We start from the raw sequence: 56,608 nt of genomic DNA on the forward strand, positions 1-56,608 counted from the left end.
CCGCGCTGGTCGCCGACCCGCGCACGAACGAGCAACTCGCGTACGACCTGCTGATCGACGTGCTGCACACCGGGTCGCTTGCCGACGCCGCGTCGGTGTTCGGTGCCCGGCAGGCCGGGATCCGGGTCGTCGTCACCGACACCAGCCGCACCGGGTCCGGCGTGGCGGTCATCGAAGACACCAACCAGACCGTGCCGGCCGTGTTCGCCGCACAGCACGTCTGCGACACCGGCACCACCACCATCACCATCGACCCGGACGGCAACCCGCTCACCCTCGGCCGCGACACCCGCCTGTTCACCGCGAAACAACGCCTCGCGCTCGCGCAACGCGACGGCGGGTGCGGCTGGACCGGGTGCGACAGACCACCCTCCTTCTGCGAGGCGCACCACATCGACCTGCACTCCGAAGGCGGCAGAACCGATGTGGACCGCGGCATCCTGCTGTGCAGGTTCCACCACATGAACCTGCACCACCACGGCTGGTGGATCACCCGTCACGGAACCGGACCCTTCGTCCTCCACTCCCCCGACCCCGACATCGAACCCATCGTGCTGCACCCACGCCTCGAACGCCGATATGCGTTCGGCGACCTCCAACCACCACCCACCCGATTCCGAACCACCACACCCGAGGCCGCCGCATGAACACCGTCAAGACCACCCGGCCCGGACCGGCGCCGTCCCCTCTCGGCGCGGCGGCCCCGTCCCGATGTCGTCGGCACCCGCGTTCCCGGTCATCGGGACCGCGGGCGGCGGGGCCCGCTACCTTGGGAGCCATGCTGCAACTCCGGGGGATCACCAAGAGCTACGGCATCCACCGCGTGCTCGACGATGTCGGGTTCGATGTCCTCCCGGGGCGGCTCACCGGATTCGTGGGCGGCAACGGGGCCGGCAAGACGACGACCATGCGGATCGCGCTCGGCGTGCTGACCTCCGACGGCGGGACGGTGACCCTCGACGGCAACGCCCTCACGCCCGATGACCGGCGACGCTTCGGCTACATGCCCGAAGAGCGCGGGCTCTACCCGAAGATGAAGGTCGGCGAGCACATCGCGTACCTCGCGCGCCTGCACGGCTTCCGCAAGGCGGATGCCACCGCCAAGGCGAAGGAGCTGCTCACGGGCCTCGGGCTCGGCGAGCGCCTCGACGACAGCGTCGAGACCCTCTCGCTCGGAAACCAGCAGCGGGCTCAGATCGCCGCCGCCCTCGTGCACGAGCCGGAGGTGCTGATCCTCGACGAGCCGTTCTCCGGCCTCGACCCCCTCGCGGTCGACGTGGTCGCCGGCGTCCTCAAGGAGCGCGCTGCGCAGGGCGTCGCCGTGCTGTTCTCCTCCCACCAGCTCGACGTCGTGGAACGGCTCTGCGACGACCTCGTGATCATCGCCGACGGCACGATCCGCGCGACCGGTGCGACCACGACGCTGCGCGCGCAGCACGCCGGGCGCCGGTACGAGCTCCGCGCCGCATCCGACACCGGGTGGCTGCGCGACGAGCCGGGCATCGTGCTGCTCGAGCAGGACGACGCACGGGCCGTGTTCGACGCCGATCCGGATGCCGCGCAGCGGGTGCTGCGGCGGGCCGTGGAACACGGCGGCGTGCTGAGCTTCGCGCCGCGGCATCCCTCCCTCGCTGAGATCTTCAAGGAGACGATCCGATGAGCGCGCCGGCGGCGGCACCCCTCGGCACCGCGAAGACGGTCTGGCTCGTCACCGAGCGCGAAGTCGGCTCCAAGCTGCGCAGCAAGGCGTTCCTGATCTCGACCCTCGTGCTCGTTTTGCTCCTCCTCGGCGGCCTCATCGTGAGCAGCCTGCTCGCCGCAAGCCCTTCGAAGACGACGGTGGCGGTGACGAGCGAGACCGCGAAGTACGTGAGCGGACGGGACGACGTCGAGACCAAGACCGTCGACACCCCGGCTCAGGCCCGCGCGCTCGTGAAGTCCGGACGCGCCGACGCGGCGCTCGTCCCCCAGCCACAGGGCGACTCCCCGTTCGACTACGTCGTCCTCGCGAAAGACACGGTCCCGCAGAGCCTGGTCGCATCGCTCAGCCAGGGTCCGCCGGTGGTGCTGCTGCAGCACAACGGGCAGAACGATCTGCTGCGCTATCTCGTCGCGGTGGGGTTCGGGGTCGTGTTCCTCGTCGCGGCCAGCATGTTCGGCAGCACGATCGCGCAGAGCGTCGTCGAAGAGAAATCGACGCGCGTGGTCGAGATCCTCATCTCCGCCATCCCGGTGCGGACGCTGCTGGCCGGCAAGGTGCTGGGCAACACGATCCTCGCGATGGGGCAGATCCTGGTGCTGGTCACGATCGCCGCGATCGGGCTGGGCGTCACCGGACACGCGCCCGTGCTCACCGGCCTCGCGTCCCCGCTCGTCTGGTTCGCGGTGTTCTTCCTGTTCGGATTCGTGCTGCTGGCCTCGCTGTTCGCCGCGGCCGGCGCGATGGTGTCACGACAGGAGGATGTCGGGGCGACCACGATGCCGCTGACCATGCTGATCCTTCTGCCGTACTTTCTCGTCATCTTCCTCAACGGCAACCCGGTCGCGCTGACCGTGCTCTCGTACGTGCCGTTCTCCGCCCCGGTCGCGATGCCGCTGCGCATCTACCTCGGCCAGGCACAGGGATGGGAGCCGATCCTGTCGCTCGGCATCCTCATCGCCACCTGTGCCGGCGCGATCTGGGTCGGGTCGCGCATCTACCGCAACTCGCTGCTGCGCATGGGCGCGCGCGTCAAGCTCCGCGAGGCGCTGACCGGCTGACCGGCCGCGCATCCCGGTGGACGCCGAGCGCATCCGCGGCCCGGACCAGGGCGAGGTGAGAGAAGGCCTGCGGCGTGTTGCCGACGTGGCGGTGCTGCTCGACGTCGTACTCCTCGCTGAGCAGCCCGACGTCGTTCGCGAGGCCGCACAGGCGCTCCATCAGCGCCACGGCGTCGTCGCGGCGCCCGCTGGCCGCATACTGCTGCACCAGCCAGAACGAGCAGGCCAAGAAGGGATGCTCGTCGCCTTCGAGACCATCCACCCCGGTGTCGGTGCGATAGCGGCGCACCAGCCCGTCGCGCAACAGGGTGCGCTCGATCTCGGCGACCGTCGCCAGCATCCGCGGATCGTCCGCAGCGCAGTAGCCGACCTGCGGAATGAGCAGAAGGGAGGCATCCACCTCGGTCGTCGCATCGTGCTGGACGAATCGCCCCTCGGCCACGCCGTGCTCGTCGATCTGGGCGCGCAGGGTGTCGCGGCGCCGGCGCCACTGGTCGACGGGGCCCTTCAGGCCGTGCTCCTCCACCGCGCGGATGCCGCGGTCGAACGCCGCCCACATCATGACGCGCGAATGCGTGAAGTGCCGCGGCTCGCCCCGGATCTCCCAGATGCCGTTGTCCGGCTCTTCCAGACGGTCACCCGTCTCGCGCAGCAGCGCGCGCTCCATCGGCCACGAGTAGTGGGACTCCTCGAGTCCGGCGTCGCGCGCGGCGGCGAGCGCCACCATCACCTCGCCGACGACGTCGGCCTGATACTGCCCGGACGCGTCGTTGCCGACCCGCACCGGGGACGCCCCGTCATAGCCCGGGAGTGACGGCATCTCGTGTTCCGGCAGTTCCCGTTCCCCGCCGATGCCGTACATGATCTGCATGTCGGCGGCGTCGCCGGCGATCGCGCGCAGCAGCCACTCGCGCCAGTGGTGGGCGACGCCGACGAAGCCGTGTTCCAGCAGCGCCTGCAGAGTGAGGGCGGCATCCCGCAGCCACACGTAGCGGTAGTCCCAGTTGCGCGCTCCGCCGAACTGCTCCGGCAGCGACGTGGTGGGGGCCGCGACGATCCCTCCGGTGTCGCGGTGGCTCAGGGCGCGAAGCACCAGCAGCGACCGCACCACGGATGCCTCGAACGGGCCGTTGTGATCGATGCGCGCCGCCCAGTCCTGCCACCACTCGCGGGTCTCCGCGCGTGCCGCGTCGGCGTCGAGCGCCTCGGGCGCCTTGCGGTGCGAGGGATGCCACGTCAGGGAGATGTCGACCTGCTCCCCCGCCGCGACGATGACCTGCCCGCGGTGGCGGTGGTCGTCGGCCCGAAAGGCGGCGCCGCGCACCACGAGCGCATCGGGTCCGGCGATCGCCGTCAGTTCGGGCGCGGCGTGCGTGCCGGTCTGCCGCATCCACGGCAGTGCCCGGGCGTAGTCGAACCGCACGCGCAGCTCGTGGTCGAAGACCACCTCGCCGCTGACCCCCACGACGCGCCGGAGCACGTCGATGCGGCGCGTCACGTCGTGCCGATGACCGTCCACGGGCATCACGTCGTGCACCTCGGCGACCCCCGTCGCGGTCTCCCACCGGGTGATCAGCAGGAACGTGTCGCCGTCGTAGCGTCGCGTCGCGGTGGCCGCGGGATCGGCGGGCCGCAGACTCCACCGCCCCTGGTCGGGACCGCCGAGCAGCGCACCGAACGCCGACGGCGAGTCGAACCGCGGCACGCACAGCCAGTCGATGCTCCCCTCGCGCGACACGAGCGCGGCGGTCCGGCAGTCGCTGAGCAGGGCGTAGTCCTCGATCGGTGTCACCACATCGGCCAGGCTAACCCGACGCCCCCGTGCAGGCCCGGAGGTTGAATTCTGCAACATTCTGGAATAGCACTCAGGTACATGCGGTTGCATGGGGATGGGCCGATGGCGTCCCCGGTATCCCTCCCCTCCCCCGAAAGGCTCCCCATGAGCATCGCCATCGACCGCACCGCGACCACCGACGCCCCGATCATCGACGTCCTCGCCGAGCGCTGGAGCACGCGCATCTTCGACCCGGCATCCGTGATCGACGAGGCGGCTCTGGCAAGCGCCCTGGAGGCCGCGCGCTGGGCCCCCACCGCCGCCAACACGCAGGCGTGGCGCGTCATCGTCGCCCGTCGCGGCAGCGCCGCGCACGCGAAGGTGATGGAGAGCCTCATGGGCTTCAACGCGTCGTGGGCCGGCGACGCGGCCGCCCTCGTCGTGTTCGTCGCCGAGACCACCCGCGACGGCGAGCCGCTCGTCTGGGCGCAGTACGACGCCGGCCAGGTCGCCGCGCACTTCACCGTCCAGGCGCACGCCGACGGGCTGTCGACCCACCAGATGGGCGGCTTCCACCGCGACGTGATCAGCGCGGCGTTCGGCCTCTCCGACGACTTCACCCCGCTGACGGTCATGGCCGTCGGCGAGCTGGGCGACATCCGCACCGCGTCCGAAGAACTGCAGCAGCGCGAGAACGCCCCGCGCGTGCGCCGCGCCGTCGCCGAGTCCGTCCTCGTCAACGACTGATCGCACGACCCCCACGAAACGCCCCGGAATCTCCGGGGCGTTTCGTCATGCGGTGTGCCGGGCCAGGAGGCTTCGCGCGGCCTCGGAGTGGTGGGCGATCAGCTGCGGGATGTCGAGGCCGACGATCGCGCCGTCCGTGACCCGCCAGGTGCCGCCGACCATCACCCGGTCGGCCCGGTCTGCTCCGCACAGGATGATCGCTGCGAGCGGGTCGTGGCTGCCCGAGAACCGCAGCTCGTCGAGCGTGAACATGGCGAGATCGGCCTGCTTGCCGACCTCGAGGGAGCCGATGTCGGTGCGGCCGAGCGCCCGCGCCGAGCCCTGCGTCGCCCAGTCCAGCGCGCGCTCGGGCGTGATGGACGCCGCCCCGTAGCGGAGCCGCTGGATGTAGAGCGCCTGGCGCACCTCCTGGATCATGTTGGACGCGTCGTTGGATGCCGACCCGTCCACGCCGATGCCGACGTTGACCCCGGCATCCTCCAGCTCGATGCCGCGGGCGATGCCCGACGCGAGCCGCATGTTCGACATCGGGCAGTGCGCCACGGAGGCGCCGGCCGCACCGAGCCGCGCGATCTCGGCGTCGTCGAAGTGGATGCCGTGCGCGAGCCACGTGCGATCGCCCAGCCAGCCGACGGAGTCGAGGTAGTCGACGGTGCGCAGGCCGAACATCTCGCGGCAGAAGTCCTCCTCGTCGATGGTCTCGGCGAGGTGGGTGTGCAGGCGCACGTCGAGCCGGTCGGCGAGTTCCGCGGTCTCGCGCATGAGGTCGGTGGTCACCGAGAACGGCGAGCAGGGGGCGAGCGCGATCTGCACGAAGGCGCCGTCGCCGCGCTCGTGGTAGGCGTCGACCAGGCGGGCGCTGTCGGCGAGGATGACGTCGGCATCCTGCACCGTGCTCTGCGGGGGCAGGCCGCCGTCCTTCTCGCCGAGCGACATCGATCCGCGGGTGAGGGTCGCCCGCATCCCCAGTCGGCGGACGACGTCGACCTGCACGTCGATGCCCTCGTCGAGCCCGGTCGGGAACAGGTAGTGGTGGTCGGCCGCGGTGGTGCAGCCGGACAGCAGCAGTTCGGCGAGCGCGACCGTGGTCGCAAGTTCCAGGTCGCGCGGCGTGAGCCCGGCCCACAGCCCGTAGAGACCCTTCAGCCACGGGAACAGCTCGGCCGACACCACCGGCGTCCACGCGCGGGTGAGCGTCTGGTAGAAGTGGTGGTGCGTGTTGACCAGGCCCGGGGTGACGACGTGACGCGAGGCGTCGTACACCTCGTCGTACGGCGTGGCCGGGGTGGCGCCGGCGGTCACCGTCTCGACGATGCGGCCGTCGCGGATGACGAGGCCGCCGCGCGCGTCGACGCCGGCCGGTGTGTGGATCGCCAGCGGGTTCTTCAGCCAGAGCGCGGCTGCGGGGGTGGATGCTGCGGACATGTGTGCGGACTCCTCGGATCACGGGCCGACCCGGTGCCGGCCTCAGGGGGCCAGCTCAATCCGCCTGTCTGCTGATCCAGGACTCCGCGCGAGCGCGGTCGTGATTCATGGATATCAGGGACGGATGCCGCGGGTCAACGGCTGCGCGCCGACCACCCGGCTGATCCCCAGGCGAGGGAGCCCGAACCCGGTCAGTCCATCGCCTTCTTCACGAGTGCGGCGACATCCCGGTCGAGGTTGTCGATGCGCTTGTCCATCACGATCAGCCTCTGGTCCAGTGCCGCGAAGCGCCCCTCCACTTCACCGCGGAAGGCCTCGACCTTTCCGTCGAGCCGGGCGATCTGCGCCCCGACGTCACCGCGCAACTCACCGATCTCACCACGCAGTTCACCCCGCAGTCCGCTGATCGCCGCGGTCATCGACCTGTTCGTCAGGGTCACGATGAGCGCCGCTTGAGCGAGCATCACCGTCGTGAGCGCTGCGATGTACAGCCAGTTTCCGGGGTTCACGATCGCGTCCACCTCTCCATTCTGTGTCCGTTCCGACGAGGATGCCAAGCCTTCGCGACGCCCCGCAGACAGGGGCGACGAGCTGTGGATGACACGCCCGCAACGGCCGGCACGACACGCCTGTGGACGGATCAGTCCCCCGCCGCGGGCGGGTTGTTCTCGGGGTGCAGCACGATCACCAGCGACGACGACTCCCCGTCGGGATCGGGCTCGCGGGCCGCCAAATCTTCGAGCACATCCTGGAGGCGCGCCTCGAGCTCGGCCCGGTGCGCGGCGTTCAGACGCAGCCCCAGCCAGCTGACCTGCACCGCCTCGGGGTCGACGCCCTGGAGCTGCTGACGCATCGTCTCTATGAGCACGACCGACTGGTTGGGCGCGCGCGGCGCGTGCCACGACAGGCCGGTCGAGCGGTACGGGATCTCGCGGGCGCCGCGCTCCCCGACCCGCTCGGCTTCGGGCGCCAGCATCCCGGCATCCACGAGCGTGCGCACGTGGTGCAGCATCGTTCCCGGATTGACGTCGAGCAGCTGTGCCAGCTCTTTGTTGGTGCGCGCGTCGAACCGGCACAGGCGCAGCACCCGCATCCGCAGCGGCGAGCTGAGGGCGCGCGCCGCCTTCTCGGTCCACTCGGCGTCATCCTCGGCCGGTGGGTCCTCGGCATCCGTCATCACCCCACCGTAGCCATCCCATTGACTTCTCTCAATCAGTCCCGCAGACTGATTGGCATGTCCCAATCAGTCGATCTGCAGCCGCGGTCGCTGTGGCGGGACCGCAACTTCCTCACGATGTGGGGCGGGCAGGCGCTCAGCCAGTTCGGCGAGCAGATCTCGCTTCTGGGCGTCCCGGTGCTCGCGGTCGTGCTGCTGCACTCGAGCGCGTTCGAGGTCGGCGTGCTCAACGCGTCGGGCCTGGCCGCGTTCCTGCTCATCGGGCTGCCCGCCGGCGCCTGGATCGACCGGATGCGCAAGCGGCACGTGATGATCGCCGCCGACGTCGTGCGCGCCGTCGCGCTGGCATCCGTCCCGATCCTCTGGTCGCTCGGGATGCTGCACATCTGGCAGCTGTACGCCGTGGCGTTCGTCATCGGCGTCGCCACCGTCTTCTTCGACGTGTCGTACCAGAGCCTCACCCCCTCCCTCGTGCTGCCGGAGCAGATCGCCGAGGCCAACGGGAAGCTCGAGGCCACCGCCCAGGTCGCGCATCTGACCGGACCGGCGATCGCCGGCTGGCTCATCGGGGTCTTCTCGGCGCCCTTCGCGATGATCACCACGGCCGGCACGTATGCGGCGTCCTTCGTGGCACTCTCGTTCACGCGCGACCGCGAGCAGCTGCGCCCCGCGCACGAGCACGGCCGGCTGCTGCACGAGATCGGCGAGGGCCTGCGGTGGGTGTTCGGCAGCCCCGCGCTGCGCCGCATCGTCGGCACCACCGGCGCCTCGAACCTGTTCAACACGATCTCGGTGACGATCCTGCCCCTTTTCCTGCTGCGCGAACTCGGGATGACCCCGCAGGCGATGGGTCTGCTGCTGTCGCTCGGCGCCGTCGGAGGCCTCCTCGGCGCGATCGCCACCCCGCACCTCACGCGCTGGGTGGGCGAGGGGCCGGCGATTCCTCTCAGCGCCCTGGCGTTCTGCGTCGTCGGCGTGCTCCTGCCGGTCGCGGCCATGGTGCCGCAGATCGCGTTCCCCCTGCTGGTGGTGGCGGAGTTCGTGATGAGCTTCTTCGTGCTGGTGTACAACATCACCCAGGTCACGTTCCGCCAGCGCATCACCCCGCCGCGCCTGCTCGGCCGCATGAACGCCTCGATCCGGTTCGTGGTGTGGGGCGTGATGCCGATCGCCTCGCTCGCGGCCGGCGCCCTGGCGACGTGGCTCGGCATCGTCCCGACGATGTGGATCGGCGCCCTCGGGCAGCTGGCATCCGCCGTGTTCGTCGTGACCGGGCCGTTCTGGGCGATGCGGAGCCTGCCGACCGGCACCGAAGCCCCGGCGCCGGATGCGACCTAATCCTCCTGTGCATCCGGCGCCGGTGTCGCGCGGCGACGCCGGCGCGTCCGCAGCACCAGCCACACGATCACGGCGACGACGGCGGCGATGACGAGCCACGGCAGCAGGAATCCGAGGGCCACGACGACGGCGTCGAACACCGCGACCAGCCCGTTCCAGCCGGCGGTGAGCCCGTCGCCGAACCCGCTCGGTGCGGCCGCGGCCGGCGCCGGCTTCTCGACGAGGGTGACCGTCAGGCTCGACATCGCGACCTGATTCTCCAGGGCCTTGAGCTGCTGCTGGGCGGCCTCCAGGTCGGCCTGCCGCTGGGACAGCGCGGTCTCCGCGGTGAGGAGGTCGGCGACGCTCGCGGACTTGCGCATGAGTTCGGTCAGCCGCGTGACGGATGCCTGCAGCGCGTCGACCTGGGCGCGCAGGTCGATCGCCTGCGAGGTGACGTCTTGCTGCGAGATGGAGGTCGACTGGACCGTGCCGAGGGCCGACAGCGCGCCCACCGCACCCACCAGCTGGTCGGACGGCACGCGCACCGTGATGGTCCCGCTCTGGGATGCCGGGGATGCCGCCTCCTTGCCGGCCTGGGGAGCGATCGTCGGCCCGGGGGCCGGCATGCCGATGTTCATCGATTCGACGTAGCCGCCGCGCTTCGCGGCCGCCGCGGCGATCGTCTTGGCCGCGGCGGCGACGTCGTCGACCTGCACCGTCGCCTGGGCTGTGGCCACGATCTGCCGACCGGACTCGGACGACGCGCCCCCCGACGCCTTACCACCCGTGGATGTCCCGCCGGAGGCATCCCGACCCGACCCGGTGTCGGGAGCGCCCTGCTGTGTCGTTCCCGGCTCGATGGCCATCGAGCCCGAGCTGCTCGCCTGCGGGCCGAGCCCGCTGAGGACGGGCCCCGCCGCGATGGCCGCGATGACCACGAGTGCCGCCGCCCCCGACCAGCCGATCACCAGGCGACGGCGGTGCCGGCGCCGATCGGTGTGGGCGGCCTGCGCGTTCCAGCTGCTGCGGCGCTCCCGGTCGATCTCCGCCAGCAGCGCGCGCTCCATCTCGTCGATGCGCTCCTCGCTCAGCTCGGGCAGCGGCGGACGCTCGTCTGCGCTGTGCTCGGTCATGGCCCCTCCGTCCCGGTCGTCGACCGCAGCTGTGTGCGGATGCGTGAGAGACGGTTGCGCACCACCCCGTGCGAGACGCCGAGCTCTTCGGCCGCCGCCTGGTAGGCGTAGCCCTCGGCGGCGCACAGCCGGAAGATCTGCTGGTCGAGGGGGCTCAGCCCCCGTACGGCCTCGAGGATCTGATCGACGAGGACGGATGCCACCACCTGCTGTTCCACGTCGACGGTGTCGGGCACCGCCTCATCGACCGCCGCCGCGGTGTGCTCGCGGTCGCGGCGCTGCCGGCGGATGCGGTTCGCCGCCTGGTAGCGGCAGATGGTCGCCAGCCACGGCAGCAGCGATTCGCTCTCGAGGTGCAGCCCCGGGAGCTTCCGCCACGCCGCCAGGAAGGTCTCCTGCGTGACGTCCTCGGCATCCCCGGCGTTGCCCACCAGCCCGTGCGCGAGCCAGTACACCGGCCGCACGTACGCGCGGTAGAGCGTGCGAAACGCGCTCTCGCTGCCGCCGGCGGCCTGCGCCGCGAGCGTGGCGTCGTCGTCGGTGCGCTCGGCCATCCCACTCTCCTGCAGAGTTCTCTCAACAGTTCAGTGTCGGCAGCGCCGGGATCGTCTCGGATCAGTTCGCGGCGAGCACGGACAGCACGTTGCCGGCCGGGTCGGTGAACCAGGCGATGTCCGGCCCGCGACCGGGCTCGCCGTGCGCGATCCCCTTCTCATCGGTGCCGAAGTCGGGGTCGCTGTAGATCTTGGTGACGACCCCGCGGGAGTTGAGCTCGTCGACGGCGGCCTCGACGTCCGCCACTGGGAAGTTCAGGATCGTGAAGCTCGCCGGCGTGTGGTTCTCCTTCTCGTAGACGAGGATCGTGCCGCCCTGGGGAAGGTGGATGTCGAGGAACCCCATCGGATTCTGCGTCACCTTCAGCCCCAGGGTCTGGCCGTAGAAGACGTGCGCGTCGTTGATGTCGTCGACGCTGAAGCCGGAGAACATGCCGTTGGTGTCGAATGCGGTCATGGCACCAGCATCCGCCCGTGCCATGACCGCGTCCAGAGGGTTAGGCGAGGCTGCCGACCCGATCGCGTTCGGGGATTGTCCGAGGTATCTGGCACGCTGACGCCAGGAGTATTGGAGGCGAACATGGGTGACCCGAGACGGGTTCAGCGTGCAGGAGAGGGTCAGGACAGCTCGCGAGCTTGGTTCTATTGGGGTGCCTGGCCCTACATGACGCTTTCCCTGGCCGTGATGTGGCTCCCGGTCGCACTCTTCTCGGTCATGCTGGGGGCTTCCCGAAACCTCTGGGAGCCGCTCCGAGCCGTCGGCATCTGGGCAAGTCCGATCTATGACGACGCCTTCGCGGTCATCGGCTTCATCGCAACGGTCATCGTGGCCGTTGCTGCCGCGACGGGATTTTCCGGTGATTGGAGTTCCTTGTCGAGGTCGGCACGCGTACCGCTACAAGCGACCCTCGCCCTCTGCGCACTGGTCTTGTTGCTCTTGGCAGAGGTGGGCGTCCCCATCACCATCGTCGATTCGACGCGGCTGCCGACCATCATCCTCGTCTTCGCATGCGGATGGATCGGCTCCCTCGTCATGCTCAGTGTCCTCGCCATCGCCACCCCCGAACAGCGCCTCCTCATGGCACGTCGCGATTTCGCCGCCCGCCGTGTCCGTGTCCACGCATGGGGGTACGCCGTGCCGACGGTACGCGCGCGCGTCATCCGTGCGCGGGCCATCGTGTGGGGCGCACCAGCCGTGCTCTGGTTCGCGGCAGGGTTCATCCCCGTCTTCGCGATATACGGTGACACGCCCTACCTGATGGTCCCGTTTACGATCTCGCTCGTCCTCGTCCTGCCGATAGCCCTTCTCGTCTTCGGCTGGGCGGCTTCGGCGGATCACTCGGCTGGTGCGGCTGCTCGGTTCTGGACTCGCGCGGGATTCCTCGTGCCCGCACTACTACTCATCGTTCCCATTGGTTGGGTGCTCGTGCGCTCCCCACTGGGATGGATGGGCTGGTCTGCTGCGGCCGTCAGCACGTGTACCGTCCTCGCTCTCTATCCGCGGGCTGCCGCGAGACGGATTCCGTGGGTCCGTTTCGCCGAAGCGGCATCGACTGCCTCCGGCGTCCGGCGCGCCGAAGCGGCTTACCGAGCGGCGAGGGAGCAGCTTGAGGGCGCACGCGAAGCACCCGGGACTCCAGTGACGGCGAGTCCGCGCACACGCGCGCCCGCGGACCCGCGGATGCCGCGACCTGCACTCCGCCGGACACGTGGACTGCGGAGCACGAGAAATGCCAGGTCCTCAGCGCGGAGACGTTGACACAGCCCCGGTGTTCGTCAGCGCGGGTCCAGGTGCCGCAGCTCAGAGGCGCGGCGAGAACAGGCGACCAGGGCGACCAAGTTCCCTGTCTAATCCCTGTGAGATTACTGAAGGCAGCTTCCTCAGTACGCGAAACCCCAGAGGTGCGACCCTCGCTCGTCCTAGCTTCGAATAGTGTCCGGGACGATTGTTGTAGCCGCTTGTGCCGCCGCACCACCACGATGGCGATGCCATCTTTGAGGTTTCGCGAGGTTCTCCGTGGCCCCCGCTGGATGACCGCCCTCGCCGCCGCGATATTCGCACTCACCGTGTTCTTCACAGTGGTGCTGATCTGGGACGTCGCAACGGGGAGGGAGCAGCTCGGTGGACCGCTCGCAGTCATCTTCGTGATTGTCGGAGTCATTCTGCTCTGTACCGCGATGCTCTTTCTCGTTCGCCGGATCACCATCACCGTCACCGAGACTCACGTGTGCGGGTCGCTGTTTCCGTTTCGGGTGATGCGCATCCCCCTCGACCGCATCGCACATGTCGAAGCCGTGTGTGTGGACTGGGCGGATGCCGGCGGCATCGGGTGGCGGATTACCGGACGCGGGCAGTACCTCCTCTGGGACACCGGAACTGCTGCGAGCATCACCCTCACGGGCGGTGCCACCCGGGTCATCCGGACCAATCAGACTGCTGCGCTCATCGAGGCGCTCGCGGTGAACCGTGACTAGCAAGGCGCACTTCCGGCGCTGATGCGGGATGCCGCAGCTCAGGGATGCGGCGAGAACAGGGCGACCAGGGCGTCTTCGCGCAGATCGTCGAGCGCGGCATCCATCCGCCCCGCGGCCTCGAACTGGCTGATGCCGTGCAGAGTGCTCCACAGCAGCTCGGCGCGCACCGCGCGGTCGCGCGCGTCGATGCCGCCGACCGCGCGCTCGAGCATCCCGAACCCCTCGCGGAGGACGGCCGGGGTCTCGTCGGACGCGAAGGCGATGTCGGTGCGGGCGGTCGCCATGGCCTCGTACACCGCGGGATGGCTCCGCGCGAAGTCGAGATAGGCCGCAACGAGGGTGCGAAGGGGATCCGGCGCCGAGTCACTCGCGTGCAGCGCCGCGGCGAGCTCCGTGTAGCCGTCGAGAACCACACGGCCGACGATCTCGTCGCGCCCGCCGGGGAAGTGCCGGTAGAGGATCGGCTGACTCACCCCGATCTCGTCGGCGAGGCGGCGCACGGTGACCGCGGGCCATCCCTCGCGCTCCGCGATCTCGCGCGTCGCCTGAACGATGCGGAGTTCTCGTTCGCGGATCCGCTCGGTCTCTTGCGCTGATCGGGGCATGTGGCTATATTAGCACCGCTAACACTTAGCACTGCTAACACCGGAGGAGACATGACCATCATCATCGGCATCACCGCCACGCTCGCCATCCTGAGCCTCGCCGTCATCTTCGGCACCGACCTGAGTGTTGCCGTCGTGCAGCGCCCCGTCTACGCCGACCTCGACGACCGCACGTTGGTGCAGGTCACCGGCCGCGGCCACTACTACGGCGACCGGCGATTCCCGCCGATCGGCATCGGCGGCACGATCGCCGCCGCGCTCACCGTCCCGGCGGCGTTCCTCTGGGGGACGCCGGCCACCGGCATCCTGAGCCTCGCGGCCCTCGTGCTGCTGCTCGTCTGGCTGGTGCTCTTCGCCCGGATCTCCAAGCCCATCAACGCGAAGCTCACGGCCGCCGCGTTCGCCGACGAGGTCCCCGCCGATGCCCGCGACCTGCAGGCGCGCTGGGAGTCGATCATCGTGCTGCGGGCGACGCTCCTCGGCATCGCGATCGCGCTGCTGTGCGTGACGCTGCTCCTGCTGTGAGCGGCGGACGACGGATGCGAGCCGCCCGACCGGGCAGCTCGCATCCTCGTCTTGGGGGCTACTCCCCCGAGCTCGTGACGACGAGCCCGGTGCCGTCGGCGGCGACGTCCACCCGCACGGTGTCGCCGTCGCGCACGCGCCCGGCCAGCAGCGCCATCGCCAGGCGGTCCTGGATCTCGCGCTGCATGAGCCGGCGCAGCGGCCGGGCGCCGAACACCGGGTCGTAGCCGCGCTCGGCGAGCCACGACCGGGCATCCGGCGTGACCGCGAGCGACAGCCGACGGTCGTGCAGCCGCTGCTGCAGCGCGTCGACCGAGAGTTCCACGATCTGGGCGAGGTCGTCTTCGGTGAGCGCCTGGAACATCACGATGTCGTCGAGCCGGTTGATGAACTCGGGCCGGAAGGCCTGCCGCACGAGGGCCATGACCTGCTCGCGGCGCACCTCCTCGGACAGCGTCGGGTCGATGAGGATCGGCGAGCCGAGGTTCGAGGTGAGCACGAGGATCACGTTCGTGAAGTCGACCGTGCGCCCCTGACCGTCGGTGAGCCGCCCGTCGTCGAGCACCTGCAGCAGCACGTCGAACACCTCGGGATGCGCCTTCTCGACCTCGTCGAGCAGCACCACCGAGTAGGGGCGGCGCCGCACGGCCTCGGTGAGCTGACCGCCCTGCTCGTAGCCGATGTACCCGGGAGGGGCACCGACGAGCCGGGCCACCGAGTGCTTCTCGCCGTACTCGGACATGTCGATGCGCACCATGGCGTGCTCGTCGTCGAAGAGGAACTCGGCGAGTGCCTTCGCGAGCTCGGTCTTTCCGACGCCGGTCGGACCGAGGAACAGGAACGATCCGGTCGGGCGGTTCGGGTCGCTGATGCCCGCGCGGGAGCGCCGCACGGCATCCGACACGGCCGCGACCGCCTCCTTCTGCCCGATGAGGCGCTTGCCGAGCTCGGCTTCGAGGCGCAGCAGCTTCTCGGTCTCGCCCTGCATGAGGCGTCCGAGGGGGATGCCGGTCCATGCCGAGATGACCGCGGCGATGTCCTCGTCGGTGACCTGGTCGTTGACCATCCGGTCTTCGCTGTCTTCGGCGCGTTCCGCGGCGGCGATCTCGCGCTCGAGGCTCGGGATCTCGCCGTACAGCAGGCGCGACGCCTTCTCGAGGTTGCCCTCGCGCTGGGCGAGTTCGGCCTCGCCGCGGGCACGGTCGAGCCGGGTCTTCAGTTCGCCGACGCGGTTGAGCGAGGCGCGCTCGCGCTCCCACCGGGACTGCAGGTCGGAAAGGCGAGCCTGCTCGGCCTCGAGGTCCGTGCGAAGGGTCGCCAGGCGCTCCTGCGAAGCGGCATCCTTCTCGCGCTTGAGTGCCAGCTCTTCGAGCTTCAGACGGTCGACGTGCCGGCGCAGCTCGTCGATCTCGACGGGTGCCGAGTCGATCTCCATCCGCAGGCGGGATGCCGCCTCGTCGATGAGGTCGATCGCCTTGTCGGGCAGCTGGCGGCTGGGCAGGTAGCGGTGCGACAGGGATGCCGCGGCGACGAGCGCGCCGTCGGCGATGGCGACCTTGTGATGCGCCTCGTAGCGCTCCTTCAGGCCGCGCAGGATCGCGACGGTGTCTTCGACCGACGGCTCACCGACGTAGACCTGCTGGAAGCGGCGCTCGAGGGCGGCATCCTTCTCGATGAACTCGCGGTACTCGTTGAGCGTGGTGGCGCCGATCATGCGCAGCTCGCCGCGCGCGAGCATGGGCTTGAGCATGTTGGATGCCGCCACCGACCCCTCTCCGCCGCCCGCGCCCATCAGCACGTGCAGTTCGTCGATGAAGGTGATGACGCGTCCGTCGGACTCGGTGATCTCCTTGAGCACCGACTTCAGGCGCTCCTCGAACTGGCCGCGGTACATCGCGCCGGCGACGAGGGCGGAGATGTCGAGGCTGACGAGCTCTTTGTCTTTGAGGGACTCGGCGACGTCGCCCGCGACGATGCGCTGGGCGAGGCCTTCGACGACGGCGGTCTTGCCGACGCCGGGTTCCCCGATGAGGACGGGGTTGTTCTTGGTGCGCCGGGTGAGCACCTGGCTGACGCGGCGGATCTCGCTGTCGCGCCCGATCACGGGGTCGAGCTTGCCCTGACGGGCACGGTCGGTCAGGTTGATGCCGAACTGCTCGAGGGCGCTGCGGGAGTCCTCCTGTCCCGGCTGCTGTGTTGCGTTCATCTGTCTCCTAGAAAGCTGCGAGACTCAAACTTGAGTCGTTGTGGCTCAAGTTTAGCAGAGGCGATTTCACGGCTCAAGGTCGGCGGTCGTGCTACCGCACGACCCCTGATCGCCCTATCCTTTGGCCATGACGGACGATCCGACGACGACGGATGCCGCGGCGAAGACGCCGGCGAACATCCCGCTCGCGATCCTGGTGTGCGCAGGGATGCTGTGCCTTGTCGTGAGCGGAATCCTCTGGGGCAGCGCCTCGCACGTGTTCGACGGATTCAGCGACCCGCTGCGCTGGGAACTGCTCGATCCGACCACAGCCGCATGGATCGTCGTGCTGTTCTGGGTCGGCATCCTGTGCCTGATCGGCGCGCTCGTGGCCTCCGCCGTCGGCTTCAGCGTCGACCGGGCACTGGCAGCCCATGCGGCGACGCCCCGCCGAGCGCCCGCGCCCGGGCGGACGCCGAGCGACGACGCCGCTCGGTCTCCGTCCGAGTAGTCTCGGGCCCACGTCGCGCAGACTCCTGCCTCCGGAATCCCCTTCAGGTGCCAGCTTCCCACGGCATGACCACAGAACCTGACACCTGAACCTGCGCCCCGACGCGTCGCGCGGCGACACTCGCCGACACGCCCCGTCACGCACGACGCGCCGTTGCCCAGGTTCCTCCCAGGTTCGCGATACTGTGAGCGCGGGCACCACCTGGGGCCCTCCGGATGCGCGGAGCCCCGCGACATCCACTCGTCTCGGCACCGCGCCGACTCGAAGGGAGAGCTTGAAATGACTGACAACACCGTGACCAAGTCGGGCTGGGCCGGCTGGGGAACCTTCGCCGGCGTCGTGCTGATCATCGCGGGCGCGCTGGACGCGCTCCACGGTCTGCAAGCGATCATCGGCCCGAACACCGTCTTCTTCATCGCCAAGAGCGGCCTGTTCCAGATCAACGTCGCCGGCTGGGGCTGGTGGCACCTGATCCTCGGCCTCGCCGTGCTGTTCGCGGGCATCGCGCTGCTGGGCGGCGCGAAGTGGGCGCGCGTCGTCGCGATCATCCTCGTGGCGATCAACGCGATCGGCCAGCTCACGCTCATCGACGTGCAGCCGTGGCTGTCGATCGGCGTCCTCGCCCTCGACATCGTCGTGATCTACGCGCTCACCGTGCACGGCAAGGAGATCGACAAGGCCTGACCTCGTCACCACAGCGGAAGAGCCCCGGGGCATCCCCGGGGCTCTTCTGCATTCATCGATTCTGCGGTCACGCCTCGCCGCGCTTGATGAGGCGACCGGTGGGCGTCTGCCCGTCGACGGTCCCGCCGCGCAGCACGGTGCGACGCACGACCCCCGACAGCTCCTTGCCGGCGTACGCCGACACGGGGTTCTTGTGGTGCAGCTTGGCCTTGTCGACCACGAAGGTCGCCTCGGGGGCGAAGACCGCGAAGTCCGCGTCGTTGCCGACCGCGATCGCGCCCTTGCGCGAAAGACCCGCGACCCGCACCGGGCCGGTGGTCATCCAGCCGACGACGGTCTCGAGCGGGATGCCGCGCGTCTGCGCCTGCGTCCACACCAGCGGCAGCCCGAGCTGCAGCGACGAGATCCCGCCCCACGCGGTGGCGAAGTCGCCGCCCGCAGGCTCCTTGAGGTCGACCGTCGCCGGCGAGTGGTCCGAGACGATGCAGTCGATGACGCCCTCCTCGAGACCCTGCCACAGCAGGTCGCGGTTGGATTCCTCGCGGATCGGCGGGCAGCACTTGAACGCGGTCGCGCCGTCCGGGATCTCCTCGGCGGTGAGCGTCAGGTAGTGCGGGCAGGTCTCGACCGTGAGGCGCACGCCCTCGGCCTTGGCCGCCCGGATCTGCTCCAGCGAGTCCGACGACGACAGGTGCAGGATGTGCGCCCGGGCGCCGGTGGTGCGGGCGCGGTCGATGACGTCCTTGATGCCGGTGTTCTCGGCATCCCGCGGGCGGGATGCCAGGAAGTCGTCGTAGTGGGCGCCCGGGGTCTGCGGAGCGTCCTCGATGACGTGGGCGTCTTCGGCGTGCACGATCAGCAGGGAGTCGAAGGTCTTGAGCTCGGCCATGTCGGCTTCGACCTCGTCGAGCGGCAGCGGCGGGAACTCGTCCACGCCGGACGGCAGCAGGAAGCACTTGAACCCGAACACGCCCTCGTCGTGCAGCGGATGCAGGTCGGCCGTGTTGCCAGGGATCGCGCCGCCCCAGAATCCGACGTCGACATGCACCTGGTCGCGGGCGACGTCCTGCTTGGTGTGAAGCGCCTCGACGTTCACCGTGGGCGGGATGCTGTTCAGCGGCATGTCGATGACGGTGGTGACGCCCCCGGCGGCGGCGGCGCGGGTCGCCGAGGCGAAGCCCTCCCACTCGGTGCGGCCGGGCTCGTTGACATGCACGTGGCTGTCGACGAGGCCGGGAAGCAGCACCTCGTCGTCCTGGACCTCGATCACCTCGGTGCCCGAGAGGCCGGTGCCGAGCGGTTCGATCGCGGCGATGACGCCGTCGGTCACGCCCACCTCGCGCGGACCGAAGCCGTCGGCGGTGAGCACGCGGGCACCCCGCAGGACGAGGTCGTACGTGTCTGTCATGAGAGCCCTCCCTGGGCGATGTCGGCGGCGTCCGCGGCGATGCGGGCGCCGATCTCGGTGACGAACCGGGCGGCCTGCGCGATCGCGGTGGGCACGTCCGGTGCGAGGTCGGTGAGAGCGTAGGTCCGGGCGAAGCCGGCCGCACTCAGCTGTGCGGGGGTGAGCAGGGTGCGCCCGCAGATCGCGATCACCGGCACTCCGGCATCCTTCGCGACCTGCGCGACCCCGATCGGCGCCTTGCCGCCGAGGCTCTGCTCGTCGAGGCTTCCCTCACCGGTGACGACGAGGTCGGCGGATGCCACCCGCTCGGCGAGTCCGGTCAGTTCCTGCACCACCTCGAGGCCCGGCCGCCGTTCGGCGCCGAGCACGGCGAGGGCCGCGTAGCCGACACCGCCCGCGGCACCCGCGCCCGGGGCGTCGACCACGTCGCGCACGCCGGGCTCGCGCACGAGGAACGCGGCGTAGTGGCCGAGCGCGGCATCCAGCAGCCGGACGTCCTGCGGGTCGGCGCCCTTCTGCGGCGCGAACACGGCTGCGGCGCCGCGCTCCCCCAGCAGAGGGTTGTCGACGTCGCCGGCGAGGATCACCGTCGCATGGGCGAGGCGTCCGTCGAGGTCGGACAGGTCGACCGACGCCAAGTCGGCCAGGGCCGCGCCACCCGGGGCAACGTCGCGCCCCGTGATGTCGGTGAGCTTCGCGCCCAGCGCCTGCAGCATGCCGGCGCCGCCATCGGTGCAGGCGCTGCCACCCACCCCGAGGATGATCGTGGTGCAGCCATGGTCAAGGGCCGCGCGGATGAGGTCACCGGTGCCGCGGCTGGTCGCCGTGAGAGGCGCCAGCAGGCCGCCCGGCAGCACGTCCAGGCCCGAGGCGGCGGCCATCTCGATGATCGCCTGGTCGTCCTTGACCGCGAACTGCGCCGTGACGGACCCCGAGGTGGGGCCCGTCACGGTCGCGTTCACGGTGGTGAATCCGACGGCGAGGGCGGCAGCAACCGTGCCCTCCCCGCCGTCGGCCACCGGAATCGCGTCGACGTGGATACCGGCATCGGCATTCCGGATCCCCTCGGCGAGCGCCGACGCGACCTCGGACCCGGTCAAGGATCCCTTGAACTTGTCCGAAGCGATGAGGATGCGCATGGTCTCAGTCAAGCAGGGCGTAGATCGCCTCGGGCGCATCGGCCGGCGACGCGGCGAGGTCCTCGAACTCGTTCACCGTGTCGAGGTCGGCGCCCATGGCGATGTTGGTGACGCGCTCGAGGATGACCTCGACGACCACCGGCACCTGGAACTCGTCGCGCAGTCGCGCGGCCTCCGCGAAACCGGCGGCGAGGTCCTCGGGACGCTCCACCCGCAGCGCCTTGCAGCCCAGCCCCTCGGCGACCTTGACGTGGTCGACGCCGTAGCCGGTGGCGATCGAGCCGGAGTCCTGCGGGGTGTTGACGTTGTCGAACGCCAGGGACACCTCGTAGTCCATCTCGAACCCGCGCTGCGACTGGCGGATGAGCCCCAGGTAGCTGTTGTTGACCACGACGTGGATGTAGGGCAGCTTGTGCTGCGCGCCCACGGCGAGCTCTTCGATCATGAACTGGAAGTCGTAGTCGCCCGAGAGCGCGACGACCTGCTCGCCCGGCTTGCCGCGCACGACGCCGAGGGCGGCGGGTCCCGTCCAGCCCAGCGGGCCGGCCTGGCCGGCGTTGATCCACTTGCGCGGGCCGTAGGCGTGCAGCAGCTGCGCGCCGGCGATCTGCGACAGGCCGATCGTGGTCACGTAGGTGGTGTCGCGGTCGAACGCCGAGAGCATCTCCTGGTAGACGCGGTGCGGCTTCATCGGCACGTTGTCGAAGTTGGTCTTGCGCTGCAGGCGCGCCTTGCGGTCGCGGCACTCCTGCGCCCACCCGTTGTAGTCGGGCAGCTCGGCGACCCGGTCGCGGGCGGCTTCGAGCAGCGCGTCGATGAACGCACCGGCATCCGACACCACGCCGTAGTCGGGAGCGAACACGCGGCCGATCTGGGTGGGCTCGATGTCGACGTGCACGAACGTGCGGCCCTTGCGGTAGGTGTCCAGGCCTCCGGTGTGCCGGTTCGCCCAGCGGTTGCCGATGCCCAGCACGAAGTCGGACTCGAGGAAGCTCGCGTTGCCGTAGCGCTGCGAGGTCTGGATGCCGACCAGGCCCGCGGCCAGCGGGTGGTCGTCGGCGATCGCGCCCCAGCCCATCAGGGTCGGGAACACCGGCACGCCCAGCGTCTCGGCGAGCTCGACGAGCTTCGCGGATGCCCCGGAGTTCACGATGCCGCCGCCGGCGATGATCGCCGGGTGCTGGGCGGCGACGAGCAGGTCGAGCACCTTCTCGGCCTGCGCGCGGGTCGCCGTGGGCTTGGCGACCGGCAGCGGCTCGTACGTGTCGATGTCGAAGTCGATCTCGGTCATCTGCACGTCGAACGGCAGGTCGATCAGCACCGGTCCGGGGCGACCGGACCGCATGATCTGGAACGCCGACTGGAAGACGCCGGGCACCTGCGCACCCTCGAGGACGGTCTTGGCGAACTTGGTGACCGGCTTCGCGATGGAGGCGATGTCGACGGCCTGGAAGTCCTCCTTGTCGAGCTTCGCCACCGGCGCCTGGCCGGTGATGCACAGCATCGGGATGGAGTCGGCGATCGCGGCGTAGAGGCCGGTGATCATGTCGGTGCCGGCCGGGCCGGAGGTGCCCAGGCACACGCCGATGCGGCCGTCGCCGGTGCGGCTGTAGCCGTCGGCCATGTGCGAGGCGCCCTCGACGTGGCGGGCGAGAGTGTGCCGGATGCCGCCGTTGGCGCGCATCGCGGAGTAGAGGGGGTTGATGGCAGCCCCGGGCAGGCCGAACGCCTCGGTGGCGCCCTCCTTGATCAGGATCTGCACGATGGCGTCGACGGCGCGCATGCGGGTCATGGGAGTTCTCCTAGTTCTTCGCGGTCGTTGAGCGAGGAGCGGAGCGACGAGACGAAACGTCTGTGCTCCACGCGTTTCGTCTCGCTGCGCTCGCTCAACGACCGGTGGTAGATGGGTCAGTCGCGGCCGGCGAGCTCGTTGGTGAGCTTGAACAGGCCGGAGTGGTCGAGACCGCCGTCGCCGCGGGCGACGAGCGAGGTCACGAGCTGTGCGACGGCGGAGCCCAGCGGCACGGTGATGCCGGCCTGGCGGGCCGCTGCGGTGACGATGCCCAGATCCTTGTTGTGGAGGGCGAGGCGGAAGCCGGGGCCGAAGTCGCGGTCGAGCATCTTCTGCCCCTTCTGGTCGAGCACCTTGGAGCCGGCGAGACCGCCGCCGAGCACCTTGAGGGCGGCATCCGTGTCGACGCCGAAGGCTTCGAGGAAGACGACGGCCTCGGCCAGCGCCTGGATGTTGACGGCGACGATGAGCTGGTTGGCCGCCTTGACCGTCTGGCCGGCGCCGGAGGGACCGACGTGGACGATGGTCTTGCCGATGGCATCCAGCACGGGCTGGGCTGCGGCGAAGTCGCTCTCGGAGCCGCCGACCATGATCGACAGGACGCCGTCGATGGCGCCCTGCTCGCCGCCCGAGACGGGGGCGTCGACCGCGCCGAAGCCGGCGGCGACGGCCTCTTCGGCCAGTTCCTTGGCGACGTCGGGGCGGATCGAGGAGTTGTCGATCCACAGCGCGCCGGCCTTGGCGTTCGCGAAGACGCCCTCGGAGCCCTGCACGACGGCGGCGACGTCCGGCGAGTCCGGCACCATCGTGATGACGACGTCGGCGTCCTCGACGGCATCCGCGATGCTGGATGCCCCCTGGCCGCCCGCCTCGACGAGCTTGTCGATCGCGGCCTGGCTGCGGTTGTACCCGGTGACGGTGAAGCCGCCCTTGATGAGGTTCTTGGCCATGGGCAGGCCCATGATCCCGAGTCCGATGAATGCGACGTTGGTCATTGTTCTCGTTCCTTCAGCGTGTGTCTGCGGGCGCGGTTCAGGCGCGGGTCCAGGCGAAGGCGTCCGCCTGCGTGGGCTTGTACTCGAGGCCGATGACGCCGGCGTAGCCGCCGGCCTTGGCCTCGGCGATCCAGGTGGCCAGCGGCAGCTCGCCGGTGCCGGGCTCCCCGCGACCGGGGGCGTCGGCGATCTGGATGTGACCGAACTCGGCGGCGTGGTCGGCGATGACCGCCGAGACGTCGTCGTTGTTGACGGCCAGGTGGTAGAAGTCGGCGAGGAGCTTGACGTTGTCGACGCCCTCCTCGTTCTTGACGCGCTCGATGATCGCCAGTGCGTCGTCGGCGGTCTTCAGCGGGTAGGTGTCCATGCCCGAGACCGGCTCGAGCAGCACGACGCCGCCGATCTTGGCGACCGCACGACCGGCCGCGGCGAGGTTCTTCACGGCCAGGTCGTCCTGCGCCTTCGGGTCGGCGCCCGGGATGCGGTTGCCGTACAGCGCGTTGAACGCCTTGGTGCCGAGCCGCTCGCCGATGCCGACGACGACCTCGATGTTGTCGGCGAACTCGTCCTCGCGGCCGATCCAGGACACCAGGCCCCGGTCGCCCCCGGGCATGTCGCCGGCGAAGAAGTTCAGGCCGGTCAGCTGCACGCCGGCATCCTGCACGGCATTGACGAACGCGTCGACCTCGTCGCCTCCGGGCACGGCCTCCGAGAAGGGCCACCAGAACTCGACGGCGTCGTACCCGGCAGCCTTGGCCGCGGCGGGGCGCTCGAGCAGCGGGAGCTCGGTGAGGATGATCGAGCAGTTGACCGTGTACGTCATCGTCGTCACTTTCTGTTCGCCTCCGGAGTTTTCACGATCCGGAAGTGGATTCTTGCCTGATGAAAGAGTACGACAGCTCGCGCGGGCGCGTCAAGACCCCGTTGGGAGTCAACTCCGGCCCGGATCGCGGCCGGGAACAGGAGGATGACCGGGGGCAGGCTGATTCCGGCCGATCGGGCCTGTTCTCGGCCATCCGCCTGTTTTCGGCCGGCCCGGGCCGGGCTGCGAGGTCCGCCATGAGCGGAAGGCCTCTGCTACGCTGACGCGAACCAGTCCCGGTCCTGCAACCGACAGATCATGCCCACCCAAGGTGGGTTCAGATGAAAGCAGGATCGCAATGACGCGCGTCAGCACGTTCTCACTCCCCCGACCCGCAGGCTCCGGTCGACGAATCGGAGCAATCGCCGCAGCAGTGACACTGCTCGCCGCGGGCGCGATCAGCTCCGCTCCATCCGCACAGGCCGCGCAGTCGGACTGCGCGTCCGGACGCGCGTGCGTCTGGTCGGCCTACGACTACCACAACGACTTCCTGCAGGGCTGGGCGGCCTGGACCTACTGTTTCGACGACTTCAACGACGGCTGGAACATCAATGACAAGGGCTCGTCGTTCTACAACAACGGAAACAGTGAGACTGCATACGTCTATCAGTATAAGAACGCAGGCGGTCCGCGTATCTCCCGGCCCCCCAAGTCCGGCTACAAGGATCTGAACACCGTCCACTTCAATGACCGCGCGTCGTCCGGGTACTTCTCCTCACGCATCAACGACGTCGGAAGCTTCGCGTGCCGGTAAGGGGAGGCATCCGATGGCGTATGCAAAACGCGGCTCTTCACTCTTCTCCCTGATCGTGCTGGGTCTCACGACGGCCCTCCTGCTGTCGTCGTGCAGTACGCCTGAGAGCGAGAACAGCAGTGCATCAACTCCACAGATCGAGAAGAATCAGCAACAGTGGGCAATGCCGCTTGATGAATTCATCGTCGATCCGACCGAGCTGGGCAACTACGCTGAGCAACTCCTCATGGGCAAGTGCCTCACGAAACTCGGATACCAGTGGGACGTGCCGTGGCAGAACATCGAGTTCAGGTCCCCAGCGAACTACAACGGCATCGGACTCAGGCTCTTCGATGTGGAGATCGCCCAGAAGTGGGGCTACCACGACGCACCCAAACCCGACCCGGAGTCCGCAAGGAGGTGGGAGGAGTTCGTCGACTCCACGAACTCGTACGAGTCCGGCCCGACTTTCGAGAAGAAGTTCTCGTCGTGCCTGCGGAAGGTGAGAGACCCGCGGTCACTGCAGGTTTCTGATCAAGCCAATTACGTCATGGGCCTCAAGTCCCAGGCTATCGACGTCGCGAACACGAAGCCCGCGGTGCGCGAGTCGCTCAAGGGGTGGCGGAAATGCCTCGCCGATCAGTACAGCTTCGCGGTTCCAGCGATCCCACAAGACATGCCACCGAAGCCGCTCGACAAGAAGTTCAAATCGAGTGGTTCTGTTGCGTCGGCCGAGGAGATCGAGCTCGCGGTCGCGGACGCGAAATGTCGGGATTCGAGCGGATGGGCGGCCGCCCTGTACCGAGCGGAGTGGGATGCCGAGACCACGCTGGTGAATGAGAATCGCGACAAACTCGACCGCATCCGCACGGAGGCCGTGGCGTTCCGCAAGAAGATGCTGGCCGTCGTGGCCGCGAATGCGCCGCAGCCGTGAACGCGCGTGGTGCGACGCCCGGGCGCCTTCGCTGGACGGTCGGAATCGCCGTCGCAATCGGAGCGATCGCGGCCGGATGGTGGCTGGCATCCTTGTTCCAATCCTCCGACCAGCGCGAGGCGAATGCCGCGGCGCCGTCGCCCTCTCCGATCGTCGCCGCCGTCACGACGGGAACGCTCGAAGCGCGAACCTCCTTTTCGGGCGAGGTCGTGGCCTCTTCGCAACGTGCCGTGACGTTCACTGCGCCCGCGGACGCGACGACCGCAGTCGTGACGGGTCGCCCGCTGAGAGTCGGCACGACTCTGCACGACGGCGATGTGATGACCGAGGTGAACGGCCGCCCCGTGTTCGCGGTGGCGAGCGCGTTCGCGTTCTACCGAGACATGGCAACCGGAGACTCGGGCCCGGACGTGATTGCGCTCCAGAAGGCACTCGCGAGCCGCGGGTACGGGGTCGAGGCCGACGGAGTGTTCGGTGCCCGGACGGAGCGCGCCGTGCGCGCCTGGTACGCCGATGCGGGATACGCGCCGACGGCCCAAGCCGCCCCGGCATCTGCCGACGGCCCTGCCTCGGGTGCATCGGGGCCGGCTGAGGAGACCACCCGATCTGACGCTGTCTCCGTGCCGTTGTCCGAAATCCTGAGTGTGCCCTCCCTCCCGATCTCCGTGGTCAAGGGCACTGCGATCGGCAGCGCTGTCGGGGTGAAGGGAACCCCGGACCTCGTGCTCGGGTCGACGAAGAAGATCGTCTCCGTCTCAGCAGACCCCGCGGCGATGGCAAGCGTTTCGAAGGGGGATCGCGTGACACTCGTCATCGGCTCGAAAGAGGTGGACGGGCGAGTGACCTCCCTCCTCCGCGTCGCACCTGACTCAGGCAGCGCTTCCGACGGAGACGGAACGTCGCCGGGGAAGGACTCTGTTCCGGCGCCCGAGGCATCCCTCGTCGTCACACCGACCTCACCGCTCCGCGACGTGGCGCTCGGCACGTCCGCGCGCGTGACCATCGAGCGGCAGATCGTTGCGAAGAAGTCGCTTCTGGTTCCGGTCGTCGCCGTCACCGACCGAGGAGGAGTCAACAAGATCGTCCTCGTGCGCAGGAAGGACGGGAGCTTCGTCGAGGTTCGTGTCACGGTGCTGGGCACCCTTGACGGGCAGGCGGCTGTCGCCTCCACGAAGAGCGGAACACTCGAAGCCGGAGACGAAGTGAGGGTCGGCTAGCGTGCCGTTCATCAGCCTGCGCGACGTCTCTCGTTCGTACTCGTCGGGAGAAGGTCCCCCGCTGCACGCGTTGCGCGGAGTCAGCCTCGATATCGACAGGGGTGAGTTCGTCGCGATCGTCGGACCATCGGGCGGGGGCAAGAGCACCCTGCTCAATATCCTCGGGCTGCTGGATGACCCTTCGTCGGGTCAATATGCCCTCGATGGCGAGATCGTCACGGCGGGGCGAGGCGGCACCGCCGCCCGGACTCGCGCCGAGAAGATCGGCTTCGTCTTCCAGGCGTTCCACCTGCTCGAGAAGCGTCCCGCCGCCGACAGCGTCGAGCTGGGACTGATGTATCAAGGCATCGGTCGTGACGCACGTCAGGTCGCGACCGAACAGGCGCTGGAGTCGGTGGGACTTCCGGACAAGACGACCCAGAGCGTCTCGACGCTGTCGGGCGGACAACGCCAGCGCGTCGCGATCGCTCGCGCAGTCGCGACGAACGCCACGCTGATCCTCGCCGATGAGCCCACAGGTAACCTCGACTCGGCCAACGCGGCGGTCGTGCTCGACGAGCTCGAACGGATCAATCGCGGCGGGGCGACGATCGTCGTCGTCACGCATTCTCCGGAGGTCGCCGCGCGGGCGAGTCGGACAGTCCGGATCATCGACGGCAGCGTCCACACCGACGAGACTCGATCACCGGAGGCGCCCGACGACGGCCGGGATGAACCGGGTCCGGAGGCCGCGACGACGTCTGCTTTCGGCAAACGGACGCGGCTGCGCACCGCCGACATCCTGCGTGATGCGTGGGCATCGGTTCGGTCACGTCCGGGCCAGACCTTCGGGCAGGCCGCCGCCGTCGCAATCGCCGTCGCATTGATGGTCGCGACGCTGGGCCTGTCGGCGTCCGCCCGCGGCCAGGTGTCGGCGACCTTCGACGCGCACCTCAACCGGGAGGTGTCCGCACGATGGTCCGGCGACCTCGCGCATTTGCCGCCTCTGGCCCAGATCGTGCCCCGCGCGTCAGCTGTCGCGGGCGTCGAGGCGGCCGCGGCCGTCGTCGACCTCGGTCCCAAGACGATCGCTTCGTTGTCGGCGCGCCGCGAGGTGCAGCCGCACCTCGTGAGCGGGAACATCGTTGCGGCTGCGCGCCTGACCGTCGCGGAAGCGAACTGGCACAACGGTGCACTCGCGCCGCGGGAAGCGTACATCGGCGACCTGCTCGCCGAGGATCTCGACATCGGCGACGCCTCCCGCGCTCCTTCGATCACGGTGGACGGTGAGCGGTACGTCGTGGCCGGAATCATCACGAAGTCGTCCCGGCTTCCGCTGTTGCGCGGCGAAGTGCTGCTCGGCGGAGCGCCGGAGACCGACATCCGCCACGCATCGGACATCACCGCGCTCGTGCTGACATCGGCCGGTGCCGCGCCCCAGGTCGCTCGCCAGCTCCCGATCGCCATGAACCCCTTTCTGCCGAAGAGTCTCGTCGTGACCGCGCCGACGGATGCCACGAAGCTTCGCGGCCAGATCGAAGGCGGTGTGCAGGCGACGATGACGGCATTCACCCTGGTGGCTCTGATCGTCGCCGTTGCCGCGCTCGTCAACGCGACCCTGCTCGCGCTGAATTCCCGCCGCGGCGAGATCGGGATGCGCAAGGCCGTCGGCGCACGTGACGCGCACATCGCATCACTGATCACAGCCGAGTCGGCCTACGTCGGGATACTCGGAGGAGTGGGCGGCCTCTTCGCGGGCATGATCGCCATCCTCGTCGTCACGATCAGTCAGCATTGGGCCCCGGTGTTCGACCTCGTCCTCCTCCCGGTCTCGATCGCCGTCGGCCTCGTCGTCGGAGCGTCCGGCGGTGCGCTCGCGGCCATCCGTGCTGCACGCCTGCGGCCGGCCGAGAACCTGCGCGCCTGACGCGGGTGAGGCGACGGCCGGCATCCGACCCGTGGTCGCGACCCAGAACAGGAGGATGTCCCGGAACAGGCCGAATCCCGCCGATCCGGCCTGTTCTCGGTCATCTGGCTGTTTTCGGCCGGGGCGCGCCTCGCCTCGACCGGGTCAGCCGCCGGCGGCGACGGCTGCGGCGTACACCTGCTGCACGTACTCGGCTGAGTGGTTGTAGGAGAAGATCGCGTCGGCCCAGCCCTGGGCGGACGCGAGGTCGTGACCGTCGGCGCAGAGGTAGCGGCCGGCGGCCAGGGCGGCGTCGAAGATGTCGTCGACGTCGCGGTGGCCGTCGCCGTCGCCGTCGGCTCCCCACTGCGCCCACGTCGACGGGATGAACTGCATCGGGCCGCGCGCCGTCGTCCATCCGCCGCCGGCGTCCGGGATCGCCTGATTGCCGCCCGTACCGTCGAGCACGGGCCCGCTGATGGGGGTCGACGACCGCCCGTCGGCGCGCAGCATCCGGCCGCCCGTCGTCCCGTTGGCCGACTCGACGGTGCCGATCCCGGCGAGCGTGCTCCAGCCGAGATGACACGCGGGCTGCTCCTGCTGCAGCCGCAGGGCGGCATCCCCGTACGCGGCGACCGCGACGGCGGGGATGCCGGTGGCGGCCGCCGTGGCATCCACCCACGCCGCGGACGCCCTCGGGGGTCCCGCCGGGTCACGGCCCGGTGCCGGCGCGGGCGCGACCGTCGCCCCCGCCGGCGCGGCCTGCTCGGCGAGGACGGCGAGCACGGCATCCGGACCGACGCTCCGGTCGCCGACGCCGATCAGGATGCCGGCCGCGGCGAGAACACCGGCCAGCACGACGACGCAGGCGATCGTGCGGGCCCGCCGTCGCGACGCCGTCATCGCCGTGGTGCGGCCGCGCTCACCCGAAGCGGCCGTTGACGTAGTCGGCGGTGCGCGGATCCTGCGGACGCTCGAACATCGCCTCCGTGGGGCCGTGCTCCACGATGACGCCGGGGGTTCCGTGCGAAGCGAGGAAGAACGCGCACGAGTCCGAGACGCGGGCCGCCTGCTGCATGTTGTGGGTGACGATCACGATGGTGACCTCCTCGGCGAGGGTGCGCATCGTCTCCTCGATCACGCGGGTCGAGGTGGGGTCCAGGGCCGAGCACGGCTCGTCCATGAGCAGCACACGCGGCTTGATCGCCATCGACCGGGCGATGCACAGGCGCTGCTGCTGCCCGCCCGACAGCCCGCCGCCGGGCGAATCGAGGCGGTCCTTCACCTCGTTCCACAGGCCGCCGAGCTGCAGGCAGTGCTCGACGAGGTCCTCCTTCTCGGACTTCGACGCCTTGGTGCCGGTGAGCTTCAGCCCGGCCAGCACGTTGTCGCGGATCGACATCGCCGGGAAGGGATTCGGCTTCTGGAACACCATGCCGATGTCGCGGCGCGCCCGGGTGACCCGGACCGTCGCGTCGTAGATGTCCTCGTCGTCGAGCATGACCCGGCCGGCGAGCGAGGCGCTCGGCACGAGTTCGTGCATGCGGTTGAGGATGCGCAGGAACGTCGACTTGCCGCATCCGGACGGGCCGATGAGCGCGGTGATCTCCCCCGCCGGCATGGTCAGCGAGACCCGGTCGAGCACCTTGTGGTCGCCGAACCAGGCCGAGACGCCGACCGCCTCGAGCTGCGCCAGCGGCGCGGCGGGACGGGCCTCCATGGGAATCGGGAATCCGGATGCGGGAAGCTGCCGGGTGTCGGCCGTCGAGATCGGCGTCAGGGTCATGGGGTCCTCAATCGGGTGGGAGGGTTCAGTACAGGTTCGGGAGCACGATCACGATCTGCTCGGCCAGCTGCGTGCCGACCAGGAGCGCGACGCAGAGTCCGACGATCCAGGTCTGCCACGTCCCCCAGCGGCGCAGGGCGAGGATGATCGCGACGGTCACGGCGATGGCGAGTTCGCCCCACAGCAGCAGCGGCATCCATCCGGAAGGGTCCGAGGCCATCGGCTCCTCGGCCGCCGAGACGGAGCCCAGGCGCAGCACGGGCTGGGGCGTCGGGAACGCCTTGCCGACGAGGTCGGCGTCCACGCGCACGACGGTGCCGGAGGAGAACGGGACCCCGGCGGAGCTGACGAGGGTCAGCCGCCCGGCCGTGGCCGACGCGAGCGCCGGCGCGTGGGTGCCGGCGTACCTGACGTCGACGACCCGGTAGGTCGCGGTGCCCTGACCGGTCGTGGTGACGATCGTCGAGCCGACCTTGAGGGACTCGAGGCCGCTGAACGGGCCGCCGTATCCGGCCTGGCGTCCGTAGAGGACGCTCACACCCTGCTGGCCCGGGAGCGGGGTGTCGCGGCGGTGGCCGGGGCCGGCGAGCAGCGTGCTGCCGGTCGTGCCCTCCACGACCGTGTCGGTGATGCCGAGCGCCGGGATGCTGACCAGCGCCACCGGGGCGCCCATCGGGAGCAGGGTGCCCTTGGCATCCACCTGCCCGATCGGTGCGGTGCCGAGCGCGAGCTGGTTGCGGAACCGGCTGTGGAGCACCTCCTGGGAGCGATGCTCGGCCAGGTTCGAGAAGACGAGGAGGTGGAAGACGAATCCGACGAACAGCGCGGCGAAGGTCACCATCGCCCAGCCGGACAGCTGCAGCAGCGTGCGGTCGGACGGACGCGGGATGGCCTGACGCAGGTGCGCGTGGCCGGAATCGAAGCGGCGTGACACCGCCCCGGCCGAAGCCGGGACGGTGTCACGCGCGAGGGATGCGGACTCCGACAAGGTCAGAAGACCGCCAGCGTCGTGAGCTTCGTCGACGCCGTCTTGTTCACGTTGGCGTCACCGGTGTACGACACGTACACGTAGTACGTCCCCACCGGGAGCTTCGGCAGCGACGCGGTGGCCTTGCCGCCGACGAGCGACACGATGCGGGTCGCCTTGATGGCGGTGCCCTTCTTGATGGTGACGGTGACCTTGCCGGTCGGGGTGAGGCCGGTCGCTGCGACCGTGACGACGGCCTTGCCGGCGACCGTGTGCGAGACGCGCGCGGCGGTCGCCTTCACGGTCGGGGTGGCCTTGGCGACGGTGATCGAGCCCTGCGCGATCGAGGCGAAGTAGATGCCGGAGAGGTTCGGCGTGAAGCCGTCGTTCGCGCCGCCGCCGAAGGAGATCGTGCCGGCCTTCGGGGTGGGGACGGTGAACTTCGCCGTGGTCTGACCCTTGGCGATCGTGGCCGAGTACACCTTGCCGTTGACGGTCAGCGCGACGGAGCCGCCGGCGTTGCCGATCGACTGCACGGCGACGGTCACGACGGTCGACTTGCCGGCGACCGCGGCCGTGTGGGTGACGGTCACCGTGGCGCTCGAGCCGACGCCGGCGGTGCGCGAGGGGTTGCCGCAGTTGGCGTCCGTCATGAATCCGTAGGCCAGGATCGCCTTGGCGTCGAGGCAGAACTTCGAGCCGGCGCCGACGAAGGTGTCGTACAGGGCGCGGTACTTGACGTTCGCGTTCGGGTTGTCGACCGCGGCGGTCGGGATGAGGTTGAACACCTCGCGGGTGATCGCCCCGACGCTTCCGGCCGGAGCCTTGTAGCCGGTGTTCGGCGTCAGGGTGGCGTTGGTCGACGCGTCACCGGTGTACGGGAGCACGCTCGCCGAGCCGTTGTCGAAGGGAATGAGCTCGTAGTCTGTGCCCGCCGTCTTGCCCGCGTCGGGGTCGGCGATGACGCCGTTGTGGTAGCCGATGAACTTCGCGGCCGAGAAGGGCGCGATCGCGGCGACCCCGGCCGGGGCGGAGGTCAGCACGGTGGCGTCGTGCTCCTGCGCCTGCTCGTGCGACGTGTTCATCTCGGAACCCACGTACGGAGCCGAGGTGCTGGTGTACGGGGCCGGGAACTCGGCGTCGCCCTTGTCGAGCTTGACCGGCACGGCGGAGTTCACCTTGTTCAGCTGCGTCAGGAAGAACTGGCGGCTGCCGGAGCCCGGCTTGGGCAGGAACGCCTGGATCGGCTCGGTCGTCGCGGTGGCCGTCGCAGAGAGCGCACCGGTGACGGTGTCGACGTACTGGTCGACACCGGCGTAGATGTTCGCCAGGTCCTCGAGCGTGAGGCCGAGGCCGCCGTTCGTCTTGAGGAACGGGCTTCCCGCCGGGGCAGCGAAGCTGATGGCGTCGATGGCGAAGGGGATCTCGGTGACGATGCCGGAGCCGTCGAACTTCTCGTTGTTGCTGTCCTGGAACCCGGAGGCGCGCGAGTAGTCCACATCGCCGGGGGCGACACCGTCGGTGCCGCTCGGCGCGATCATGCCGAGGGACTCCTTCAGCGCGGTGTAGCCCGCGCCGCTGCCGTTCGGATGGGCGGTGGCGACCGCGGGGACCCCGCCCGAACGGTACGACAGCGGGGTGGTGCCGGTCGCCGTCCACGAGGCGAGGTTGAGGTGTGTGCCGTCGTAGGTACCGAGGTCCTGGCTGACGCCGTACTCGACGTCCTGGATCGTGTCGGAGCCGACACCGACGAGCGTGTAGGTGCCGATGTGCGACGCCTGGGGGTCCTCCTGGTTGGCCGTCACCGGCGTGCCCGCGGCGTTCGCAGCAACCGCGCCGAGGCAGAGGCTCAGCGAGACGCCGGCGGCGAGGCCGGCACCCACCTTGCTGAAACGAGTCACCTTCATGAAGGTCTTTTCCTTTCTCAGGATGCTGTCCGCCACTCGCGGTCTCAGTCCGATCCGAAGCTAGGGTCGCCGGGCGGACGACAGGACGACGGATGGTGAACGATCCATGAAGCCTCGGCGACGTCAGGCGCGCCGCCGGGCGCGAGCGAGCAGGGTCGGCCCGAACACGGCGCACGGCACGAAGAAGCAGAGGGCGGCGAGGAGCGCGTACTGCCCGGCGGGGGCGACGCTCGCGGCGGGTGTGACCGATCCCGGGAGCTCCGCGGATGCCGCGGCCGCGGCGGGCGCCTTGCCCGTGTCGGATGCCGGGGCGGCGCCGACCGAGGAGCCGCCCGGCACACCCGGGACCGTCCCGCCGGCACCGGGACCGGACGGGATCGTCCCGGCACCCCCGCCGCCGGTGGTTCCCGTGCCCGCGGGCGGTGTCGTCACGGGCGGCGCGGCCTTGTGCGACGCGCACTGCGGGTTCTTCACCTCGGCGCGGAGGCCGGCGGCCGCAGCGGATGCCTGGGCCTTCTGCTCCGCCGTCAGGGGCGCGTAGCCGGGTGGCAGCTGGCCGAGCTTCGTGCCCTGCGCCTGCCCGGCGCCGGCGGCGTACTCGAGGAACGCGGCATCCGCGGTGAGATCCGACAGACCGGTCTGGCACACGTTGATCGCGGCGTACGTCTGCATGGTGAGCGGGTAGCCGCCGGGGACGCCCGCCAGCCCCTCGGCGAGCGCCGTCGAGGTCGGCGTGACCCCGGCCGACGTGTCGGTCGGCGACGAGACGAGCGCGGCGGTGGGCAGCCCGGACAGGGCGGCCGCCTCCGAGGTGGTGATCGCCAGCTCGAACCGGTTGCCGGGCACCTGGGGTCCGGAGCTCGTGGCCTGCGGCGGGCTAAGAGTGGTGTCCCAGGTGGTCTTCAGTCCGGCGTTCGCGGTGTAGGTGCGCACGGCGGCGTTGCCGAAGTCGGTCGCGTAGGGCCGCATGTCGAGCGTCCCGTAGCCGGGTGCGGGCCAGTCGCCGGTGCGGAACGTGGACGCGTCGTTCTTGGGGAACGACGAGACGGTGGCATCCGTGGCGAGGTTCAAGGCCTTGTACGCGCCGTTGATGGTCGCGCCGTCGACCTCGTTGCCGGCGAGGAAGCTCTTCGCCTGCGGGTCGGACCGCAGCCACGCCCACACCTTCATCGCCGAGTCGGTATCACCGAAGGGCACGATGAGTCCCTCCGGCGTCTGCGTCGGATAGAAGTATTTGAAGTCGGGGTTCAGCGCGAGGAAGTCGGGGTCCTGCAGCAGGCTGTCCGGGTTGGATGCCGGCACGGTGGCGCCCGCGCCGTGCCCGTCACCGGGGGTGTCGGACCGGTACGACTGGGTGAGGAGCTTCGCCACGAGCAGGGGGGTGAGGCGCAGGTCGTCGACGAGCGTGCCGTTGGCTCCGAGATCGGGGTTCGATTTGTCGGGCCGGTAGTTCTTGTCGATCAGGTAGCTGATGACGATGCCCGAAGTCGCCACGGGGGCGTACTGGATCGTGGCGCCGGCGGTGTCCGCGGCATCCGGCTTGTTCGACAGGAAGTTCATCGCCGTGCCGCCCGCGGTCAGGGCGGTGCGGGCCTGCGAATCGGTGATCTCGGAGTATCCGAGCGTCGCGCCCTGGCCGCACAAGGCGGCCTGCCACGAGGCGAACGCGCCCGCGGCGAGCTCGGTGCCGGCGGTGCGCACGGTGGAGGCGCCGAGCCTGCAGCTGGTGCCGATCGGCGAGAACGTCAGGGGGATCTGGATGCGGTTGCGCCACGCGCCGGCCGACAGTGGCGACCCGGCGACGTAGTTGTAGTTCGACCCGTACCCGGAGTCCTGCGCCTCGTCGGCGGCGAGCTCGCCGTTGAGGTTGTACTCGCCGCGCGGCACGACGACCAGATAGCAGCGGTCGCCGGCGGCGGCGGCCGCCGGATCGCCGCAGCCCAGATAGGGCGAGGTCAGCGCACTCTGCAGGTTGAAGATGTACTGCCCGGTGCCGTCGGCGGCCGTGCGCACGAAGGATGCCTCGTTGCTCTGCGCCGCGCCGAAGGGGGGCAGGTTGTACTGGTCGTTCATCCAGCCGAGCGCCGTCTTGTTCGGGTCGTCGATCGACCAGAACGGCACGAGGCATCCGGCTCTCTGGTGCGTCTGCGAGTGGGTGTGGTCGGCGGTGCAGGTGCCGTTCGGCAGCTCGGCGGGGTCGGCCTGCGCGCCGGTGAGGAGGCTCCGGGATGCCGCGGCGAGCCCCATCTGGCTGGACAGCGCTGCGTTCGGTGCGCCCCACTGGCACTGCTCAGGGGTGGGACCGGCGGCTCCCTTGCTCGCCCAGCACTGCATGATCTGCAGGTAGTCGCCGGGTGCGCCGGTGCTCTTGGTCGGGGTTCCCCCGGTCCACGAGACACGCAGACCCTGGTCGGTGAGGTCCTCGGTCTGCGACACGGTGACGGCGAGGTTCGAGAACAGCGGCTGGTTCTTGTCGGTCGGGTCGAGGGTGCGTCCCTCGCTCCACTTGACCATGACGGCACTCGACGTCGTCGCGCTGGATGCCGCGGCCGGCGCCGCGGTCGTGACCGCCATCGCGGCGGAGTACGAGCCGAGGGTGAGGTCGCCGATGAGCACCACGGCGGTGACGTACTTGCGCCAGCCGCGCAGGAACCACGCCCCGCGCATCAGTGGTTCTTCCGGTTCATCATGACGAGCACCGGGGGCGCGACGACGAGCAGCAGCAGGGCGGCGACCGCGATCCACACCGCCCACTGCGAGAAGGCCGAGGTCGTGTCGGCGGCGACCATCACCGGCGAGGCGGCGATGGTCGTGCACTGTCCGGTGTCCTGGTCGCACGACGTCTTGCCGTCGGGGTTGAGGAGGGTGACGGTGGCGTTGCCGCCGGTGCCCGCGCCCGTCCCACCCGATCCGGCGGACGTGCCGCCGGCTGCCGGGGTTCCGCCCTTCGGCACGCCCGGGGTCGTGCCGCCCGACGTCGTCGAACCGGTGGTGGTCGCGCCGCCTGCGGTGGAGCCGCTGGTGTGGTTGCCCACCGTGTTGTTGTCGCTCTGCCCCTGCGAGCTCGACGACTTGCTGCCGTGCACGGGCGTTCCGTAGGTGCACGTCGTCGCCGCGCCGGCCTTGTCGCACAGGTCGGGGTAGAGCGCGTTCACGGCGAGCGTGTTGGTGCCGTCGGACGAGAAGGTCGGGTTGTTGCAGCGCTTGATGTCGATGTTCTTCGCGACCGCGCCCGGGATCTTCTTCACCTGGGCCAGGCCCGCGCGCACCAGGTTGATCGGCAGCGGCGAGTACCCGAGCGTCGGCGCGGACTGCTGGCCCGCGCAGAGGGCGTAGTCGACGAACGCGCCGAGCGTGGTCCCCTTGCCCGTCGTGAACCCGTTCTGCAGCGCCGTCGGCACCACGAAGTAGGAGTACGACGAGATGGGATACGCCCGCGGGTCGGCGTCGGTGTAGACCGCGTCGAGGTTCTGCGTCAGATAGGTTTCGGGGTTCGACGAGTCGGTGTTGACCTTCGCCTTCAGCAGCGCGACCGCGACGTTGGATGCCGTCGGCAGCACATAGAACCCGGACTGGTTGAGGACCTTCGCGACCGGGTACCGGCTCTGCAGCGCGTACGAGTACTCGACGTACCCGATCGAGCCCACGTTGCCGGCCTGGGCGACGAAGCCGGCCACGCCGCTGTCGCCCGACTTCGCCTGCTGCACCGTCGGGTCGTACCGGCTGCACTGGGTGAAGAACGAGACCTCGCCGCACGACCACGAACTCGGGAAGCGCTTGGCCATCCACAGCGTGAACTGCGCCGTCGAGCCCGAGCCGTCGGAGCGCACGACCGGGGTGATCTTCAGCGACGGCAGCGCGATGCCCGGGTTCTCCGCCTTGATCTTGGCGTCGTTCCACTGGGTGATCCGGCCGGAGAAGATGCCCGCGATCGTCGGACCCGAGAGCTTCAGGTTCGTGAAGCGCTGGCCGCCCACGGTCAGGTTGTACATGAGCGCGGTGCCGCCGGCCACGTCGGGCACGTACGCGAAGCCGCGGCCGGGCACGCCCGGCGTGGTCCCCCGGATGCCGTAGGGCACGTCGGATGCCGCGAAGTCGTCACTGCCGTTGGCGTACCCGGTCAGGCCCGCGACCGAGCCGGTGGGGGCGAAGTTCACCGTCATGCCGGCGCTCCGGACGTTCGCGCGCCAGTCGTCGATCGCGTTCGCGGCCCACGACGATCCCTCTCCCGAGATCGGCGCGTACCCGGCGGCTTCGGCAGCGGGCGCGGCCGCGCCGAATCCGAGCGCGGCGAGGATGGCGATCGCCGTCATGAGGGCGGCGATCGGACGACGGCGGTTACGCACGAGGACTCCCGGGGTCGGGGGAAGACGAGTCGGTGGACGGTTCGGGGCGCACTGTACTGAAGGGCAGCGTGCGCCGGATCGGGACCTGCGCGCTCAGTTCCCGCACACGGGTCCACTGGTCGCGCATCCGGCGCGACATCCCGGCCCGGCGCTGCTTGCGCTTGGCCTTCTTCGCGACGGTCTGCGAGCCGAGCACGCGCGCCAGGATGAACAGCACCAGCACGAGCAGCATCAGCACGACCGCAGTCGCGAAGCCGCGCGCGATCATGGTGGGCTGCGGCGACTTGACGAACTCGAAGACCGCGAGCGGCAGCGACACCATGGGCCCGTGCAGCGGGTCGGTGTTCAGCGCCGCCGCGAAGCCCGCCGTGAGCAGCACCGGCGAGGTCTCGCCGATGCCGCGGGCGGTCGCGAGGATGATCGCCGTGGTGAGCCCGCCGCGCGCGGTCGGGAGCACCACGTCGCGCACCGTGCGGAAGTGGCTCGCACCGAGGCCGAAACTCGCCTCTTTCAGCGTTCCCGGCACCATCCGGAACACGACGTCCGCCGAGCGGATCATGATCGGCAGCATCATCACGGTGATCGCGAGCCCCGCGGCGAACCCGGACTTGTCCACGCCCAGGATCAGGATGAACGACGACAGCACGAACAGGCCCGCCACGATCGACGGCAGGGCCGTCATCGCCTCGACGATGGTGCGCACGAACCGCGAGAACGGGCCGGGGAACTCCGACAGGAACAGCGCCGTGGTGATTCCGAGCGGCACCGTGATCACCAGGGCGATCGTGATCTGCAGGAGCGTGCCGACGATGGCGTGGATGACGCCGCCCTGCGTGAGGGGCGACAGCGGACCGGTGGTCGACATGTCCTGGCTGAACAGGTTCGCGTGCCAGAGCGCCTGCCAGCCGCGCAGCAGCGGGTAGATCAGCACGCTCGTGAGGGCCAGCACGAGGACGAACGCGCCGGTGTGCACGAGCACCGCGACCACGCGGTCGACCATCACCGGGCCGGTCTCTTCGAGCCGGACGAGCACCGCGTAGATCGCGACGAAGAACACGTACGACACGAGGATGAATGCCAGCGGACCCTGGATCGGCATGACCTGCGTGGCGATGACCCCGGTCAGCGCGATCGCGGCGATGAGGGCGCCCGCCAGCGACAGCGTGTCGCCGATGCGCGCGCCGGCGGTCTGCCGACACTGCTCGGGCCCGGCCGGGGCATCGTGTCGCGGAAGCTCGGTCTGCTCGACCAGCTCGTCCGCGTCGACCGAGGCGCTCAACTGCTCGCCCCCGATCGGGAGCGGGCGACGACGAGGGATGCCAGGTAGTTGATGAGCAGCGTCATGAGGAACAGCGCGAGACCGGCGGCCATCAGCGCGGACAGCCCGAAGGAGTTGGCCTCCGCAAAGCTCAGGGCGATCAGCGACGACACCGAGATCGCACCGGACTGCAGGATGTGCGGCTGGATGGTGAACACCGGCGAGATGATCATGTACACCGCGATCGTCTCGCCGAGCGCCCGGCCGAGACCGAGCATCGTGCCGCCGATCATGCCGCCGCGGCCGAACGGCAGCACCACGGAGCGGATCACGCCCCAGCGGGTCGACCCGAGTCCGAGCGCGCCCTCGCGCTCGCCGATCGGTACCTGCGAGAACACCTCGCGCATGATCGAGGTGACCACCGGGGTGATCATGAGGGCCACGACGAAGCCGGCGATGAGGGTCGACGAGGTGAAGATCGTATAGGTGGAGATGGGCGTGTCCGGGCCGACATCCTTGACGTGGAAGATCGGGATCCACCCGAAGTTCTGCGCGATCCACGCCGACACGGGCGCGACCTGCGCCTGGAAGAAGAAGAATCCCCACAGGCCGAAGACGACCGACGGGATGGCCGCCATCAGGTCGATGACGCCGACGAGGATGCTCTTCATCCGGCGCGGCGCGTACTCGGTGATGTAGAGCGCCGTCGCGGTCGACAGCGGCACCGCGACGCACACGGCGACCGCGGCGATGAAGATCGTGCCGGGGATGACCGCTGCGATGCCGAACTGGTGGGCGTCGGTGTTCCACGCCTGGGTGGTCAGGAACGACACCCCGGCCTCGTCCAGGGCGGGCGTCGCCTTGATCGCGAGGAACGCGCCGATCAGCAGCATCACCGCGAGCACGGTGACGCCGCCCGACGTCGCGACCCCGCGGAACAGCTTGTCCGGGAGGTCGCGGACGACCTTGATCTTCCGGGGCTGATCGGCGGGAATCTCGATCACCTCGGTCTCCGTCACCGCGTGCACCGTCTGAGTGTGCTCAGTCCGGATGTCCGCGCCGCGACCGCCCGGTGAACGGACGGTGCACGTCCCGTGCCCGCCCGCGACTTCCGCCTTCAGCCGACAAGATTCGCTCCCGGTGGCGACCGTTCTTGTCGGTTGAGCGTCGCTCCTCTTGCTTCAACCGACAAGATCGGTCGCGCGCAGCTGCAATTCTTGTCGGTTGAGCGATCACCCGCCGGACACGACAAAGGCCCGGCATCCCGAATCGGGATGCCGGGCCTCGCGGCCCGACTACTGGTCGTCGCGCGGAACGCGGAGCGCGGCGTGACGGTGGCGGATGTACTGGGCGCCAATCGAGGAGCCCAACCCGCTGAACACAATGACGGCACCAACGGCGACCGTGCTTGCGGTCCCCCGGGGCAGCACATAGGCCATCACCACGACGACCGTGATCGACAGGACGCCAAAGCTCAGGAGGATCAGCCAGTCACGCATCGACGGCTCCTCAGAACGGGGCGGTGGATCGGCAATGGACGACCGAGCCGCCCTTCACGTCATACCACCAAAGCATCTGCCCCTTGCTGCACACACCGTGCGCAACGACGTAGGCCATCGCCACAGAGACGCCGACGCTCAAAATCCCGCACGCAAGGTTTCCGACTGCGGGGATGAGGCAGATCCCGAAAGTCGCCGCGGCGGCGGCTCCAGAGGCGAGAGCAGCCTGGTCAACGGAGTTGAAGCCCATCGCCCACTTGCCGCTCTTGCTCCGTACTGAGATCTGGAGCCTGTTCTGATCTGATGTGGTCTGGTTCGCGGCGTCAACCGATGCCATGTAGTCGGCTGCGCTCGGGAGCGTCACCGAACCCTGCGGAGTCACATACCGGTAAAACGTCTCGCTGCCCTCGTGGACTTCGGTCCGCGGGACGGCTGATGCCTCGAGTTCCTTGAGGCCGCGGGCGAACGTCACTGGGTCCAGCAGCTTGCTGCCACCCGGGTAGATGTCGTCCAGTTGCTCGCTCGTCAGCGTCATGGTCGGGCCGCCGGATTCGGTCGCGTGTCTGCCGTTGTCACCGGGCGAGGGCTTGGAGTCCTTGTCGGTTACGACATGGGCCTGGGTCGGCACAGCGTTTGCCGGCACAGCCACAAGAGTCGTCCCAATCATCGCCGCAACAGCGATCGCGATGCCCGCAAGTCGTTGAATCATTCGGATCTGTCTCCCTCGTCGGTGAGTGGTCGCCCGGATCATCCCAGGTGATTCGAACTCTGACGGATCGGATCGGGGCTGCATCGTTGTTCGGCGGTTTTGAGTAGTCGAACGGGGCATTTTGAGTACCAACTCGCCGAAACCGTGGGAACCGGACACGACGAAGGCCCGGCATCCCGAAGCGGGATGCCGGGCCTCCAGGCCGCGGCTCAGGTGAGCTTGATCTGGCGGTTCATGTCCTTGTACAGCAGGTAGCGGAAGGGCTCCGGGCCACCGGCGTAGCAGGCCTGCGGGCAGAAGGCGCGCAGCAGCATGTAGTCGCCGGCCTCGCACTCCACCCAGTCGTCGTTGAGCCGGTACACGGCCTTGCCCTGCAGCACGAACAGGCCGTGCTCCATGATGTGGGTCTCCGCGAACGGGATCGATCCGCCGGGCTGGAACGTCACGATGTTGACCTGCATGTCGTGCGCCATGTCGGACGCGTCCGAGAACCGGGTGGTGGCCCACACGTCGTCGGTGTCGGGCATCGAGACCGGCTCGATGTCCTGGTCGCGGGTCACGAAGGATGCCGGGGCGTCGATGCCGTCGAGGTACTCGTACGCCTTGCGGATCCAGTGGAAGCTGGTGCGCTCCGAGCCCTCGTTGGCCAGGGACCACTGCGCGTTCGGCGTGATGAACGCGTACCCGCCCTCGCCGAGCACGTGGCGCTCGCCCTCCAGGGTCAGGGTCAGCTCCCCAGCGGTGACGAACAGCACGCTCTCGACGCCGGCCTCCGGCTCGGGCTTGTGCGCCCCGCCGCCGGGCGCGATCTCGACGATCAGTTGCGAGAACGTCATCGCCGAGCTCGGGGTCGGACGGGCGATGATCCACGCCCGCGTGTCGGTGAAGCCGGGCAGGCTGCTGGTGACGATGTCGCGCAGCACGCCCTTCGGGATGAAGGTGTACGCCAGCTTGACGACGGCACGATCGGTGAGCAGGTCGGTCTGCGGCGGCAGGCCGCCGGCCGGGGTGTAGTAACCCATGTGCGATCCCTTTCGGTCGGGTGGAACGGATTCAGGCGGCGGCGAGCCGCGGGTGCGCGAGCACGGTCAGCTCGGCCTCGGTGATGCCGATGTCGGCCTGCACCTCGTCGGCGCCGATCGCGCCGCACTGCACGCCGCGCAGCACGAACCAGGCCAGGGCGCGCGCGGTGGCCGGCTCGTCGAGCACCGCGCCGACCGCCTTCTGCAGATAGTTGCGCAGGCGCACGGCCGAGGCCGGGTACCCCTCGCGGTAGAACGCATAGGTGGCGAGGTAGCGGGTGGCCAGGTTGTGGGCGTGCATGTCCCACCCCTGATAGACGCCGCGTTCGAGCGAGCGGCGCACGAGCCGCGCGTGCAGCGCCCACGCCTCTTCGGCGCGCTCGCCGACGGGGAGGATGTTGGTCGAGCCGTCCGAGATGCGGATGCCCGTGCCGGCGGCGGCGAGCTGCATGACCTCCTTGGCGAGGTCGGCGACGGGGTGCTCCATCGACTGGTACCGCGCTGAGATGCCCAGCGACGCGGAGTAGTCGTACGTGCCGTAGTGGAACGCGGTGATGCGCCCCGGCACGGCGGTGGGCAGCTCCGCGAGCGGCGAGCGCCCGGTGGCGCCGAGGATGAGCTGCGGCGTCTCGACCTGCACTTCGAAGCGGATGCGCCCGTCGGGCAGGCCGTGGGCGCGTTCGATCGCGGCGGCGGCATCCGCCATGGCCTCGACCTGGGCCACCGTCGACACCTTCGGCAGCGTCAGGGTGAGGCCGTCCGGCAGCCCGCCGGCATCCATCAGCCCGCCGAGGAACACGTCCAGGGTGCGCAGGCCGCGGGCGCGCGTGGGTGCCTCGAAGCACTTGAAGCGGATGCCGATGAACGGCGCCGCGGAGCCGGATGCCACCGACTCGGCGACGAGTTCGGCGGCCCGCAGGGCATCCTGGTCCTCGACCGCGCCGCGGTCGCCGTAGCCGTCCTCGAAGTCGAGGCGGAGGTCTTCGATGGGTTCCGCGGCCAGCTTGGCTTCGACGCGGGATGCCACGGCCGGCACGTCCGCGGCCTGCACGCCGACGCGCGAGGCGAGGGCGGCGAGGCCCCCCGCGGCCTCGGCCGCCTGGAGCGCCGCAGCGCCCCACGCGGCCTCGAGGCCGTGGGTGTAGGTGTCGCCGGGGACGTAGACCGTGTGGATCGGCTGACGCGACCCGTCGTCGCCCGGGTAGGCGGTGGCGAGCAGCTCGTCGGTGGCGGCGAGCTTCGCGTCGATGCCGGCCCGGTCGGCGTCGGTGAGGACGGATGCCATCAGGCGACCGGGTCCAGCTCGATGGAGTCGAGCAGCTCGTACGCGGGAAGCGTCAGGAAGTCGGTGTACTCCTCGTCGAGGCAGATGTCCGAGACCAGCTTGGCCGCGGGCACGTAGTACCGCTCGAACCGCTCGGCGTCGACCTCGCCGCGCAGGCGCTCGACCTCTTCGGACAGCACGCGTGAGACGAGCTCGCGGGTGACGACCTCGCCGGTGTCGTCGAGCTTGACCGCATTGCGGATCTGCTGCCAGACCTGCGACCGAGAGATCTCGGCGGTGGCGGCATCCTCCATGAGGTTGTGGATGCCGACCGCGCCGTTGCCGGAGAGCCACACCGCCGTGTACGCGACCGACACGTACAGGTTGGTGCGCAGGCCCGCCTCGGTGACCTGGCCGGGAGCGGATGCCACGTCGATCAGCTGCGCCGCGGTCACCTCGACCTCGGGGCGCTGCCGGTCGAGCTGGTTCGGCTTGTCGCCGAGCACGCCGTCGAACACCTCGCGGCACACCGAGACGAGGCCCGGGTGGGCGACCCACGACCCGTCGAAGCCGTCGCCGGCCTCGCGGGTCTTGTCGGCGCGCACCTTGGTGAAGGCGGCCTCGGCGGCCTCCGGGTCCTTCTTCGACGGGATGAACGCGGCCATGCCGCCGACGGCGAACGCGCCGCGCTTGTGGCACGTCTTCACCAGCAGCTCGGTGTACGCGCGCATGAACGGCGCCGTCATCGAGACGTCGGCGCGGTCGGGCACGGTGAACTCGGCGCCCTGGTCGCGGAACACCTTGATGAAGCTGAACAGGTAGTCCCAGCGCCCGGCGTTCAGGCCCGAGGCGTGGTCGCGCAGCTCGTAGAGGATCTCCTCCATCTCGTACGCGGCGGTGATCGTCTCGATCAGCACCGTGGCGCGGATCGTGCCGAAGGGGATGCCGAGCGCCTCCTGCGCGTAGGTGAAGACGTCGTTCCAGAGGCGCGCCTCGAGGTGGCTCTCCATCTTGGGCAGGTAGTAGTACGGACCGGCGCCGTTCTCGAGCAGGATCTTCGCCACGTGGAAGAAGTGCAGCCCGAAGTCGACGAGCGCACCCACGGCGATCTCGCCGTCGACGAGCACGTGGTTCTCGGGCAGGTGCCAGCCGCGCGGACGCGCCACGACGGTCGGCCGGGCGATGTCGGCGCGCAGCGCGTACTGCTTGCCCTGCGGGGAGACGTAGGTGAGGGTGCCGAGGGCCGCGTCGCGGAGGATGCGGATGCTGCCGACCTGGTTCTCCCACGTCGGGCTGGTGGCGTCCTCGAGGTCGGCGAGCCACACCTTGGCGCCGGAGTTGAGGGCGTTGATCGCCATCTTCGGGTCGGCGGCCGGCCCGGTGATCTCGACGCGGCGGTCCTGCAGGGCGGCGGGCGCCTCGGCGACCTGCCACTCCCCCTCGCGCACGTCGCGGGTGTCGTCGAGGAAGTCGAGGGTGCCGGTCTGGGCGACCTGCTCGCGCTTCACCTTGCGGGCATCCAGCAGGTCGTTGCGGCGCCCCGCGAAGCGCTGGTGAAGCTGCTCGACGAAGGCGAGGGCTTCGGGGGTGAGGATCTCATCGGCGCCTTCGACCTGTGCGGGTCGGGTGATCTCGATGGTCATCAGACAAGTGCTCCTTCTGCTTCCTTGGCGGCCGCGGCCACGCTGGTAGCGACGGCGCCAGCCACATTCTCGTCGAACGCGCTGGGGATGATGTACTGGGCGTTCAGCTCATCGTCGCCGACGCAGGAGGCGATGGCGCGTGCCGCGCCGACCAGCATCTCGGTGGTGATGTCGGAGGCCCCGGCATCCAGGAGCCCCCGGAACAGGCCGGGGAACGCCAGCACGTTGTTGATCTGGTTGGGGAAGTCGCTGCGGCCGGTGGCGACCACGGCGGCGTAGCGGGAGGCGACCTTGGGGTCGACCTCGGGGTCGGGGTTGGCCATCGCGAAGACGATCGCGTCGTCGGCCATGCTGGCCAGCTCCACCTCGCCGAACAGGTCGGGGGCCGAGACGCCGATGAAGACGTCGGCGCCGACGAGGGCGTCGGCGAGCGAGCCGCTCTGGCCCAGGGCGTTGGTGTTCGCGGCGATCCAGGTGCGGTGCGCGTCGGTGTACGTCTCGCCGCCGTGGATGATGCCCGACCGGCCGGCGGCGACGATGTGGCGTGCGCCCTCGGCCTGCAGCAGCTGGATGATGGCGTTGCCGGCGGCGCCGACGCCGGAGATGACGATCTTGACGTCTTCGATGTTCTTGCCGACGAGCTTGAGCGCGTTCACGAGTGCGGCCAGGGTCACGATCGCGGTGCCGTGCTGGTCGTCGTGGAAGACGGGGATGTCGAGCTCTTCGCGCAGGCGGCGCTCGATCTCGAAGCAGCGCGGGGCGGCGATGTCCTCGAGGTTGATGCCGCCGTAGGTCGGCGCGATCGCCTTGACGATGGCGATGATCTCCTCGGTGTCCTGGGTGTCCAGCGCGACGGGCCAGGCATCCACCCCGGCGAACTGCTTGAACAGCACCGCCTTGCCCTCCATGACGGGCAGGGATGCCGCAGCGCCGATGTTGCCGAGGCCGAGCACCGCGGAGCCGTCCGTGACGACCGCGACGGTGTTGCCCTTGACCGTGTAGCGCTTGGCGTTCTCGGGGTTCGCGGCGATGTCGAGGCACACGCGGGCGACGCCCGGGGTGTACGCGCGGGAGAGGTCGTCGCGGTCGAGCAGCGGAGCCGACGGGTCGACGCTGAGCTTGCCGCCCTCGTGCAGGGCGAAGGTGCGGTCGACGGCTTCGAGCACGGTGACGTCGTCGATCGCCGCGATCGCGTTCGCGACCTGCTCGGCGTGGGCGACGCTGGAGGTGTAGATCGTGAGGTCGATGACCAGGCGTTCGTGGCCGGAGTCGTCGACGGTCAGGCCGTGGACCAGCGCGCCCGCCTCGGTGATCGTCGTGACGATCTCCTGGGTGGCCGTTCCGCGCACCGATGCCTCGGCTCGCAGCTGGATGGAGTATCCGGGACTCGTGTTCGCCATGGGTCGTCCTCTCGGGGGCGGCTGCGCCCCGTGATCAAGTTCGGTGATCGTGTGGTTCCGCGTGGTCCTACCCCATCGCGAATTTCACATTATGGAGTTTAGAGTCTGCGATGTGGAAAAGCAACACTCTGGAGCCGCTGCCGGAGCGTCGCGCGCGTAGGGTATGGTTGATCGCCTCAGACTTCCGCCATCCGGAAGTATTTCTTCGGCGGCACCATGTCTTCGGTTGGCAGAGAGCAGAGGGTCGTTCCATGGCGGCATCCAGCAGCGGCGAGAGCGTCAAGTCGGTCGCGCGGGTCTTCGACCTCCTCGAGCTCATCGCGGATGCCGGCGGCAGCATCGGCCTGTCCGAGCTCGCCACCGCGGCAGGACTCCCCCTCCCGACCATCCACCGCCTTCTGCGAACGCTCGTCGGCCTCGGCTATGCGCGTCAGCTCGCCAATCGCCGGTATGCGCTCGGCCCGCGCCTCGTGCGCCTCGGCGAGATCGCGAACCGCCAGTTCGGGCATGTGGCCGCCCCGCAGTTGAAGGCCCTGGTGGAGCGGCTCGGCGAGACCGCGAACCTCGCCACGATCGACGGCGACCGCGTCGTCTACGTGTCGCAGTCTCCCTCGCCGCACGCGATGCGCATGTTCACCGAGGTCGGCCGCCGTGCCTATCTGCACTGCACGGGCGTCGGCAAGGCGATCCTCGCCCAGTTCGGCGACGACGAGGTGCGCGACATCCTCACCCGCACCGGGATGCCGACCGTCACCGAGCACACGCTGACGACGGTGGATGCCCTGCTCGCCGACCTGGCCGTCGCCCGCGAGCGCGGCTACACGCTCGACGACGGCGAGCAGGAACTCGGGGTGCGCTGCTACGCGGTCGCGGTGCCGAACATGCCGGTGCCGACCGCGGTGTCGGTGTCGGGCCCCTTCACCCGGGTCGACGACTCCTTCGGCGAGCGCGCCGTGCCGGTGCTGACGGAGATCGCCACCGAGATCAGCACCCTGGCGCGGGTCGGGTAGCTGCGCCCGCTGGAGATAGAGTGCGTACAGGCCCGTGTTCTCGAGAGGAGAGAAACGTGGGCCTGATGAGCAAGAATCGGCGGACGCCCGCGAACAGGCGCGGCCCTATGATCAGCGCGCTTGCCTGGGTTGCCTCCGGGGCGATCGTCTTCGCGTTCCAGGTGCTTTCAGGAGTCGCGCTGGCAACCGCCGTCGTCACGGGCTTCTCGATTGCGGCCGTCGGTTTCCTCGTCAACAGCTGGTACACACGCGACCGCGGGCGCCATCCACAGAGGTAGCCGGACCCGACAGAGCCGAGGCTCCCCATCTACACGGATAGCCTCGGCTCTGGCCGGTCCACTCCCCCGCTCACTCAGCGGGAGAACGATAGGTCAGGATGTCGCCGGCCTGGCATGCGAGGACTTCGCAGATCGCACTCAGTGTGGTGAAACGCACCGCCTTTGCGTGTCCGCTCTTGAGGACGAAGACGTCGAGTCATCCGCCCCGAGCAGCATCGATGACGGTGATCAGGTACGACGTTCGGATGGCGATCGCGTACTTCACCTCCGCCGGAACGAGCTCGGGAGCGTGCAGGACGCGCGTGAGGTCCTGAGCGCTGGCCCCGGCGAGCCTCGCAAGGTTGTCCACGGTCAGATGGGCCTCGGCCGATGAGCGACTCGATGATCGATCTGAGGCGCTCGTCGTCGGGGATGGACATTCCCTCGGCGAGATGTCCGGCAAGCATCGAGATGCGCGTGTTCTCGTCGTTCGTGAAGAGCTGCCGACCGGCGCCGACCATCGTCCCCGGCCGATCCCGGTCGGAGACGAGTGCTCGGCCGCGGAGCCGAACCCTTGACGTCCCACCAGCCAGCGCTTATGCTTGCTCGGAACGCGAAGACTTCCGAAGAGCGGAAGTCACCGTCCGCAACACGGAAGTTGAGAGAGGAGCTCGCGATGTCGCACGTCAGCGCCGCCAGCATCCTCCCTTCCAACGGCACTCCCGCATTCTCGGGGTGCACCTGGTACGCCCACGGCGCCTGAGCCGCAGCCTGCCGATACCCCTGCGTGACGCAGTGGCCTCGGCGTAGACTCTGCGGCACGCGAGCCGAGCTCGCCCTTGTGATCGCAGGTGCTGCGCCTCACGCCGGTATCGGACCCGATGTGCCGCTCCTGCGGCACCCCCCGCCGGACACGAGGAGAATCACAATGACCGATGTCGCACTGACCGTCAACGGGGAACGTCGTTCCCTCGACGGCGTCGCCACGTTCACCACCGCGCTGGACTGGCTGCGCGAGAACGCGCTGTCCGGCAGCAAAGAAGGCTGCGCCGAAGGCGAGTGCGGCGCGTGCGCGATGCTGCTCGCGACCCCGGCCTCGGACGGCGCCACCACCTGGACCCCGGTCAACGCCTGCCTCGTGCCCGTGTACGCGCTCGACGGTCAGGAGATCGTCACCGCCGAGGGCCTCGGCTCCCCCGAAGACCTGCACCCGGTGCAGGCGAAGATGGCCGAGGCCGGCGGCTCGCAGTGCGGCTACTGCACGCCCGGCTTCGTGTGCTCGATGGCCGGCGAGTACTACCGCGAGGACCGCGCGCCGCGCGAGACCGACACCCCTCGATCGGTCGCTGAGCCTGTCGATGCGTGCCCCGTCCACGATTCTTCCGATGCGGGCCACGGCGACGATGCCGAACACGGCCCCAACGGCTTCGACCTCCACGCCCTGAGCGGCAACCTGTGCCGCTGCACCGGATATCGTCCGATCCGGGATGCGGCATACTCTCTGGGATCCCCGGATGCCGACGACCCCTTCAAGAAGCGCATGGCGCAGCCCGCTCCTGCCGCGGTCGCGACCGATGCGGAGGTCGACGGTTCGCGCTTCGTGCGCCCGACATCCCTCGCCGAGACGGTGCGGATCCTCCACGATGAGCCCTCTGCGCTCATCGTCGCGGGTTCCACCGACTGGGGCGTGGAGGTCAACATCCGTGGGAGCCGTGCTCCCTTCGTCGTCGCGATCGACCAGCTGGACGAACTGCGTCAGCTGACCGTCAGCGACGACGTGATCGAGATCGGCGCCGCTCTGCCACTGTCCGAGGTGGAGCGGCGCCTGCAGGGCCGGGTGCCCCTGCTGGCGAAGCTGTTCCCGCAGTTCGCGTCGCGGCTGATCCGCAATCGGGGCACCATCGGCGGCAACCTCGGCACCGGGTCGCCCATCGGCGACACCCCGCCCGCCCTCCTCGCCCTCGGCGCGAGCGTCGTGCTGGCGAGCGTCGACGGCGAGCGCGAGGTGGACCTCAGCGAATACTTCACCGGGTACCGCCAGTCCGTGCGCCGCAAGGACGAGCTGATCAAGTCCGTCCGCATCCCGCTGCCGCTGGCGGAGGTGACCGCGTTCCAGAAGATCGCCAAGCGCCGCTTCGACGACATCTCCTCGGTGGCGATCGCCTTCGCCCTGGACATCGAGGACGGGATCGTCACCGCCGCGAAGATCGGGCTCGGCGGCGTCGCCGCGACCCCGCTGCGGGCCCGCGCCACCGAAGACGCGCTCATCGGCAAGCCGTGGAACATCGCGACCGTGAAGGCCGCGGCATCCGTCATGCGCGCCGAGGGCACCCCGATGTCCGACCACCGGGCGAGCTCCGATTACCGCTCGCTCATGCTCAACACCGCCCTGCTGAAGCTGTACAGCAGCACCGTCATCGAATCCAAGGAGGTGTCGGCATGAGCTCCCTCGCCGACCGCCCCGTGAACCCCGTCGTCGGAAAGCCGGCCCCGCACGAGAGTGCGGCGCTGCACGTGACCGGTGCGGCCATGTACACCGACGACCTCGCCGTGCACACGGCCGGCGTGCTGACGGCCTGGCCCGTGCAGTCGACGAACGCGCACGCCAAGGTGACCGTCGACGTCTCTCCCGCCTACGAGGTGCCGGGCGTCGTGCGCGTGCTGACCGCCGACGACGTGCCCGGCGTCAACGACGCGGGCATCAAGCACGACGAGCCGCTGTTCCCGTCCGAGAGCCGGTTCTACGGACACGCCCTGGTGTGGGTGCTCGGCGAGACGCAGGAGGCCGCACGCCTCGGCGCGGCGGCGGTGAAGGTGGAGTACGAGCCGCTTCCGGCGATCATCACCGTCGAGGAGGCCATCGCGGCCGAGTCGTACCAGTCGGTGGCGCGCACCGTGGCACGGGGGGATGCCGCATCCGCCCTGGCCTCGGCGGCGCACGTGTTCGAGGGTGTCACGCAGTTCGGCGGCCAGGAGCACTTCTACCTCGAGACGCACGCGTCCTTCGCGGTGCGCGACTCGGAGGGCCAGTACTTCGTGCAGTGCTCCACGCAGCACCCGTCCGAGACGCAGGAGATCATCTCGCACGTGCTCGGCATCACCTCGGCCGAGGTGACCGTGCAGTCGCTGCGCATGGGCGGCGGGTTCGGCGGCAAGGAGATGCAGCCGCACGGGTTCGCCGCGATCGCGTGCATCGGCGCCAAGCTCACCGGACGCCCGGTGCGCCTGCGCCTGACCCGAACGCAGGACCTCACGATGACCGGCAAGCGGCATCCGTTCCACATCACGTGGAAGGCGGGGTTCGCGGAGGACGGCCGCATCCAGGCGCTGGATGCCACCCTGACGTGCGACGGCGGCTGGAGCCTCGATCTGTCCGAGCCGGTGCTCGCGCGGGCGCTGTGCCACATCGACAACTCCTACTGGATCCCGAACGTGCACGCCCTCGGCCGCATCGCGAAGACCAACAAGACGTCGAACACCGCCTACCGCGGCTTCGGCGGCCCGCAGGGCGTCTTCCTCATCGAGGACATCCTCGGCCGGGTCGCGCCGCAGCTCGGCATCGACCCCCTGGAGCTGCGCGAGCGGAACTTCTACCGGCCCGGTCAGACCACCCCGTACGGGCAGCTCGTCAAGGACGCCCAGCGCCTGGGCACCATCTGGAACCAGCTGCGCGACCGGTCGGAGCTGGATGCCCGCCGCGCCGAGGTCGCGGAGTTCAACCGCACCCACGACGACGTCAAGCGGGCGATCTCGATGACGCCGATCAAGTTCGGGATCTCGTTCAACTTCCCCGCGTTCAACCAGGCCGGCGCCCTCGTGCTGATCTACAAGGACGGCTCCGTCCTGATCAACCACGGCGGCACCGAGATGGGTCAGGGCCTGCACACCAAGATGATGCAGATCGCCGCGACCGCGCTGGGCCTCGAACTGCACCAGGTGCGCCTCGCGCCGACCCGCACGGACAAGGTGCCCAACACGTCGGCGACGGCGGCATCCTCGGGCGCCGACCTCAACGGCGGCGCCGTCAAGAACGCGTGCGACCAGCTGCACGAGCGGCTCGCGAAGGTCGCCGGTCGCCTCCTGAACGTCGACGAGCGCGACGTCCGATTCTCGGGCGGCTACGTCACCGGTCTCGGCAACCGGGAGCAGCGCCTCACGTTCGCCGAGGTCGCCAACGCCGCCTACCACCAGCGGGTGCAGCTGTCGGCGGCGGGCTACTACCGCACCGAGGGCCTGCACTGGAACCCCGACCTCATGCAGGGCGAGCCGTTCAAGTACTTCGCGTACGGCTGCGCCGCCACCGAGGTCGAGGTCGACGGCTTCACCGGCGCCTACACGGTGCGCCGCGTGGACATCATCCACGACGTGGGCGACTCACTCTCGCCGATGCTCGACATCGGCCAGATCGAGGGCGCGTACGTGCAGGGCCTCGGCTGGCTGACACTCGAGGAGCTGCGCTGGGACGAGTCCGACGGCCCGCACCGCGGCCGCCTGCAGACCCAGTCGGCATCCACGTACAAGCTGCCGAGCTTCTCGGAGATGCCCGAGGTGTTCAACGTGAACCTGTTCGAGGATGCCCGCGAGGACGGCGCCGTCTACGGCTCCAAGGCCGTCGGCGAGCCGCCGTTCATGCTCGCGTTCTCGGCACGCGAGGCGCTGCGCGACGCGGTCGGGGCGTTCGGTCCCGCCGGTCACTCGGTGAACCTCGGCTCGCCCGCGACGCCCGAGGCGGTCTTCTGGGCGGTTCAGGATGCCCGTGAAGCCGCCGGCGACTCCCTGACCCCGTCGAAGGACACGACGAGCCCGTCCGCGCCGGAGCTCGCCGCGGTCTGACCGCGCGATCGCACGGAAGGCCGCGTACCATGGACTGGCTCGACGCCCTGCGGACCCTGCGCTCGGAGCGCACGCCCGCGGTGATCGTCACGCTCGTCATGGTGCGCGGCCATGCGCCCCGCAACGGCGGCGCGAAGATGGTGGTGTCGCCGGACGGGATCTGGGGCACCGTCGGCGGGGGCAATCTGGAAGCCACCGCCGTTTCGCGTGCCCGGGCGATGCTCGCCGCGGGCACCGCCGAACCGGAGCTGCTGCCCCTCCGGCTCAACGACAAGGCCGTCACCGAGTACGGCGTGCAGTGCTGCGGAGGCGAGGTCACGATGCTGCTGGAACCCGTCCGGGTGGTGCCGGCGGTCGCCGTGTTCGGCATCGGCCACGTCGGCATCGAGCTCGCCCGCATCCTCTCCCGGCACGAGATCGACCTCTACCTCGTCGACTCCCGCGCCGAGATGCTCGACGACGAACGACTCGCCCAGGCAGGGCTGCTCACCGGCACCGTCGCCCGCGTGCACGTCCGCCGGGCCCCCGTGCCCGAATCGGTGCTCACCGAACTCCCCCCGGGCGCCCACGTGCTCGTGATGACCCACGACCACGTCGAGGACCTCGCGATCGTCGACCAGTCGCTGCGCACCCCCGGCGTGGGCTCGATCGGTCTCATCGGGTCGACGGCGAAGTGGTCCCGGTTCCGCACGAAGCTCGTCGAGGCGGGGCATCCCGAATCCGACCTCGAGCGGGTCACCACCCCCATCGGCATCCCCGAGGTCACCGGCAAGCAGCCCGCGGTCATCGCGGTGAGCGTCGCCGCCCGCATCCTCGTTCAGATCGAGCAGGCCGCCCCGGCATCCTGAGTTCCGCATGTGCGGTCTCGCCCTCCGCTCGTTGAGCGAGGAGCGCAGCGACGAGACGAAACGCAGTATGCCATTTTGCGCGTCTTGTTATTTAGCGTTTGCTCATTCCTCATTCGCTGCATTTGCAATTGCGGTGGGGGATTATGCGTTTCGTCTCGCTTCGCTCGCGGGGCGACCGGGGGAATGAAACAAGAAAAGGAGGATGCCCCGAGCCGAAGCCCGGGGCATCCTCCTTTTGCGCGAGGGTCAGTGACCCATGAACAATTCGATCGGGCCGCGGGCGAAGTACAGCAGGAAGCCCGCCGCGACCACCCACATCAGCCAGTGCACCGACTTCGCGTTGCGCGAGAACGCGTTGATCACCGCGTACGAGATGAACCCGACGCCGATGCCGTTGGCGATCGAGTAGGTCAGCGGCATCGTGACGATCGTCAGGAACGCAGGCAGTGCGATGTTGAACTTGTCGAACGAAATTTCGCGAACCTGGCCCATCATCATCGCACCCACCACGACCAGCGCGGCCGAGCCGACCTCGATCGGGACGATCGAGGTGAGGGGCGTGAGGAACATCGACAGCAGGAACAGCACGCCGACGACGGATGCCGCCAGGCCCGTGCGCGCCCCCTCGCCGATGCCCGAGGCGGAGTCGATGTAGACCGTGTTGGACGACGTCGAGGTGGCGCCACCGGCGACGGCTCCGAAGCCCTCGACGACGAACGCGGCGCGCAGGCGCGGGAACGTGCCGTCTGCCTTGGCGATGCCGGCCTCCTTGGCCAGGCCCGTCATGGTGCCCATCGCGTCGAAGAAGTTCGAGAACACCAGGGTGAACACGAGCATCAGGGCGGCCAGCGCGCCGATGCGGGCGAAGGCGCCGAAGAGGTCGAACTGGCCGACGAGGGCCAGGTTCGGCATCTGCACGATCTGGCCGGCGAACTGCGGGATGGCCATGTGCCAGTCGCCGGACGCCTTGGGCGAGTTGCCCAGGTGCAGGATCGCCTGCACGATCACCGAGACGACCGTCATGACCACGATGCCGATGAGGATGCCGCCGGGCACGCGGCGGGCCACGAGGATGCCGATCAGCAGCACCGCGACGACGAAGATGAGCGTGGGCACCGAGGTCAGTGATCCGGCGTCGCCGAGCTGCACCGGCGGGCCGCCCGCGGTGCGGGTCACGAAGCCGGAGTCGACGAAGCCGATGAAGGCGATGAACAGGCCGATGCCGACCGTGATCGCCGCCTTCAGGGACTGCGGCACGGCCATGAAGATCGCGGTGCGGACGTTGGTCGCCCCGAGGATCACGATGATGATGCCGTTGATCATCACGAGGCCCATGGCCTCGGGCCAGGTGACCTGCCCGACGACCGACACGGCGAGGAACGAGTTGATGCCCAGGCCCGCCGCGATGCCGAACGGCACGCGGGCGAACAGGCCGATGAGCACCGTCATGACGCCCGCGGTGAGGCTCGTGGCGGCGCCGACTTCGGCGAAGTTGAGGGTGTTGCCGACGACGTCCTTGCTGCCGGACAGGATGATCGGGTTGAGGATCACGATGTACGCCATCGTCACGAACGTGACGATGCCGCCGCGGATCTCGCGGCCCACGGTGGAGCCGCGCTTGGAGATCTCGAAGAACTTGTCGAAGCCGTTCCTGGGTTCGGCGTCGGCGGGTGCGCCCTGCGGCGCCCCGTCTTCGACAGAGGTGGGAGTTGACATGGGAGGGTCCTGTTCGAAGTGGGGGTTCAGTAGTCGATGCGCGCGGTGTTCGCGCTCCACTCGGTGAACGGCGACACGCGCTCCACCGGGTCGAGCTCGACGGGCCCGACCGGCATGATCTCACGATCCGCCGGGGTGCCTTCGAAGTACTTGTAGAAGACGGCGTCGTCGAAGCCGGCAGCCGCCGCATCGTTGCGGTCGGCGGCGAAGTAGACGCGGTCGATGCGTGCCCACAGCGACGTCGCCAGGCACATGGGGCACGGCTCGCAGCTCGTGTAGAGCGTGGCGCCGGTGAGGTCGAACGTGCCGAGGCCCTGGCACGCGTTGCGGATCGCGGTCACCTCGGCGTGCGCCGAGGGGTCGAGATTCGCCGTGACGCGGTTGACACCTTCGAACACCTGTCCGTCTGCCGAGACGACGATGGCGCCGAAGGGACCGCCCGCGTTGCGCACGTTGTCGGTGGCGAGGGCCACCGCACGTGCGAGATATGCGGCCGGTGTCGGTCGACCGGCGCCGGCTTCTGCGCCGGCATCGATCGTGGAGATTCCGATGGTCTGCATGGGAACTGAGCTTCCTTGCTAGTTGTCGCAGTCGGCGCCGAATTCGCGACCCTTATCGGATGAGGGCTTTGCCGGTAGATCCGCTGCTGCGTATGGATTCCGAAACGACTCTTCGTGGAGTGCTTCAGCACCCTCAAAAGTAGCACCACGACTCGTGCACGTCCAGCATTTTCGGAATCGATTTTCCGGATTGTGGTATATCTATTGCGATTCCGCAGATGCGGAGCTATCGTGATTCTCGTGACGCATTTTCGGATCAAGGAAGCAGCCCGACTGCTGGGCGTGAGCGACGACACCGTGCGGCGGTGGGTGAACGACGGACTCCTCGAGGCCTCCCTCGATTCCTCCGGCCGCCAGGTCGTCGAAGGCTCGCAGCTGGCCGCCCGCGCCCAGGCGCTGGCCGCCGCGGCGCGGGAGGATGCCGCCGAGGGCGAGCTGCGCCTGTCGGCGCGCAACCGGTTCGAAGGCCTGGTCACCCGGATCGAGATCTCGGGCCTCATCGCCCAGGTCGAACTCCAGTGCGGCCCGTTCCGCGTCGTGTCGCTGATGACATCCGAGGCCGCGCACGACCTCGGGCTCGAGGTCGGCTCGCGCGGCATCGCCATCGTCAAGTCGACGACGGTGATCGTCGAAGCCGCCGTCTGACCCCACCCCCTGGAGAACCTCGTGAAGACCACCCGTCTCATCGCCGTCGCGGCGACGACCCTGGCAGCCGCCCTCGCGTTCGCCGGCTGCGCCGGCAC

General features: G+C 69.5%; 52 protein-coding genes and 1 pseudogene (1 of these 53 cut by a window edge). 21 read left to right on the top strand and 32 right to left on the bottom strand.

Features of this window, described 5'->3' with window-relative positions; translation table 11 throughout:
* The 3 genes from LK09_RS10360 to LK09_RS10370 form a co-directional block, all read left to right on the top strand.
* Positions 1-647, top strand: a 647-nt coding sequence (locus tag LK09_RS10360; RefSeq protein ID WP_039399008.1) for an HNH endonuclease signature motif containing protein, incomplete at its 5' end; no start/stop codon positions are given.
* Between the two features lie 131 nt (positions 648-778).
* Positions 779-1,660 (top strand): ABC transporter ATP-binding protein, encoded by an 882-nt coding sequence (locus LK09_RS10365; RefSeq protein WP_039399010.1) that lies wholly within the window; start codon positions 779-781, stop codon positions 1,658-1,660.
* Positions 1,657-2,760, top strand: a complete 1,104-nt coding sequence (locus LK09_RS10370) for an ABC transporter permease (RefSeq protein WP_039399013.1) — start codon at positions 1,657-1,659, stop codon at positions 2,758-2,760. The genes LK09_RS10365 and LK09_RS10370 overlap by 4 nt, the downstream gene beginning before the upstream one ends.
* On the opposite strand, the gene LK09_RS10375 is transcribed toward LK09_RS10370, so the two are convergent.
* The gene (locus tag LK09_RS10375) at positions 2,732-4,555 is read right to left on the bottom strand and encodes a glycoside hydrolase family 15 protein (RefSeq protein ID WP_052226664.1); all 1,824 of its coding nucleotides are present in this window, start codon (positions 4,553-4,555) and stop codon (positions 2,732-2,734) included. The two genes, LK09_RS10370 and LK09_RS10375, sit on opposite strands and share 29 nt — an antisense overlap.
* Positions 4,556-4,699: 144 nt before the next feature.
* Between LK09_RS10375 and LK09_RS10380 the strand changes: the two genes are divergently transcribed.
* Positions 4,700-5,281: a nitroreductase family protein gene (locus LK09_RS10380; RefSeq protein ID WP_039399015.1), complete on the top strand. Its 582-nt coding sequence runs from the start codon at positions 4,700-4,702 to the stop codon at positions 5,279-5,281.
* A 45-nt stretch (positions 5,282-5,326) separates the two neighbouring features.
* Here LK09_RS10380 and LK09_RS10385 read toward each other — a convergent pair whose 3' ends face one another.
* The 3 genes from LK09_RS10385 to LK09_RS10395 all read right to left on the bottom strand — a co-directional run bounded on the left by LK09_RS10385 (position 5,327) and on the right by LK09_RS10395 (position 7,883).
* Entirely contained in the window at positions 5,327-6,706 is a 1,380-nt protein-coding gene (locus tag LK09_RS10385; RefSeq protein ID WP_039399017.1) for an 8-oxoguanine deaminase, read from the bottom strand.
* A 191-nt stretch (positions 6,707-6,897) separates the two neighbouring features.
* Positions 6,898-7,227 carry a hypothetical protein gene (locus LK09_RS10390; RefSeq protein ID WP_052226665.1) on the bottom strand — a complete coding sequence of 110 codons (330 nt, stop codon included), beginning with the start codon at positions 7,225-7,227 and terminating at the stop codon, positions 6,898-6,900.
* A gap of 119 nt (positions 7,228-7,346) precedes the next feature.
* Positions 7,347-7,883: a winged helix-turn-helix domain-containing protein gene (locus LK09_RS10395; RefSeq protein ID WP_039399018.1), complete on the bottom strand. Its 537-nt coding sequence runs from the start codon at positions 7,881-7,883 to the stop codon at positions 7,347-7,349.
* Positions 7,884-7,940: 57 nt separating this feature from the next.
* Between LK09_RS10395 and LK09_RS10400 the strand changes: the two genes are divergently transcribed.
* Positions 7,941-9,221, top strand: a complete 1,281-nt coding sequence (locus tag LK09_RS10400) for an MFS transporter (protein ID WP_039399020.1) — start codon at positions 7,941-7,943, stop codon at positions 9,219-9,221.
* On the opposite strand, the gene LK09_RS10405 is transcribed toward LK09_RS10400, so the two are convergent.
* The 3 genes from LK09_RS10405 to LK09_RS10415 form a co-directional block, all read right to left on the bottom strand.
* Complete coding sequence (locus tag LK09_RS10405; protein ID WP_039399022.1) at positions 9,218-10,336, bottom strand: DUF4349 domain-containing protein; 1,119 nt, start codon at positions 10,334-10,336, stop codon at positions 9,218-9,220. The genes LK09_RS10400 and LK09_RS10405 overlap by 4 nt on opposite strands.
* Positions 10,333-10,890, bottom strand: a complete 558-nt coding sequence (locus LK09_RS10410; RefSeq protein WP_039399024.1) for an RNA polymerase sigma factor — start codon at positions 10,888-10,890, stop codon at positions 10,333-10,335. The genes LK09_RS10405 and LK09_RS10410 overlap by 4 nt, the downstream gene beginning before the upstream one ends.
* 61 nt (positions 10,891-10,951) lie before the next feature.
* A complete protein-coding gene (locus LK09_RS10415; protein WP_039399026.1) occupies positions 10,952-11,347 on the bottom strand; it encodes a VOC family protein in 396 nt (131 codons plus the stop codon).
* Positions 11,348-11,554: 207 nt separating this feature from the next.
* Here LK09_RS10415 and LK09_RS10420 point away from each other — a divergent pair, with 207 nt between their 5' ends.
* Positions 11,555-12,649 carry a hypothetical protein gene (locus LK09_RS10420; RefSeq protein ID WP_039399028.1) on the top strand — a complete coding sequence of 365 codons (1,095 nt, stop codon included), beginning with the start codon at positions 11,555-11,557 and terminating at the stop codon, positions 12,647-12,649.
* Between the two features lie 272 nt (positions 12,650-12,921).
* On the top strand, positions 12,922-13,365 hold the full coding sequence (locus tag LK09_RS10425; RefSeq protein WP_156138727.1) for a hypothetical protein: 444 nt from the start codon (positions 12,922-12,924) through the stop codon (positions 13,363-13,365).
* A 38-nt stretch (positions 13,366-13,403) separates the two neighbouring features.
* On the opposite strand, the gene LK09_RS10430 is transcribed toward LK09_RS10425, so the two are convergent.
* On the bottom strand, positions 13,404-13,970 hold the full coding sequence (locus LK09_RS10430) for a TetR/AcrR family transcriptional regulator (RefSeq protein ID WP_039399032.1): 567 nt from the start codon (positions 13,968-13,970) through the stop codon (positions 13,404-13,406).
* 51 nt (positions 13,971-14,021) lie between these two features.
* On the opposite strand from LK09_RS10430, the gene LK09_RS10435 reads away from it, so the two are divergent.
* The gene (locus LK09_RS10435; protein ID WP_039399034.1) at positions 14,022-14,495 is read left to right on the top strand and encodes a DUF1772 domain-containing protein; all 474 of its coding nucleotides are present in this window, start codon (positions 14,022-14,024) and stop codon (positions 14,493-14,495) included.
* A 58-nt stretch (positions 14,496-14,553) separates the two neighbouring features.
* On the opposite strand, the gene LK09_RS10440 is transcribed toward LK09_RS10435, so the two are convergent.
* Positions 14,554-16,701, bottom strand: a complete 2,148-nt coding sequence (locus LK09_RS10440; RefSeq protein WP_082008191.1) for an ATP-dependent Clp protease ATP-binding subunit — start codon at positions 16,699-16,701, stop codon at positions 14,554-14,556.
* Between the two features lie 127 nt (positions 16,702-16,828).
* On the opposite strand from LK09_RS10440, the gene LK09_RS10445 reads away from it, so the two are divergent.
* Positions 16,829-17,191, top strand: a complete 363-nt coding sequence (locus tag LK09_RS10445; RefSeq protein WP_039399036.1) for a hypothetical protein — start codon at positions 16,829-16,831, stop codon at positions 17,189-17,191.
* Positions 17,192-17,470: 279 nt separating this feature from the next.
* The gene (locus LK09_RS10450) at positions 17,471-17,875 is read left to right on the top strand and encodes a DUF7144 family membrane protein (RefSeq protein ID WP_039399038.1); all 405 of its coding nucleotides are present in this window, start codon (positions 17,471-17,473) and stop codon (positions 17,873-17,875) included.
* A gap of 67 nt (positions 17,876-17,942) precedes the next feature.
* Here the strand turns inward: LK09_RS10450 and allB are convergent, their stop codons facing one another.
* The 5 genes from allB to LK09_RS10475 all read right to left on the bottom strand — a co-directional run bounded on the left by allB (position 17,943) and on the right by LK09_RS10475 (position 24,032).
* Entirely contained in the window at positions 17,943-19,283 is a 1,341-nt protein-coding gene (gene allB / locus LK09_RS10455; RefSeq protein ID WP_039399040.1) for an allantoinase AllB, read from the bottom strand.
* Entirely contained in the window at positions 19,280-20,422 is a 1,143-nt protein-coding gene (locus LK09_RS10460) for a glycerate kinase (protein ID WP_039399041.1), read from the bottom strand. Before LK09_RS10460 ends, allB begins: the two co-directional genes overlap by 4 nt.
* A gap of 4 nt (positions 20,423-20,426) precedes the next feature.
* On the bottom strand, positions 20,427-22,214 hold the full coding sequence (gene gcl / locus LK09_RS10465; protein ID WP_039399050.1) for a glyoxylate carboligase: 1,788 nt from the start codon (positions 22,212-22,214) through the stop codon (positions 20,427-20,429).
* Positions 22,215-22,330: 116 nt separating this feature from the next.
* Positions 22,331-23,209, bottom strand: a complete 879-nt coding sequence (locus tag LK09_RS10470) for a 2-hydroxy-3-oxopropionate reductase (protein WP_039399051.1) — start codon at positions 23,207-23,209, stop codon at positions 22,331-22,333.
* A 37-nt stretch (positions 23,210-23,246) separates the two neighbouring features.
* Complete coding sequence (locus LK09_RS10475) at positions 23,247-24,032, bottom strand: hydroxypyruvate isomerase family protein (protein WP_039399130.1); 786 nt, start codon at positions 24,030-24,032, stop codon at positions 23,247-23,249.
* A gap of 337 nt (positions 24,033-24,369) precedes the next feature.
* Here LK09_RS10475 and LK09_RS10480 point away from each other — a divergent pair, with 337 nt between their 5' ends.
* The 4 genes from LK09_RS10480 (at position 24,370) to LK09_RS10495 (ending at position 28,861) form a co-directional block, all read left to right on the top strand.
* Positions 24,370-24,825, top strand: a complete 456-nt coding sequence (locus LK09_RS10480; RefSeq protein WP_082008192.1) for a peptidase inhibitor family I36 protein — start codon at positions 24,370-24,372, stop codon at positions 24,823-24,825.
* Positions 24,826-24,838: 13 nt separating this feature from the next.
* Positions 24,839-25,738, top strand: a complete 900-nt coding sequence (locus tag LK09_RS10485; protein ID WP_156138729.1) for a hypothetical protein — start codon at positions 24,839-24,841, stop codon at positions 25,736-25,738.
* Between the two features lie 230 nt (positions 25,739-25,968).
* Positions 25,969-26,955: a peptidoglycan-binding domain-containing protein gene (locus LK09_RS10490; protein ID WP_156138730.1), complete on the top strand. Its 987-nt coding sequence runs from the start codon at positions 25,969-25,971 to the stop codon at positions 26,953-26,955.
* Between the two features lies 1 nt (position 26,956).
* Positions 26,957-28,861: an ABC transporter ATP-binding protein/permease gene (locus LK09_RS10495; protein ID WP_039399059.1), complete on the top strand. Its 1,905-nt coding sequence runs from the start codon at positions 26,957-26,959 to the stop codon at positions 28,859-28,861.
* Positions 28,862-29,005: 144 nt separating this feature from the next.
* Here LK09_RS10495 and LK09_RS10500 read toward each other — a convergent pair whose 3' ends face one another.
* From LK09_RS10500 to LK09_RS10565, 14 genes are all read right to left on the bottom strand, one after another.
* Positions 29,006-29,743 carry a lytic transglycosylase domain-containing protein gene (locus LK09_RS10500; protein ID WP_039399060.1) on the bottom strand — a complete coding sequence of 246 codons (738 nt, stop codon included), beginning with the start codon at positions 29,741-29,743 and terminating at the stop codon, positions 29,006-29,008.
* A gap of 19 nt (positions 29,744-29,762) precedes the next feature.
* On the bottom strand, positions 29,763-30,560 hold the full coding sequence (locus LK09_RS10505; protein WP_039399131.1) for a phosphate ABC transporter ATP-binding protein: 798 nt from the start codon (positions 30,558-30,560) through the stop codon (positions 29,763-29,765).
* A 91-nt stretch (positions 30,561-30,651) separates the two neighbouring features.
* Positions 30,652-31,560 carry a sortase gene (locus LK09_RS10510; RefSeq protein WP_156138732.1) on the bottom strand — a complete coding sequence of 303 codons (909 nt, stop codon included), beginning with the start codon at positions 31,558-31,560 and terminating at the stop codon, positions 30,652-30,654.
* A gap of 56 nt (positions 31,561-31,616) precedes the next feature.
* On the bottom strand, positions 31,617-33,500 hold the full coding sequence (locus tag LK09_RS10515) for an Ig-like domain repeat protein (protein WP_039399062.1): 1,884 nt from the start codon (positions 33,498-33,500) through the stop codon (positions 31,617-31,619).
* A gap of 123 nt (positions 33,501-33,623) precedes the next feature.
* Positions 33,624-36,167, bottom strand: a complete 2,544-nt coding sequence (locus LK09_RS10520) for a hypothetical protein (RefSeq protein ID WP_039399064.1) — start codon at positions 36,165-36,167, stop codon at positions 33,624-33,626.
* Positions 36,167-37,846 (bottom strand): phosphate ABC transporter substrate-binding protein PstS, encoded by a 1,680-nt coding sequence (locus LK09_RS10525; RefSeq protein ID WP_231563013.1) that lies wholly within the window; start codon positions 37,844-37,846, stop codon positions 36,167-36,169. Before LK09_RS10525 ends, LK09_RS10520 begins: the two co-directional genes overlap by 1 nt.
* Complete coding sequence (gene pstA / locus LK09_RS10530) at positions 37,839-39,125, bottom strand: phosphate ABC transporter permease PstA (RefSeq protein ID WP_231563014.1); 1,287 nt, start codon at positions 39,123-39,125, stop codon at positions 37,839-37,841. The genes LK09_RS10525 and pstA overlap by 8 nt, the downstream gene beginning before the upstream one ends.
* On the bottom strand, positions 39,122-40,132 hold the full coding sequence (gene pstC, locus LK09_RS10535) for a phosphate ABC transporter permease subunit PstC (RefSeq protein WP_231563015.1): 1,011 nt from the start codon (positions 40,130-40,132) through the stop codon (positions 39,122-39,124). The genes pstA and pstC overlap by 4 nt, the downstream gene beginning before the upstream one ends.
* 267 nt (positions 40,133-40,399) lie before the next feature.
* A complete protein-coding gene (locus LK09_RS10540) occupies positions 40,400-40,603 on the bottom strand; it encodes a hypothetical protein (protein WP_039399067.1) in 204 nt (67 codons plus the stop codon).
* A 10-nt stretch (positions 40,604-40,613) separates the two neighbouring features.
* Positions 40,614-41,354 (bottom strand): hypothetical protein, encoded by a 741-nt coding sequence (locus tag LK09_RS10545; RefSeq protein ID WP_156138734.1) that lies wholly within the window; start codon positions 41,352-41,354, stop codon positions 40,614-40,616.
* A 167-nt stretch (positions 41,355-41,521) separates the two neighbouring features.
* The gene (locus LK09_RS10550) at positions 41,522-42,334 is read right to left on the bottom strand and encodes a bifunctional allantoicase/(S)-ureidoglycine aminohydrolase (protein WP_039399071.1); all 813 of its coding nucleotides are present in this window, start codon (positions 42,332-42,334) and stop codon (positions 41,522-41,524) included.
* Positions 42,335-42,365: 31 nt separating this feature from the next.
* A complete protein-coding gene (locus LK09_RS10555; protein WP_039399073.1) occupies positions 42,366-43,619 on the bottom strand; it encodes a DUF6986 family protein in 1,254 nt (417 codons plus the stop codon).
* Positions 43,619-45,241, bottom strand: a complete 1,623-nt coding sequence (gene aceB, locus LK09_RS10560) for a malate synthase A (protein ID WP_039399075.1) — start codon at positions 45,239-45,241, stop codon at positions 43,619-43,621. Before aceB ends, LK09_RS10555 begins: the two co-directional genes overlap by 1 nt.
* Positions 45,241-46,641, bottom strand: a complete 1,401-nt coding sequence (locus LK09_RS10565) for an NAD-dependent malic enzyme (RefSeq protein WP_039399077.1) — start codon at positions 46,639-46,641, stop codon at positions 45,241-45,243. Before LK09_RS10565 ends, aceB begins: the two co-directional genes overlap by 1 nt.
* Positions 46,642-46,892: 251 nt before the next feature.
* Between LK09_RS10565 and LK09_RS10570 the strand changes: the two genes are divergently transcribed.
* Positions 46,893-47,651 carry an IclR family transcriptional regulator gene (locus LK09_RS10570; protein ID WP_039399080.1) on the top strand — a complete coding sequence of 253 codons (759 nt, stop codon included), beginning with the start codon at positions 46,893-46,895 and terminating at the stop codon, positions 47,649-47,651.
* Positions 47,652-47,707: 56 nt separating this feature from the next.
* The gene (locus LK09_RS21460) at positions 47,708-47,929 is read left to right on the top strand and encodes a hypothetical protein (RefSeq protein WP_156138735.1); all 222 of its coding nucleotides are present in this window, start codon (positions 47,708-47,710) and stop codon (positions 47,927-47,929) included.
* Between the two features lie 70 nt (positions 47,930-47,999).
* Here the strand turns inward: LK09_RS21460 and LK09_RS21140 are convergent.
* Positions 48,000-48,098 (bottom strand): annotated as a pseudogene (locus LK09_RS21140) (helix-turn-helix domain-containing protein); the annotation flags it as partial.
* Positions 48,099-48,125: 27 nt separating this feature from the next.
* Positions 48,126-48,278, bottom strand: coding sequence for an HTH domain-containing protein (locus tag LK09_RS21465; RefSeq protein WP_156138737.1), 153 nt, complete (start codon positions 48,276-48,278; stop codon positions 48,126-48,128).
* A gap of 558 nt (positions 48,279-48,836) precedes the next feature.
* On the opposite strand from LK09_RS21465, the gene LK09_RS10575 reads away from it, so the two are divergent.
* Genes LK09_RS10575 through xdhC form a run of 3 tightly spaced genes read left to right on the top strand, consistent with a single transcriptional unit; the run spans position 48,837 to position 53,589 of the window.
* A complete protein-coding gene (locus LK09_RS10575; protein ID WP_039399082.1) occupies positions 48,837-50,351 on the top strand; it encodes a xanthine dehydrogenase small subunit in 1,515 nt (504 codons plus the stop codon).
* Positions 50,348-52,741: a xanthine dehydrogenase molybdopterin binding subunit gene (gene xdhB / locus LK09_RS10580; protein WP_052226667.1), complete on the top strand. Its 2,394-nt coding sequence runs from the start codon at positions 50,348-50,350 to the stop codon at positions 52,739-52,741. Before LK09_RS10575 ends, xdhB begins: the two co-directional genes overlap by 4 nt.
* A gap of 29 nt (positions 52,742-52,770) precedes the next feature.
* Entirely contained in the window at positions 52,771-53,589 is an 819-nt protein-coding gene (xdhC, locus tag LK09_RS10585) for a xanthine dehydrogenase accessory protein XdhC (RefSeq protein WP_039399139.1), read from the top strand.
* Positions 53,590-53,835: 246 nt separating this feature from the next.
* On the opposite strand, the gene LK09_RS10590 is transcribed toward xdhC, so the two are convergent.
* Positions 53,836-55,305 (bottom strand): NCS2 family permease, encoded by a 1,470-nt coding sequence (locus LK09_RS10590; protein WP_039399084.1) that lies wholly within the window; start codon positions 55,303-55,305, stop codon positions 53,836-53,838.
* Between the two features lie 26 nt (positions 55,306-55,331).
* Complete coding sequence (locus LK09_RS10595; RefSeq protein WP_082008195.1) at positions 55,332-55,865, bottom strand: nucleoside deaminase; 534 nt, start codon at positions 55,863-55,865, stop codon at positions 55,332-55,334.
* A 240-nt stretch (positions 55,866-56,105) separates the two neighbouring features.
* Here LK09_RS10595 and LK09_RS10600 point away from each other — a divergent pair, with 240 nt between their 5' ends.
* A complete protein-coding gene (locus tag LK09_RS10600; RefSeq protein WP_039399143.1) occupies positions 56,106-56,510 on the top strand; it encodes a TOBE domain-containing protein in 405 nt (134 codons plus the stop codon).
* Positions 56,511-56,531: 21 nt separating this feature from the next.
* Positions 56,532-56,608, top strand: the 5' end (the start) of a protein-coding gene (modA, locus tag LK09_RS10605; RefSeq protein WP_039399085.1) for a molybdate ABC transporter substrate-binding protein. 742 nt of this gene lie beyond the right edge of the window; only the first 77 of its 819 coding nucleotides appear in the window; it begins with the start codon at positions 56,532-56,534; its stop codon lies off the right edge, out of view.

Source organism: Microbacterium mangrovi, assembly GCF_000802305.1.
Lineage (GTDB): Bacteria > Actinomycetota > Actinomycetes > Actinomycetales > Microbacteriaceae > Microbacterium > Microbacterium mangrovi.

Bases quoted from the DNA above. Each gene is read 5' to 3' on its own strand.
- LK09_RS10365 (WP_039399010.1), top strand. From the start codon at position 779: ATGCTGCAACTCCGGGGGATCACCAAGAGCTACGGCATCCACCGCGTG.
- LK09_RS10370 (WP_039399013.1), top strand. From the start codon at position 1,657: ATGAGCGCGCCGGCGGCGGCACCCCTCGGCACCGCGAAGACGGTCTGG.
- LK09_RS10380 (WP_039399015.1), top strand. From the start codon at position 4,700: ATGAGCATCGCCATCGACCGCACCGCGACCACCGACGCCCCGATCATC.
- LK09_RS10385 (WP_039399017.1), bottom strand. From the start codon at position 6,706: ATGTCCGCAGCATCCACCCCCGCAGCCGCGCTCTGGCTGAAGAACCCG.
- LK09_RS10395 (WP_039399018.1), bottom strand. From the start codon at position 7,883: ATGACGGATGCCGAGGACCCACCGGCCGAGGATGACGCCGAGTGGACC.
- LK09_RS10400 (WP_039399020.1), top strand. From the start codon at position 7,941: ATGTCCCAATCAGTCGATCTGCAGCCGCGGTCGCTGTGGCGGGACCGC.
- LK09_RS10405 (WP_039399022.1), bottom strand. From the start codon at position 10,336: ATGACCGAGCACAGCGCAGACGAGCGTCCGCCGCTGCCCGAGCTGAGC.
- LK09_RS10410 (WP_039399024.1), bottom strand. From the start codon at position 10,890: ATGGCCGAGCGCACCGACGACGACGCCACGCTCGCGGCGCAGGCCGCC.
- LK09_RS10415 (WP_039399026.1), bottom strand. From the start codon at position 11,347: ATGACCGCATTCGACACCAACGGCATGTTCTCCGGCTTCAGCGTCGAC.
- LK09_RS10420 (WP_039399028.1), top strand. From the start codon at position 11,555: ATGACGCTTTCCCTGGCCGTGATGTGGCTCCCGGTCGCACTCTTCTCG.
- LK09_RS10425 (WP_156138727.1), top strand. From the start codon at position 12,922: ATGACCGCCCTCGCCGCCGCGATATTCGCACTCACCGTGTTCTTCACA.
- LK09_RS10430 (WP_039399032.1), bottom strand. From the start codon at position 13,970: ATGCCCCGATCAGCGCAAGAGACCGAGCGGATCCGCGAACGAGAACTC.
- LK09_RS10435 (WP_039399034.1), top strand. From the start codon at position 14,022: ATGACCATCATCATCGGCATCACCGCCACGCTCGCCATCCTGAGCCTC.
- LK09_RS10440 (WP_082008191.1), bottom strand. From the start codon at position 16,701: ATGAACGCAACACAGCAGCCGGGACAGGAGGACTCCCGCAGCGCCCTC.
- LK09_RS10445 (WP_039399036.1), top strand. From the start codon at position 16,829: ATGACGGACGATCCGACGACGACGGATGCCGCGGCGAAGACGCCGGCG.
- LK09_RS10450 (WP_039399038.1), top strand. From the start codon at position 17,471: ATGACTGACAACACCGTGACCAAGTCGGGCTGGGCCGGCTGGGGAACC.
- allB (WP_039399040.1), bottom strand. From the start codon at position 19,283: ATGACAGACACGTACGACCTCGTCCTGCGGGGTGCCCGCGTGCTCACC.
- LK09_RS10460 (WP_039399041.1), bottom strand. From the start codon at position 20,422: ATGCGCATCCTCATCGCTTCGGACAAGTTCAAGGGATCCTTGACCGGG.
- gcl (WP_039399050.1), bottom strand. From the start codon at position 22,214: ATGACCCGCATGCGCGCCGTCGACGCCATCGTGCAGATCCTGATCAAG.
- LK09_RS10470 (WP_039399051.1), bottom strand. From the start codon at position 23,209: ATGACCAACGTCGCATTCATCGGACTCGGGATCATGGGCCTGCCCATG.
- LK09_RS10475 (WP_039399130.1), bottom strand. From the start codon at position 24,032: ATGACGTACACGGTCAACTGCTCGATCATCCTCACCGAGCTCCCGCTG.
- LK09_RS10480 (WP_082008192.1), top strand. From the start codon at position 24,370: ATGACGCGCGTCAGCACGTTCTCACTCCCCCGACCCGCAGGCTCCGGT.
- LK09_RS10485 (WP_156138729.1), top strand. From the start codon at position 24,839: ATGGCGTATGCAAAACGCGGCTCTTCACTCTTCTCCCTGATCGTGCTG.
- LK09_RS10500 (WP_039399060.1), bottom strand. From the start codon at position 29,743: ATGACGGCGTCGCGACGGCGGGCCCGCACGATCGCCTGCGTCGTCGTG.
- LK09_RS10505 (WP_039399131.1), bottom strand. From the start codon at position 30,560: ATGGAGGCCCGTCCCGCCGCGCCGCTGGCGCAGCTCGAGGCGGTCGGC.
- LK09_RS10515 (WP_039399062.1), bottom strand. From the start codon at position 33,500: ATGAAGGTGACTCGTTTCAGCAAGGTGGGTGCCGGCCTCGCCGCCGGC.
- LK09_RS10520 (WP_039399064.1), bottom strand. From the start codon at position 36,167: ATGCGCGGGGCGTGGTTCCTGCGCGGCTGGCGCAAGTACGTCACCGCC.
- LK09_RS10540 (WP_039399067.1), bottom strand. From the start codon at position 40,603: ATGCGTGACTGGCTGATCCTCCTGAGCTTTGGCGTCCTGTCGATCACG.
- LK09_RS10545 (WP_156138734.1), bottom strand. From the start codon at position 41,354: ATGATCCGGGCGACCACTCACCGACGAGGGAGACAGATCCGAATGATT.
- LK09_RS10550 (WP_039399071.1), bottom strand. From the start codon at position 42,334: ATGGGTTACTACACCCCGGCCGGCGGCCTGCCGCCGCAGACCGACCTG.
- LK09_RS10555 (WP_039399073.1), bottom strand. From the start codon at position 43,619: ATGGCATCCGTCCTCACCGACGCCGACCGGGCCGGCATCGACGCGAAG.
- aceB (WP_039399075.1), bottom strand. From the start codon at position 45,241: ATGACCATCGAGATCACCCGACCCGCACAGGTCGAAGGCGCCGATGAG.
- LK09_RS10565 (WP_039399077.1), bottom strand. From the start codon at position 46,641: ATGGCGAACACGAGTCCCGGATACTCCATCCAGCTGCGAGCCGAGGCA.
- LK09_RS10570 (WP_039399080.1), top strand. From the start codon at position 46,893: ATGGCGGCATCCAGCAGCGGCGAGAGCGTCAAGTCGGTCGCGCGGGTC.
- LK09_RS10575 (WP_039399082.1), top strand. From the start codon at position 48,837: ATGACCGATGTCGCACTGACCGTCAACGGGGAACGTCGTTCCCTCGAC.
- xdhB (WP_052226667.1), top strand. From the start codon at position 50,348: ATGAGCTCCCTCGCCGACCGCCCCGTGAACCCCGTCGTCGGAAAGCCG.
- xdhC (WP_039399139.1), top strand. From the start codon at position 52,771: ATGGACTGGCTCGACGCCCTGCGGACCCTGCGCTCGGAGCGCACGCCC.
- LK09_RS10590 (WP_039399084.1), bottom strand. From the start codon at position 55,305: ATGTCAACTCCCACCTCTGTCGAAGACGGGGCGCCGCAGGGCGCACCC.
- LK09_RS10595 (WP_082008195.1), bottom strand. From the start codon at position 55,865: ATGCAGACCATCGGAATCTCCACGATCGATGCCGGCGCAGAAGCCGGC.